The sequence below is a fragment of the Lentzea sp. JNUCC 0626 genome, assembly GCF_043632865.1.
Classification (GTDB): domain Bacteria; phylum Actinomycetota; class Actinomycetes; order Mycobacteriales; family Pseudonocardiaceae; genus Lentzea.
Genome location: NZ_CP171635.1, coordinates 1242522 through 1298775 on the forward strand (window position 1 = coordinate 1242522; position 56254 = coordinate 1298775).

Genomic DNA, 56254 nt, shown 5'->3' on the forward strand with positions numbered 1-56254 from the left:
GGCCGCCCCGGCCGCACCACCAGGAACCACCTCAGGCGCGACTCTCATCGGCCCGGACTTCGACACAGGCCCTGGCCCCGGGTCACCACCACGCTGTGCGGCCCGTGGAACACGATGTCGTGCGGGAACTTCACGCTGTCCACTGCGTACTCGCCGAGGGCGTCGAGGAGCAGGCCGAGGCCGATCTCCAGCTCGGCGCGGGCCAGCGTGGCGCCGAGGCAGTAGTGGATGCCGAGCCCGAAGCCGGTGTTGCGGCCGCCCGCGCGGTGCAGGTCGAGTGAGTCGGGTGCGGTGAACCGGGCGGGGTCCCGGTTCGCCGCACCGAGCATCACCATCACCCTGGTACCGCTGGGGATCTCGACGCCGGCGATCACGGCGTCCTGGTGCGCCCAGCGTCCGACGGCCTGCACGGGCGGGTCGAACCTGACCAGTTCCTCGACGGCGGCTGGGGTGACGCCTTGGCGCAGTTCCGCTCGCGCTTCCGGTCGGGAGGCCAGTGCCAGCACCGACTTGCTCAGCACGTTGGTCGTGGTCTCGTGCCCGGCGGTCATCAGGTGCACGCAGGTGCCGACGATCTCGTCCGACGACAGGGGTTCGCCGCGGGTCTGGGCGGACACCATCAACGACACCAGGTCGCTGTCCGGATCCGATCGCCGTCGCTGCATCAACGCCAGGAAGTAGTCGCGGAGTTCGCGGGCGGCCCGGTCGGCGATGGCGTGCGCGTCGGGGTTCGCCGCGGCACGGACGCTGCTCGCCTCCTGCAGGTCGACGGCCTGGTCGCGCAACCACCCGGAGTCCTCGCGCGGCACGCCGAGCAACTCGGAGATGACCAGGATCGGCAGCGGTGCGGAGAACCGCTCCACGAGGTCGAACGTGACCGGCAGGTCTGTCAGCAGGGTTCCGGCGATCTCGGCGATCCGCGGCCGCAGGTTCGTCACGACCGCCGGCGAGAACTCCTTGTTCAGCACGGACCGCAGTTCGGTGTGCCGGGGCGGGTCGAGGAACACCAGCCAGTTCTCCACGAGCGTGCGCAACGCCGACGGCATCGACACCGGGCTGCCACCACCCGACGGGGAGCGGCGGCCGAACGCGGCACTGGTCAGCGTCTCGACGGCGGCGTCGTGGCCGAACACGTAACAGGTGCCGTCCGCGAACTGCACGGGTCCGGCGGCCAGGTAGCGGGCGAACACCGGGAACGGGTCGCGCAGGTCCTCGTCCGACCAGTCCTTGAGCGAGAACGGCTTCATCGCGCACCCCCTCGCACGGTGTCGGCGATCGTCCCGGCGTCCGCGGGCAGTTCGGTTCCCCGCCACGCCACGTGTCCGTCCGGCCGCACGAGGACGAACGGCCGTTCGTAGGCCTCGGCGATGTCCGGCGACAGCATTTCCGCGCGGAACGGGATCCCGCGCGTCCCGAACGCGTTCGCGAACGCGCCGAGCTGCGGGGAATCCTCGAAGTGCACCAGCACGAACCCGTCACCGAACAGGTCCAAAGTGGACACGCCGTCCTTGACCCACGCGTGCGGGGCGCGCGACCCCGGCCGGGTGTTCGGCCTGCGGTCCTCCAGGTTCTCGGCCGTCGGGTCGTCGATGATCAGCGGCGACCCCGCGTAGGTGAAGCCGAGGTGGATCTCAGGCGCGTCGAACTCGCGGGCCACCCCGCCGCGCTGGAGCCCCTCGCTGATCTTCGCCCGCATCGCCGCGCCCTGCTCCGAGTCGTCGTTGAGGAACGGCGGCACCTCGCGGCGCATCGCCCGTTCCAGGTTGCGGTTCGCCTCCTCCAGGCCTTCGAACGCGACGGGCTGCCGTTCGGTCGTGTAGCTGTCGAGCAGACCCGGCCCCGCCCACCCGCGCAGCTCGGCGGCGAGCTTCCAGCCCAGGTCGGCGGCACCGCAGATGCCGGTGTTCATGCCGAACCCGCCCGACGGCGACAGTGTGTGCGCCGAGTCGCCGACCAGGAACACGCGGCCGGAGCGGAAGTTCTCGGCGACCCGGTGCACGAGGTGCCACTCGTTGTCGGACACCACCTCCACCGGGGTGTCGAAGGCGATCGCCTTGCGCACCAGCGTTTCGGCGTCCTGCACCGACTCGGGGGAGCCCTGCAGCCCGACCGTCATCCGGTACAGCTCCCGGCCGTCCAACGCGCGAACCGGGAAGCGCAACGCCGAGGAGATCATCAGGTAGAAGAAGTTGGCTACCTTGTCCCCGAGCCGGTCCCGCAGTTCGGGCGCGCGGAACAGGACGTTGCGGAAGACCAGCGTGTCGTGGACGGCGGGCGCGCCGATGCCGAGCTGCTTGCGGATCGGCGAACTCGCGCCGTCACACGCGATGAGGTACCGCGCGCGCACCTCGGTGCCGTCGCTCAGCACGGCGGAGACTCCGGCGGAGTCCTGCGTGAACGACTCCAGCCGCGTGCTCATCCGCACCGGGCCGTCCGGGTGCACCCCGACGGCCTTGCGCAGCAACGGACCGAGCCAGTGCTGCGGGCAGATCGCGTCCGGTTCCGGGGTGTGCCGGAAGTCCGGGCGGGTGGCCATCGTGTGGCGGGACAGGCGGAACAGCTCGTGCCCGCCGATCCGGGTCGTCCACACGCAGTCCAGCGAGTGGTCCTCCGGCCAGCCGGAGTGGCGGATGGTGTCGGCGATGCCCCAGCGGCGGAAGAACTCCATCGAGCGCGGCCCGATGCTGGACACCTTGGGGTGCCCGACCGTGCCGTCACCGGCCTCGACCAGCACGAAGTCCACGCCGCGGGTCCGCAGTTCGAGTGCGGTGGCCATGCCGGTCGGCCCGCCGCCGACGATGATCACTTCGGTGTCCAGCACCTGGTTCTCCTGTGGGTTCACGCCGCGCCGCCCCGCATGCGGCGGTAGCCGGACGCCACCAGCGGGCGTTCGACCGAGGTGGCGGAGTGGATCTCCTGGGCGGCGGAGAGACCGGACTCGATCGCGCCCTCGATCCACGCCGGGTAGGACGAGCAGTGCTCGCCGGCGAAGAACAAGGCGCCCTGCGGTTTGGCCGCCAGCGCCCGTTCTTCTTCCGACGTGGCAACGTCCTTGCTCCAGCGCACCGACGCGGCGCCCATGCTGGAGAAGTCCTCGCCCCAGGCTTGGGTGACGACGCCGAGCACCATGCCGGGCCGTTTCAGCTCCGGATGGATGCGGCTGAGCTCGTCGAGCACGACGCGTTCCCGTTGCTCCGCGGGGAACTTCGTCAACGCGTCGGAGTCGGGGCCGATCGTGTAGCTCGCCATCAGTGCGGCGCCGAGCCGGGGATCGCTCTCGACCGGCGGGTAGTAGGTCTGGCGCACCAGACCGCCGGTGAACGAGCCGCCGCCGCTGATGCCGTCCGCCTCCCAGAACGGCTCCTTGCAGTGCACCGCCATCTTGGTGGCGGGCCAGTACTGCATGTCGTGCACGGTCGCGAGCTTGTCGTCGTCCAGCCCGCTCAGCTTCATCCGCCGCACCACCGAGAACGGCACGGTGCACAGCACGTAGTCGCAGTGGTTCGCCACGACGTCCAGGCCACGCCTCGTCTCCACCATCACGCCGTCCGGGCGCACGTGCAGCCCGACGACCTGACGGCCGCGGTGGACCGGGCCGCGCAGGCTCTCGGCCAGCCGGACGGTGATCTGGTCCATGCCGCCTTCGAGCCGGAACAACGCCGACGACGTCTCGACGGTGATGTCGTCGAAGAAGTGCGCGAGACGACTGCGGGCGGCGAACTTCGGGTTTCCGGCGAAGAACCGGTTGACGTCGAGGCGTTCGACCCCGCCGGTGCTCACGAAGTACGGCCGCACGTCGATGCCGTCGAGCAGGTCCAGCAGTTCCAGGTTGAGGTCGCTGTGCAGGTTCGTCCGGAACGCGCCGGGCGCCACGGCGGTCACGCTCGCGGTCAGCCACGTCGCCGCGAGCACGGACTCCTCGCGGTACTCACCGGGCGGCAGGCCGCGGCGGAACTCGTCGACGAGCACCGAGGTCGCCTCGCGCACCCGCAGGTGTCCGGTGTGGGTCTCCAGGAAGCTGGAGTCGTCGGAGAACAGCGTGCGGAACTGCCGCACCCGGTCGCTCAGCCCCAGCAGGTCGATCCACTGCATGGTCCGGTGGTGCGAGGCGGGGATGCGCATGGCGCCGACCTCGGCGAGCGGACCCCTGGGAACGAACGAGTGGGTGCGCACCCGCCCTCCGACCTCGAGCCGCGCCTCCAGCACCTGCACGCTGTGGCCCAGGCGTTCCAGCTCGTGCGCCGCCACCAGGCCCGCCACGCCCGCGCCGAGCACGGTGACGCGCTTGGGCCGCTGCGGCCAGTGTTGCCCGCCCGACAAGACGTTCGTGTGCACCGGACTCATGCACAGAATCGTCCCGTCGCCGCACCCGGCCCCACATCACGCGATCCGCTCGCCGCGCACGCGGTTCGGCGTGCCCAACCCGCTCACCGGAGCAGCCCATACCGCGTGACACAACGGTTTCTCACGCGTGCGGGGTGCACCGGTCCGTCCACCCACGACACTGACGCGAAACTCTCGTGAGGAGCCCTGTCATGACAGCGCCCACCGTGGTCCAGCGAACGACCTCAGTGCGGGGACACGACGGCCTGCGGCTGGCCGCGACCGAGGTCCTGCCCGCAGGCGAACTCCGCGGCACCGTCTTGCTGCTGCACGGCGAGGGCGCCGACCGCGACCAGGGCGGGTTCCACGTCCGCCTGGCCGCGGACCTCGCCGGGCACGGCATCGCCAGCCTGCGCGTCGACCTGCCGGGACACGGCGACAGCGAAGGGGCACAGGCCGAACTGAGCCTGTCCGGCCTGCTCAACGTCATCAGCGCCGCGCTGACCCACCTGCGCGAGACCATCGGTCCGGGACCGGCGGCACTCGTCGCGACCGGCCTGACCGGCGGCGTCGCGGCCGGGTACGCCGCGCGCAGGGGAGAGGAGGTCGCGAAGGTCGTGCTGCACAACCCGCTGATCGACTACCAGGAGCACTTCGCCGACGCGAACTCCGCCTGGTCAGGGGGTTTCCTCGGCGCCGAGGCCGGCCGGGCGTTGCTCGCGGACGGGCACCTGCGCGTCTCGGACACCTTCGTGGTGGGGCGGGCGATGCTGAACGAGGTGTTCTGGTTGCAGCCGCGCGGGGTGCTGCCGGTGATCACCGCGCCGACGTTGGTCGTGCACCGCGCGGGCCCGCCTGGTGCGCCGGTGGAGTCCTCGCGCAGTGCTATCGAGGCGTTGACGTGCCCGCGCCGGCTGGTGGAGATCGGGCCGCCGGTGGAGGCGCACTGGCAGGCACCGGCGATCCGGGTGACGACGGAGTGGCTGCTCGGCGAGCACTGACCGCAACGGCGAAGGGCCTCTCACCGCCGGTGAGAGGCCCTTTTCGTTGCCCGTCAAGCGCTTCGGGGCCACGACGCGTACTGGCGCAGCCCGTAGAGCAGCGGCTGCGCGGCCGAGCGGTGCACGACCCGGTCGACCTTGCCGAACACCACCACGTGCGTGCCGATGCGGTGCATGTGGTCGACCACGCAGTCCGCCGCCGCGTGCGCGTCGTCCACCAGGTGCGGTCCGCCGACGGACTCCGGCTTCTCCCACGCGACCTGTCCGAACCGTTCCGGATCACCGGAGGAGAACAGCTCCGCCGCCGGACGGGCCTCGTGGTGGAGCAGGTTGACCGTGAAGGAGCCGTTGCGCACCAACGCGTCCAGCGTCGGGCTGCGGTCCCTCAGGCACACCAGCAACGTCGGCGGGTCCACCGACACGCTCGACAGCGACGACACCGTCATCCCCCACGGCCGCATGTCCTGACCGAACGTCGTCACCACCGCGACGCCGGTCGGAAAGGCCGCCATCAGCCCGCGGAACTGGTCTATCACAACGAGACCTCCTCCCTGGCCGCACCGACGCGCCGGGTGATCACGTCCAGCAGGGGACCGGTGAGCGCGGTCGTCACGAGCGCCATCACCAGCAGCGCCACGAACAGTCCCGGCGTGAGCAGACCGGCGGTGAACCCGATCTGGAGCACCACGATCTCGGTGAGGCCACGAGTGTTCACGAGCACGCCCACCCGCAGCGACGTGATCCTGTCCTCGCCGCCCCAGCGCGCCCCGGCGTACCCGCCGCCGATCTTGCCGAGCACTCCCAGCACGAGCGCCAGCACCACACCGATCCACGGGAACGCCGACACCCCGCTGGTCGACAGCGTCGCGCCGGCGACCACGAAGAACACCGGCACGAACGCCCTGCCGACCTGACTGACCAGCGAAACGACCCGCGACCACGCCTCGTTTCGCGGCACCATCACCCCGACCAGGAACGCACCGAAGATCGCGGTGAGCCCGAGCGAGTGCACCGCCGTGCCCGCGCCGAGTGCCACCACGGCGAGGACCGCGGCGGTCGTGCGCGGCCGTCCCGAAGCGAACCCCGAGGCGACCTCGGACGTGAGCACCCGATGCCCGAGCCACGCGATCACCACACCCGCGCCGATCGTCGCGAACGCCAGCCACACACCGCCGAGACCACCGGCGGCCAGCCCGAGCGCCACGGTCAGCAACAGCCACGCGGGGGTGTCGATCAGCACCGACGCCATCATCGACAGCCCGGAGGCGCGGCCCAGGTCGTTGCGCTCCTCCAGGATCCGCGCGAGCACCGGCACCGCCGTGACGGACATCGCGACCGCGAGCATCAGCACCAGCGCGACCGACGGAGCGGTGCCGCGCACCGCGTCAGAGGCGAAGCCCAGCACCCACACCGAGAACACGAGACCGGTCAGCAACGGCAGCACGAACGCGCCGACGGTGATCCGGCCGAGCGCCTTGCCCCGCCACCCGCCCGGCACACCGCGGTCGAGGTGGTGCACCACGCCGATGAGGAAGAGCACCAGCCCTGCCTCACCGATCTGCTTGAGCACCCCGGTCAGGTCCTCGGGCAGGATCGTGGTGAACACGTCCTTGCCGAACGCGGCCAGCAGCACCGGCCCGAGCAGGATGCTCAACGCGATCTCGCCGACCACGGTGGGCATCCGCACCGCCCGCGCGAGCACCCGGCCCAGCGCGGCGACCGCGAAGAACGCGGCCACCAGCGCGACGAGGTGCAGCCCGGTCAGCACCGCGCTCACCTCGCCCGGTGCAGCTGGGCGAAGTACTCGTACTGCGTGGGCAGGGTGCGGGCGAGTTCGGCGGCCTGCTCGCCGACGAGCTTGAACTCGTGCTGGGCCGACGCGACGTCCATCAACCCCAGGGCGGGCGAGGACTTCAGATCGAGACCGCCGAGGCCGAGCAGCATGCAGACGTAGGAGTAGGCCTCGAACCCGTGGTAGTGCGGGAAGACCGACTCGCCGTCGGGCAGCCGGGTCTGCCAGCGCTCCAGCCGTTCGGCCAGCCCGTCCGGCAGCGGCCGGGTCTTGGTGTCCTTCCAGTACTGGTTGTCCTGGCGCTTGGCGGCGTAGTAGTGCACGACGAGGAACTCGCGCACGCCGTCCATCACGTTGTTGACGAGCTTGTTGTAGGACTTGCGCAGGCCGTCGTCCCAGCGCTCGTCCGGGAAGTGCTTCACCAGTTGCTCGATGCCGTGCTGGATGAAGAAGATGCCGGTCGACTCCAGTGGCTCGACGAACCCGCTGGACAACCCGATGGTGACGACGTTGTTGACCCAGTGCCGTTCGCTGCGGCCGATGCGCATCTTGATGTGGTTGGCGTCGGCGTGCTCGGCGGCCGGGCCGACGAACGCGCGCAGCGTGCGTTCGGCCTCCTCCGGTGAGATGTAGTCGCCGGCGTAGACGTAGCCGGTGCCGATGCGGTCGAACAGCGGGATCGTCCAGATCCAGCCCGCCTCCTGCGCGGTCGCCGTCGTGCACGGGCGCAGGCCGCGGTTCTCCATGTCCTGCGGCACCCGCAACGCGACCGCGCTGTCGTTGGGCAGGGAGTCCTGATAGGACTGGAACGGCTCGTCGAGCGCCTTGCCCAGCAACAGGCTGCGGAAACCGGTGCAGTCGATGAACAGGTCACCGGTGAGGTTCCCGTTGTCCTTGGTGACCACGTGGCTGATCCAGCCGCGGTCGTCCAGCGCCACGTCCTGCACGTCGTCGAGCACGTGCGTCACCCCGCGTGCGACGGCGTAGTCGCGCAGGTAGTTCGCGACCAGGGTGGCGTCGAAGTGGTAGGCGTACGGGAACTGCGTGGTCTGCTCGGACAGCGTCGTGCGGTAGGTGCTGCGCTGGCCCAGGCCACCTTCGAAGAGCTCGCCGTTCAGCTGGCGCGGCGACTTCAGGTCGTCGCACAGCGTGCCGACCAGGAAGCAGTCCTTGTCGAAGCGGTCGGACTTGGGGTCGCGCAACCACCAGTCGGTGAGCGGGAAGCCGTCGACGACCCGCTGGCGTTCGAACGGGTGGTAGAAGTGGTGTCCCGGCTCGCGCCAGTTCTCGAACCGGATGGCGAGCTTGTAGGTGGCGTTGCAGGCGGGCATCCACTCCTTCTCCTCGAGACCGAGGTACTCGAAGAAGTGCCGGACCGTGCTGAACGTCGCCTCGCCGACGCCGATCGCGCCGACCCGCTTCGACTCCACCAGCGTGACGTTGATGCGGTCACCGAACGCGGCCGTCAGGTACGAGGCGGTCATCCAGCCGGCCGTGCCGCCGCCGACCACCACTACGTTCTTCAACATCTTCGGTCATACCTCCGGTTCGTGGTTACGCGGCAACGGCGTGGATCAGGCTCTGCGGCGACGAGGTCGGCGTGACCCCGTCGAGGCGCAGACCGGCCGCCTGGAACAGGGCGTCGTACTGGTCGAGGTCGCGCTCGCGGCCCGCGTTGACGGCGAGCATCCCGAGGTCGAGCAGCGGGGCGAAGCCCGGTTCTCCCAAGGCGCCGAGCGGCATCTCCACGACGACCACGCGTCCGCCGGGACGCATCGCCTTGCGGCAGTGGGTGAGGATCGCGACGCACGACCGGTCGTCCCAGTTGTGCAGCACCGCCTTGAGCAGGAACAGGTCGCCCTCGGGCACCGCGTCGAAGAACGAGCCGCCGCTGAACGTGCAACGGTCGGCGAGTCCGGCCTTCTCCGCCTCGGCCAGCGCGGTCGCCTCGACGGAAGGCAGGTCGAACACGACGCCGTGCAGCCCGGGATTGGCCCTGAGCAACGGGTGCAGCAGCGCGCCGTTCGCCCCGCCGACGTCCACCGCCGTGGTGAGGCCGGTGGTGTCGAGCAGCGTGCCGATTTCTCGCGACAGGCCGTCGGTGAGCTCGGTCATGGAGTTCGAGAACCGCTCGAACTCCTGCGGCTGCGACTGGAAGTACGTCCAGATGTCACTGCCCAGCGCGGCCTTCGTCTGCGGCTCCCCGGCGCGCACGGCGTCCGGGAACCTGCCCCACGACAGCCAGTGTCCGGGCGAGCCGTGCACGATCGCGATGTCGCGGAACGAGCCCGGCACGCCCTCGCGCAGCGTCTCCAGCAACGGCGTGCTGACGAACCGGCCGTTGTCGTAGGCCACGAGTCCCTGCGAGGCGCAGGCCCGCAGCAGCCGCAGCATCGTGTCGGGGTCGACCCGCGTGAGCGCCGCGAGTTCCTCCAGGGTCGGCGACGACTCCGCGAGGTGGTCGGCGATCTTGAGCTCGGCGACGGCGTGCACGACCTGGGTGATCCAGTACCCCGTGATCATCTGCATCATCCGTGCCTGCGGCGGCATTCCCGGTGCGGTCATCGGACGGTTCCCTCCGGCGCTTTCTCTTGGGTGCGAACGTGTTCCGGCCGGAAGCCGAGCCCGATGACGCGGCTCATCAGCCACTGGGCGACGCCGAGCTTCTCGAAGATCTTCGGCGCGGGCGGCTGGCCGGAGCCGCCGAGCGCCTCGTCGATGCCGAACTTCTGGGTGGCGCGTTGCAGGCCCTGCGACAACGCGACCGCGCGTTTGCGGCGTTGGCGGACGCGGGCCAGCAACGAGTCGTCGAAGATCCGGCCCTCCTGCGCCCGCAGCAGCGCGTCGGTGAGGAGGTTCGAGGTGGCGACGGCGTCCTGCACGGCGAGGTTCACGCCGAACCCCGCGACCGGTGACATCGCGTGCGCGGCGTCGCCGATGAACAGCAGGCCGGGCTCGTGCCACCGTTCCAGCCGGTCTATCCGGGCCTCCAGCGGGCTGAGCTGGTCCAAAGAGGACACCTCGTGCGCGCGGTCGGCGAGGAACGGCACGAGTTCGGCGAGATCGGCGCGGAACTTGGCCAGACCGTCGCGCCGGACCCTGTCCATGCCGCCGGTCGACGTCTCGTACGACATCTGCCAGTAGGTGCGGCGGTCGGTCGCGCCGAAGATCTTGCCGTTGCCGATCCGCACGCAGATGCCCTCGTCGGGATCGGTGTCCCGGCGCGAGATCTTGAAGAAGATGACGTCGAGCGACCGGCCGATCAGCGTGGGGGTGAAGCCCGCGTCCTGCCGGATCACCGAGTGCCGTCCGTCGGCGGCGACCACGAGCGTCGAGCGGATCTGCCGTTCGCCCTCGGGCCCGCGCACCCGCACACCGGCGACGCGGCCGTCCTCGTCGCGCACCACGCCCAGCGCCTCGGTCTTCATCAGCAGCCGGAACCCCGGGTACTTCTTCGCCTCCGCCGTGACGAGGTCGAGGAAGTCCCACTGCGGCACGAACGCCATGTAGGGGTAGCGGACCTTCAACCGCCGGAAGTCGGCGATGTCGATCCGCTTGCCGTCCTGCACCACGCCGATGGTGCTGACCTTCTGGTGGGGGAGCGCGTGGAACCTGTCGATCAGCCCGAGCTCGTCGAGGATCTGCAGGGTCGCCGGGTGCACGGTGTCGCCGCGGAAGTCGCGGTGGAAGTCGGCGTGCTTCTCCAGCACCACGACGTCCACCCCGGACCGCGCGAGCAGCAGTCCGAGCACGGCACCGGCCGGGCCCCCGCCCGCGATGCACACTGTCGTCTTCTCGGTCATCACAGGTCTTTCAGGTCCATGGTGCGCAGCGAGTCCCCGATGAAGGCGAGCAGGTCGCCGACGGTCGGGGTGAGGCCGAAGCCGACGCACTTGCGGGCGAGGTCCGCCACCTCGTCGAACTCGCGGGCCATCCACTCGACCGCGATGTCGGGCCGGGAGATGTACTCGGGGGTGGAGTCGAGTTCGAACGACGGTCCGGCGGTGCGGCCGGGACGTCCGGACGGCAGCGTCACGATCAGCTCGCCCAGTGGCCGCAGCACGCCGGTCATGATGTCCAGCGACCAGTTCATCAACCGGCTGCGGCGCAACGACTTGTCCGGGCTGTACCCGAAGTGCTGCACCATCAGCTGCATCGCCATGAAGTACGACCTGTTGAACGCCTTCATGGCGATCCGCGCCGGTTCGTGCGTCACGTGGTCCATCGCCGGGTTGCCCGGCTTGAGCGTGGGGTTGCGCATCACCGGGTAGGCCGGGTTCCACGGGATCCTGCGGTCGTTGGGGCCCTTCGCCCGTTCCGCGATCAGCATCTCGGAGATCCGCAGGAACGTGTCGAAGTGCGACTCCTCCTCCGGCAGCGTCGAGGGGATCTGGCCGCCTTCGCCGTGCTCGGTCACGAAGTCGATCGCGAACACCGCGCTGGCCACGTCGTCGACTTCCAGCTGGTAGTCGGGGTGCACGGCGTTGACGGACTCGCGCATGAACAGGTGGTGCGCGCCACCGCCGCGGCCCTTCTTCACCAGGAACACGCCCGGCACGGCCTGGACGCCCTCGCGGATCGCCGCGTACAGCTCGCTCAACGAGCCGTACTGGTACGGCTCGCCGTCCGCGCGCAGGACCGTGGAGTCGTTGCCCTCGATCTCCTCGATCAGGTCGTGCGGCTGCTCCAGCGTCACGAACCGTTGCACGCTCGCGAGGTTCAGCGCTTCGAGGGAGAACTCCAGCGGCACGCAGATGTCGCTGTTGAACGTGCCGAAGTCGAGCTTGGGCAGGTGGAACGGCCTGCCCATCGCCATCAGGATGTTGTTGATCGCGAGGAAGTGCATCATCTCCTCGCGGGCCACCGACATCAGGCTGCCGCGGATGCCGTTGCTCCACGTCTCGGTGCCCTCACCGGACGCCGTGAGCAGCTGCTCCTCGGTCCACTCGCCGCGTTCGACGAGCTTCTTGCCGGCGCCGTGGGTCGGCACGCTGTAGGCCGCGTACAGGTACTGGACCATGGTGGCCAGCTCGATCGCCGCCGCCTGGTAGAGCGCGTGCAGCAACTGGTCCTTCGTCGTGATCGTGCCCAGTTTGCGTTGCTGCGGCACGAAAGTCGGCGGCGTCTGCCGTTGCGCGTCGTCGGCGAGCAGGTACCGCAGCAGCATCCGGATCTGCGGGGCGCTCATGTCCCGCGTCGGCGGCATGTAGAACGTCTTGCCCTTGTGCTCGGGCGCCGACACGTGCCAGATCAGCCGGGCGTAAGGCTCGACCTTGAACTCGTCGGCCAGGCTCAGCACCTCGGACCGCATGAACGAGTACTGGAGTTCGTAGTACGCCAGCGTCTCGCGGTAGAGGGTGCTGAACGTGATGTCCTCGTCCGGCAGGTCGTCGAGGTGCCAGTGGTTCGGCAGCACCCGCACCGCGACCGACCCGACCGCCGACCAGTAGCCCTGCGCGTCGTCGTTGTCGTAGCGCTCGGCGGCCGTGGCGCCGTCAGGTTCCGGAGTGGAGTCCGGGCGCAGGACGACCCGCGTCGCGCCACCGCGCACGCCCTTCAACGTGATCGTGCCGCGGCCGTGCTCGTCGGTGGAGAGCACCTGTTCCGCCTGGTACTCGGCCTGTCCCGTCGGCAGGAACGCCACCAGTTGTGCGGTGTCGCGGTCTTCGGCCAGCGGCAACGCGGCCGGGTTCACGTGCTGCCGGACGTGGATCCGGTCGACCCGGGCGGGCACCCCGCGCAGGTAGGAACGGACGGGGATCTCGACGGCGTGGTCCTCGCCGGTCCTGGTGTTCTCGTGCTCCAGGAACAACGCGGCCTCGTCGGACTCGACGACGACCTCCTCCTCCCGCGAGAGCACGGTGCCCTCGCGGTCGGTAATCACCAGCGCCTCGGCGGGATTGCCGGATCCGCCGTCGACCCGCCGCGCCACGGCCAGACCGGAGTCCGTTGTGGACGGAAGGGTCGCGAGCAGCGTGCCGGACGCCGTGCGCACCTCCAGGTCGGTCTCAGGGCGCGCGGTGACCAGGTTCGCGGTCACGTGCTCATCGGTGACGTGCACGGAGACGTTGTGCAGCGCGGACTTCGTGGTGCGCGGGGTGAGCAGCCGCCCGGCCGGGTAGCTGCGGAGCTCGGTGCGGTACCAGGCCGCGATCGACCCGCGCAGCCGCCAGATGTCGGGCTGGCCCTCGCCGGTGTGCTTCTGGTCGGTGAGCGCGAACTGGACCGCCAGGCCGTCCGCGTCGGTCTCGACGACCTCGCGCAGCCGGGTGAGCACGGGGGAGTCCGCGACGCCGTCGAGCCAGTGCAGCCCTTCTGCCTTGTCGACGGCGAACTGGTGCAGCACGGTGTGGAACTGGTTCCAGCGCGGCGGGCACAGGCCGTTGACGTCGCCGGTGACCAGGTACGGGACGTCGTGCGAACGCCCTGACCGGCCGAGCGCGAGCTGGCCGACCATCAGCGTCGTGGTCCAGTTCGACGCGGGGTCGACGTCGAACACCCGCGACCGGTTGGCCGTTCCGGCCGTGTAGTCGCAGAAGTGGCCCCAGAAGTCCAGGTTCCGTCCGACGACCAGGTCGTCGGTGGCGACGTCACCGGGTGCGAGTTCGGTGGAGGTGACCTGCGCGTCGACCCAGAAGTGGCCGTTGCCCGCGAAGTTGTGGCCCTTCGAGTCCGCGAGGAAGTCGTAGTACTCCTGCACGGGACGGTCGGTGTCGAACACACCCCCGTCGTCGATGGCCTGGTTGGTCTCGAGGTCGAGCCAGCCCGCGCGCGGGCCGGTGGGCAGGCGGGTGATCGCGGCGCCCGCGAAGTGCAGCCGGGGGAGGTGGAAGACGCTCATGCGCGGTCCCAGACGGCCGCGCTCATCGTGGGGATGAGGTCCTTGGTGATCCGGACGCCGGGCAGCGCCTTCTCGTACTGGAGCTGGAACTCCCGGTCGGTGAGCGGCATCGCGGCCGCGCTCATCTCGAGCCAGCGCGGGTGCAGCATCATCCGGACCGAGTCGCAGGCGGCCTCGACGTCGCCGGAGACGTCGTAGATGATCTTGCCGGTCTGGAACGCGTAGGCGCTCTGCTCGGCCGGCGCCGCCGCGTCGTCGGGCTGGGTCACGTCGACGATCACCAGCCGGCCGCCGGGCGCCACCAGCGAGCGCAGCACGGGCAGCACCTCGTCGGCCGGTCCCATGTGGAACACCGCGTTCACCGACATCACGAGGTCGAAGAGCCCGTCGCGTTCGGGCGTCATCGCCGCGGCGTCGCGGCACTCGTACCGCACCGGCACGCGCGTCGGCTTCGTGGCCGCGATGTCCAGCATCTTCTGCGACACGTCGACACCGACGACGTCGTCGTACCGGTCGGCGAGCATCCCGCAGTTGTTGCCGCCGCCGCAGCCCACGTCCAACGCGCGGGAACCGGCCGGCAACTGCTCGACGAGCCACGACCGCACCGGACTCGTCGCGGCGTCACGGATGACCGTGAAGCGCTCGTACAGCTCGGCCAGGTCGTCGAAATACGCTTCCGGTGCGGTGCTCATCGAGGTCCCTCGGCTTCCGGCAGTCCACCATGTGATCGCTTCCACCATCGGGCGCCGGTCGTCGCGGAGAAAGGACGGCACCGATAACCTGCGCGCTCGCGCAGGGTGACCGGCCGATCACGCTCCAGCACGGGCGATGTGGAGCATCACCGCACGTCGCGATACTGCGTTCGCACACTCGCCGACGTGAATGAGGGAGCCGATGCGCGACGAACGCGACTGCGACGTCCTGGTGGTGGGTGCGGGCCCGACCGGCCTGTGCACCGCGCTGATGCTCACGCAGCACGGCGTGCGCGTGCGGATCGTCGACGCCAAACCCGGCCCCGTCGAACAGGCGCGGGCCGCGATCGTGCACGCCCGCACGCTGGAGCACTTCGACCGGCTCGGCGTCGCGGAGGCGGCGGTCGCGCGCGGCCTGCCGATCACCGACGTCGCCATCCACGAGGCCGGTCGGCACGTGGGGGACATGCCGCTCGCGGGCGAGGGCACGAGTGACCGGACGCGGTTCCCCTACGCGCTCGCGCTGGAGCAGTTCGAGACCGAGCGCGTGCTGGTGGAGGCGTTGAAGGAACACCACGTCGACGTCGAGTGGAACACCGCGGTGGTGGACCTGACCGACACCGGTGACCTCGTCGGCGTGACGACGGCCGAGGGTCGTTCGATCACCGCGCGCTGGCTGGTCGGCGCGGACGGGGCGAGCAGCGTCGTGCGCGGGTTCGTCGGCCAGTCGTTCGACGGCGAGACCTACGACCAGGCGGGCATGCTCGCCGACGTCACCCTCGACGTCGACCTGGGCGTGCGCGGGATGCGGCTCAACCTGACTCGCGGCGGGTTCGTCGGCATCCTGCCGCTGGCGTCCGGCCGGTGCCGCCTTTTCGGTGTGGTGCCAAGGGAACTGGAGCAGGCACCGGCGCAGAGGAACCCGTCACACGAGGCCTACGCGCCCCTCGCACCCGCCGATCTGCAGCAGTGGTTCGACAACTACTTCAAAGTGGACGCCCGGCTGAAGGAGATCGTCTGGGCGTCGATGTTCCGCTTCCACAGCCGGATCGCGTCGCGGTTCCGGGTGGGCAACGTGTTCCTCGCGGGCGACGCCGCGCACATCCACAACCCGGCGGGCGGCCAGGGCCTCAACCTCGGCGTCGGCGACGCGATCAACCTCGCGTGGAAGCTCGCCCAGGTCGTGAACGGCGAGGCACCCGAGTGGCTGCTCGACACCTACGAGTCAGAACGCCGTCCCATCGCCCGCACCGTGCTCAAGCGCACCGACCTGGGCTTCAAGCTGGAGACCGGCAACAGCGCCGTGGCGGTCTGGATGCGCACGCACGTCGCGACCCGAGTGGTCGGCGTGGTCTCCAAACTCGCCCCGATCCGCCGGATGTTCTTCCACATGTTCTCGCAGCTGTGGATCCGCTACCGCCGCTCCGCCGCCGTCGGCCCCGGCACCGGTGCGCTGAGGCCGGGCGACCGGGCGCCGTACGCCGAGATCAGGCCTACGCGGGACGGCGCGAGCAGCGTGCTGGACCTGACCCACGGCACCGGCTACCACGTGCTGCTGTTCGGCACCGAGTCGCTCGACACCGACCGGCTGGCCGCGAGCCTGGACGACCGCTACGCCGTCGCGATCACCACGCACGTGCTCCCGCCTGAAGAAGAGGCGGCCTACCGCGCGTACCAGGTGAACGGTCCGCTGCTGGTGCTCGTCCGCCCGGACGGCCACGTCGCGGCGGTCGCCGAACCGGAGTCGCCGGGCGTCACCGAGTTCCTCGACACCGTGCTGACCCGCGTGAGGACCGCCTGAGCCGCGATCCCATACCGCACAACCCAGTGGGTTCGTTTCCGATCGGTGTTCGCTGCCACCGCGTTTCACCACACTGAACCGCATGACACAGACCGGTCAGACCGACGAGTCCCGCGGCTTCGAAGATCCGGAGTACTGGAACTTCATGTACGACGAGGGCACCGCGCCGTGGCTCATCGGCGGGCCCCAGCCCGCGATCGTCGCACTGGAGGCCGCCGGCCTGATCCGCGGCCGGGTCCTCGAACCCGGCTGCGGCTCCGGTGAGCACACCATCCTCTTCACCAAGCTGGGCTACGAGTCGTTGGGCGTCGACCTCTCACCGAGCGCGATCGCCTACGCCCGCCGCACCGCCACCGAACGGGGCGTGCCCGCCGCCCGCTTCGAGGTGGCCAACATGCTGCACCCCGAGCGCCACCCGTTCCTGGCGGGAGGCTTCGACACCGTCGTCGACGTGGCGCTGTTCCACGGCTTCGGCGCGTACGGCGACTCCGACGCGGCCAAGGACTACGCCGCCGTCCTGCACTCGCTGACCAACCCCGGCGCCCTCGTGCACATCCTCGCCCACTCGGACTCGGCTCCGGGCCTGAGCTCCAGCATCGGCGCGGACGTGATCCCGAAGGCCTTCACCGACGGCTGGGTGGTCGAGAGCGTCGAACCCGCCCACTACCAGGGTTTCATCACCGAGCAGATCTCCGAGGTGGCCGTGCAACGAGGCCTGCCGGCCCACGGCGAGGTGCAACTCGCGGCGTGGCTCGGCCGGGTCCGCCGCCTCTGATCCCTTACCGTCGCAGCACGAAGTCCGCGCTGTGGTTGACGCACCGCTGTTGCGGCCGGGGCAACCCCCGGCCGCCCAGGGTCTCGTCGAGGTGCCGGTAGAGGGTCCCGAGGTCGACCGGCCCCGCTGTCTTCTCCAGGAACTCCAGCAGTTCTCCGGTGAACTCGGTGTTGCGCGCCTCCATCCGGTACTCGGCCAGTTCCGAGCGATGCGTGGCGGTCAGCAGGTGCAGGTCGGCGGCGGCGGGGGCGTCCATCGCCAGGCCGGAGTAGCAGCAGTCGAGGATCACCACCTTGGTCGTCGCCTTGGCCTGCTTGATGATCTCGAACACCGAGTCGGCCGGGAGCGACGTGCGCCTGACCTGCCCGTCGTCGTTCACCGAGCCGGGCAACGCCAGGCACAGGCGCTCGGCGTCGTCCCTCAGGCCGTGGCCCGTGTAGTAGAAGACCAGGACGTCCAGCGGGGGCGACGCGCACTCGGTGAGCAGGTCGAGCACGAGTTGCGCGGTGGGCGGGTCGACGAGCGTGTGCAGGTTCTCGGTGCCGAGGTCGTCGACGAGTGCGTCGTGCAGGTCGGTGATGTTGGCCGCGGCCCAGTCGAGCTGCGTCAGTTTCGCGTCCGTGTAAGTGCTGGTGCCGACCAGCAACGCGCGCACCTCGGGCATTCAGTCCTCGTCCAGCATTCGCATGATCCGGCTCCGCAACGCCTGCACTTCCTCCCGGCCCTGGACGTCGATGTCGAGCACCTCCTCCTTGTGCGTGGCGGAGATCCGCACGCTGATCCGTCTCGACCTGCTCCGCTCGCTCAGCCAGTTGCACAGCGCCCGGCTGAGCTTTCCGGTGCCGGCCAGCACGATCACCGCGTCCGCGGTGCCACCCAGTTCGCCGTCGCCGGGGCCGTTCATCCGGGTGGTGCGTTCGTTGGCCAGGTCCTCCTTCAGCCACTTGTCCAGGTGGCGGGTGTCGCGGTCGCGGTCGTCGGGCTCGCCCTGCGGCTCGATGACGAACTTGTCCCGCACGGGATCACCTTCCCCTCATGTCGAACAACGGCAGATGGCCGGCCACCACGTAAGGCAGGCGGAACGCGGTGGCGGCTTCGTCCACATCGGACAGATCGCAGAGGATGCGCTCGGAGTGGCGCATGGCCTGGACCGGTGCGCCCTGGCCGTACGTGAGCTCGAGCCAGTCGCGGTTCAGCGCGGCCAGGTTGCGCCAACCTGTGTCGAGGTCACCAGGAGCGAGCGGACAGGCGACCCCTCCGCCGGTGACGGCGGCCGCCAGTTCGGGGAGGTCGCTGAGCCCAGGGCCCTGGGACGCAACGGAAATCCGCGTCCGGAAGCACGGCCTGGAGGTGTACAGGTCGGCGGCTCGGGCGTACAGCGGGGCCGCGTGCTCCGCGAGGCCGACGCCTGGCCTGGTCACCGTCCAGGGAGTACTGGTGGTGCGGGCCTGTGCCAGGTACCGGTACTCGTCGGCCAGCAGGCGCAACTCGTTCGCCAGCGCGGGCGAAGGCCGGTACGGCTCCAGGTACACGCTGAGCACGGTCTGGTGGGGCGTCCGTGACAGCTTTCTCCACAGCGGTTCCCACGACCGGTCCTCGGGTGGCCGCAACGGATGCACGGCGAAGCAGTACGCGCGATTCGTCTCCGTCCGGGTGGAGTTCGTCCAGGACAGCCGCTTGCGCACCTCGAACGTGCTGTGGCCGTCGAGGGCGCCGGGCACGAGCCATCCTTTGACCTCCTCCGCGTCGAGCAACGGAACGGTCTGCACGTGCTCGGGGGCCTTGCCGAGCCGTTCTCGCAACCAGAGCGCGGCTTCCACGGCCCGGTGCGGATCACGGTCCTGCACCCGTCCGAGAAGGGTGCAGGACAGCAGATTCTTCGGCTCGCTGCGGAACCGGAGCTCCCAGCGCGCCTGGTGATCGGTCGTCCACAGGCTCGTCAGCCAGGCGTGCTCGTGCGTGACGGTCCGTGTGAGGTGCTGCGACTCGTCCACGTCGGGATACCTGCCGTGCCAGCCCATCCGCTGCTCGGGACGCACGCGCACGCCCACCCACGCCCAGCTCATCGCGGGCGTGGTCTCCAGCAGGACGCCGGGAGCGGTCATTGCGCGTCCGGTTCCGGCAGTCCGTGCCGCCCGGTGTCCGGCGGCTGTGGTGGTGGCGCGAACCCACCCGGCACCGGTCCGCTGGCGAATCCGGCGTCCTCGACGGGCGGCATGCCGTAGGGGAATCCGAACTGGTCAGGCACCTGAATTCCCTCCACCGCCACCGTGAGGCCCTCGCGGCACGCGGCGTGGACGGCCTCGCGCATGGCCCGCGCCTGGTCGGCGCGCATCATGGAGACCTCCGGATCGTTCTGCGAGACCATGCCGCGGAAGATGCCCGTGAGGAACTGCCAGATCAGCCTGCCGCCGCGGCGCGAACGCCACATCTGCCAGCCCAGGTAGAGGCCGGTGCCATAGCGGAACACCGAGACGTAGATCTGGAAGTCGCCTTCGGTGACGACCAGCCGGTGGTTGAGATCCGCGGGCGCGTTCCCGGTGCGAATGAGTCGCGGCACGCACCGGATCGGCAGCTGACGACGCTGGAACGTGCCGAAGATCTGGCTGTAGGCGGACCGCTCGAGTCCGGCTCGGTCGGCTAGCACGACCCGCCACTCACCGATCGCCTCGGGCAACCTGCTGAACAGCAGGACCACCCAGAAGACCACGAAGGACAGCACGCCGCCGATCAGGATGAAGATGAATGACCCGGCGAGAGCGCCGAGGCTGCTGCTGGCGCCGTCGTCGTATCTGCTGCTGCTACTACTGCTGGAGCTGGTCCCCATCAGGCCCAGCACGAGGAGGAACAGTCCGAAGAACAGGAACACCCCTCCGACGAACAGGGACGCGAAGACCGCGCGCACCCAGAGCTCGAAGATCACCCGCCAGCCGACCGCGTCGTCCAGATAGGTGTTCATGGGCTGATGACGCAGGTTCTTGTCGAGGTAGGCGGCATTGCCGTCGCCCCCTCGCCAGCCCGGCAAGGGCTGGACTTCGTTCTCCGACACGGGTGGAGTCCTTCCGGCAAGGGGCGTACAACCACCGGATTTGTAGCGATCACCCAGTGCGCCGTTATCAGAATTGCGCACGTTCACTCTGATGCTCTAATTCTGGACCCGTGAAATGGAATCGACAACGGCAGCGGCGTGCTGACAAGGACAAAAACAGGACACCGAATGGGCAGGCTTTGTCATTTCCGCGCGCGTTTTCGGGCGTGATTCAGCGATTCGGGAGAACGAGGCCGCAGTCGTAGGCGAACACGATGGCGGCGGCGCGGTCGCGGGCCCCGAGCTTCGCGAACAGGGAACCGACGTGGGTCTTGACCGTGGTCTCGGCGAGGCTGAGGTGCTCGGCGATCTCGCGGTTGGACAGGCCGCGGGCGATCAGGCGCAGCACGTCTCGTTCGCGTTCGGTGACGGTCGCCGGCAGGTCCGGGGTGCGGGGCACGGCACGGGCGAGTTTGCGGTAGGTGGTGAGGATCGGGCGCAGCAACCTGCCGTCGATCCACGCGCCACCGCCCGCCACCGTGCGGACGGCCTCGATGAGGTTCTCGGCCGTGGCGGACTTGAGTTCGAAGCCCGCCGCTCCGGCCTCGACGGCGGACCAGAGCACGTCCTCGTCGTCGAACGTGGTCAGCACGCACACCGGCGGGCCACCGGCCGCGCGCAGGTGCCGGGTCGCCTCGACGCCGTCGGTGCCGGGCATGCGGACGTCCATGCACACGACGTCCGGCGCGCACTCGGCGACGACGCGCACGATGTCGCTGCCGTCGTCGCGTTCGCCGACGACCTGGATGTCGGGCTGGCTGCGCAGCACCAGGGAGAGCCCGGCGCGGATCATGGGCTGGTCGTCGACCAGCAGCACCCTGATCACGACGCCCGCACGTCGACGAGCCGGCGCGGGAACGAGGCCTCGACGGTCCAGCTGCCGTGGTCGGGCCAGGCCCGGAACGTGCCGTCGATCGCGCTCACCCGGTGCTCCAGGCCGGTCAACCCCATTCCTGTCCGTCCACTTCGAACTCCCGGTGCGTGCGGGTTGGTGATCCTGACCGCGATGGCGTCGGCGTCGAGTCCGATGTGGACCGATGCCTCCGGGCGCGTCGCGTGCTTGGCCGCGTTGGTGAGCGCCTCGCGGACCACGTCGTGCAGGACGATGCGCGGGGCGGCCTCGATCTGGTCGACGCCGTCGGCGACGGTGAGGTCGATGTCGAGGCCCGCGTCGCGGTAGGTGGCGACGAGGTCCTCCAGGTCGCCGAACACCGTCGGCGCCGAGGTGCCGCGATGCATCAGCACCAAGGCTTGACGCAGTTCGTCCATGCCCTCGCGGCCGACGGTTTCGGCCTGCTGCAACGCCTTCACCGCCTCGTCCGGGTGCGCGGAGAGGTTCATCCGCGCACCCGCGAGGTGCAGCAGGACCACGCTGAAGCTGTGGCCGACCATGTCGTGCAGGTCGCGGGCGATCCGTTGCCGGTCGGCGATGACGGCGGCGTCGGCGAGTTCGCTCCTGGTGCGTTCGAGCTCCGCGATCAGGGTCTGCTGCTCACCGGCCAGCCGCCCGAGCACCCAGCCGAGCAGCAGGCCACCCGACCACAGCCAGGCGCCGATGCCGCGATGCCAGCTGTTGGTGTCGAGCGCCCACACCACGAACGGCGAGAACATGCACAACGTCAGCGCGATCGTGTCGGTGCGCCGGGTGCTGCTCGCCGCGACCACGACCATCCCGATGATCAGCACCATCGTCGAGGTGTGGGTGACGACCGCGATGTCGCCGATCAGCGTGGGGATCGCGAGCCACGCCAGCAGCAGCCAGCCCGGCATGTCGCGCCACGCGAGCCGCACCAGCAACGCGGGCAGCATCGACAGCGCGAGGATCCAGCCCCACGCGTCGGTGTAGAAGAGGTTGAGCAGGCCGAAAGCGCTGCCGAGAAGCGCGGTCCTCGTGATGAACGCGTCGTGGCCGCGCGGCAGAAAGCGCATGACACCGGATAGTAGGGCGGTTCGGTGCCTGCGGCGTCCGGCATGCGGCGACGAGGTACTAAAGCATGACCCGCGCCTCCTCCCGTGGTAGGAGGCGAACCCCGGCTCCTCCCCGGAACGGACCAGGAAACGGCACCGTCGTCCGAAGACGCGGCACGTCCGGGTGAATAGCTTTCGTGGTGATCGAGATCGGCCGTGCAACTCCGGCCGACCACACCCTCGGTATTCACGGAGTTTCTTGTGCAGCCCGGAAAGAGCGCGGCCCCGGCGTGGCGTACACCCGGTGTCCTGAGCCGCGGCACGGTTCTCGCCGCCGCCACGCTGACCATCATGGCGCCCGCGATCATCGCGCCGAGCCTGCCGATGATGGAGCAGGTCTTCGCCGACCAGCGCGGAGCCTCGTTGCTCGTCCGGCTCGCACTGACGATCACCTCGCTGACGGTCGCGCTCACCGCCCCGTTCGCGGGCCTGGCGGCGGACCGCTTCGGCCGGCGTTCGCTGCTGCTGACGAGCCTCGTGCTCTACGCGGTCAGCGGCACCGCCGGGTACTTCCTCGGTGACCTGGTCCTGCTGCTGGTGAGCAGGGCGGTGCTCGGCGTCGCCGTGGCGGGGGTGATGACCGCGGTCAACGCGATCATCGCCGACTGGTTCGACGGACCCGCCCGCACGTCGTTCCTCGGGCTGCAACAGGTGTTCGCGAGCCTCAGCGGGGTCGTCCTGCTGCCGCTCGCGGGCCTGCTGGCCACTGTCGGCTGGCGGGTACCGTTCTGGCTCTACACCACGGCGGCGCTCGTCGCGGTGGCCGCGCTGGTGGCCGTTCGGGACCGGCCGACGACCGCCGCACCGCCGTCCGAACGACACGGGAGGGCGTTCACCGGGGGAGTGCTCGGCCTCTACGTGCTGGCCCTGGTCGCCACGATGGCGTTCTACATGGCGCCGACGCAGATCCCGTTCCTGCTCGCCGCGCAGGGCAACGGGCCGGTGCTGGTCGGCGTCGTGGTCGCGTGCAGCACCCTGGCGAGCACCATCGGCGGCTTCGCCTTCCCGTCCGTGCGCGACAAGCTCTCGTCCGGCGCCGTCACGGTGTTGTGCGTCGCGCTGCTCGGTTCCGGCTGGCTGCTGATCGGCCTGACGGGCTCGGTCGCGGGCACCTCCGCCGGGCTCTTCGCCGGAGGACTCGGGGTCGGCCTCGCCATCCCGAACCTCACGCTGCGGCTGTCCGACGTCGCACCGCCCGCCTGGCGCGGCCGTGTCCTCAGTGGACTCGTCTCGGGGATCTTCCTGGGCCAGTTCCTCTCCCCGCTGCTCGTGCAGCCCCTGATCGCGTCCACCGGTGTCGGCGCCGCCTTCACCTGGTCGGGCGTGGCCATGATCGCAGGCGCGGTCGTGGCCGGTTTCTCCCTTCGCAGCACCACCTTCGAAAGGACCACTCGGTGATCTACCACGGCATTCGCTTCTCCCTCAAGCCCGGCGTGACGGACGAGGAGGTGGCGGCGGGCCTCGCGGCGATGCGGGCCGCGTCCGCGCAGATGAGCACGGTCCGGTCGTACGTGATCGGCCGCGACTTCGGCGGTGAGTACGACTTCGGCGCGGTGTCGGTCCTCGACACCCTCGACGACTACGAGCAGATGATGAACCACCCGGCGCACCTGGAGGTCGACCGCCTCGGGCTGCCGCTGATCGACAAGTTCGTCTCGTTCGACATCACCGACGACGCGGATCCCGACCTGGGCGCCAAGATCGCCGAGATCCACCACCGCCGTTACGCGGCCAACACGGACGTCGCCGACCTCGTGGCAGGCCTCGGGGAGTACAGCGGCAGCGGCGCCCCCGGCACGCAGGCCTGACCCCACCCCGACACCCTGAAAGGCTTGTGATGACCGGCGTTGCCGCCACCACCCGTGCGACCGAGATCGTCCTGCCCGGCGCGGTCGCACCCGACGGACTGCGGGTGCGGGTCCGCGACCTCCCCGCCCCGGCACGCGGCCAGGTCGTGCTGCGGATGGAAGCGAGCGGGGTGTCGTTCGCGGAGCAGCAGATGCGGCTCGGCAAGTACTACGACCAGCCGCCGTTCCCGTTCGTCCCCGGCTACGACGTGGTGGGCACGGTGGTCGCCACGGGTCCTGGTGTGGACCGGGCGCTGCAGGGTGGCCGGTACGCGGCGGTGACCAAGGTCGGCGACTGGGCGAGCCACCTGGTGCTCGACGCCGCCGACCTGGTGGCGGTCCCGGCGGGCGTCGACCCGGCGGCCGCCGAGACCGTGCTCGTCAACGGCGTCACGGCGTGGCAGATGCTGCACCGCAGCGCGCGAGTGCCCAAGGGCGGGACCGTCGTCGTGCTGGGCGCCAACGGTGGCGTCGGCTCGACGCTCGTCCAACTCGCCCGGCACGCGGGCATCGACGTCATCGGCACCGCCTCACCGCGACACCACGACGCGGTGCAGCAGTTGGGCGCGCGTCCCGTCGACTACCGCGATCCCGCGCTGTACGAACGCATCCGCGCGTTGGCACCAGACGGCGTCGACGCGGTGTTCGACCACGTCGGCGGTCCTGGGCTCAAGCAGTCCTGGGCGTTGCTGCGGCGCGGCGGCACGCTGGTCAACTACGGCTCGGCGTCCACGAAAGGCGAGGACGGCGGCGCCATCGGCCCGATGCTCGCGCTCTTCGGGCGCCTGTACGCGTGGAACTACCTGCCCAACGGCCGCAGCGCCACGTTCTACAACCTCTGGGCGGGCAAGCGGAACATCACGGCGTTCCGGGCACGCATGAACGATGACCTGACCCGCCTGCTGCGCCTGGTCGCCGACGGCGTGCTCACACCGCAGATCGCCGCCCGCTTCCCCCTCGACCGAGCCGGTGAGGCACTGGCGCTGGCCGAGTCGCGCACGGTCCTCGGCAAGGTCGTCATCGTCGCGCAGGAGGACCAGCCGTGACGCTCCCGCCCGGCGAGGTCGACAGCCGCGCCGCCTACCTCGTCTTCAGCGTCGCCTACCTGGTCGGCCACGGCACCGCCGCGCTCTCCAAAGGCCTCGACCCCGTGCTCGCACTACCCGCCTGGGTCCCGCTCACGTTGCTGGCCGCCGGTCTGATCCCGGCGCTGACACTGGCCGTACGAGCCGGAATGCGGTCACAACAGGGCGCGAGCGAGGCCCGCCGCCACGCCGAGAAGCTGCTGGGCATCGCCTGGTGCACCGGCTTTACCGCGCTGGCGATCGCGATCACCGGCGTGGCCACCGCGTCCGACAGGCCCGAGTTGCAGGACGTGCTCTGGCCCGCCGGGTCCGTGATCCTCGTCGGCCTGATCACCATCGCCGAGGGCACGGCCCGCCACAACACCCTGCACTACACGCTGGGCTCGTGCCTTGCGCTGATCGGTGCGGTGGCGTTGTTCTTCGACGTGGCAGGCGTCTACGCGACGATCGCCGTGGCGGGGTGCCTCGGCTACCTCACCGCGTTCGTCCTGGAACGCCGCCGCCTCGGCACCCGCCTCGCCCTGGCGGTCGCGCCGTGAAGAAGCTGCGCTGGACCGCACTGACCGTCGTGGCGCTGCTGCTGGTGAGCGGTGCCGCGTTCGGGGTCTTCTACCTCCAGGCCGAGCTCGACACGGCCGGAAAGGTGAACTTCGACCGGCAACTCGCGATCCCACCGCTCGCTCCGTCCACACTGGACTCGTCGGGCGTGCGGACGTTCGACCTCGACATCCACTCCGGCGAGACCCCGTTGCTGGACGGTCCCGTCACGAAGACCTGGGGCGTCAACGGCACCTTCCTGGGCCCGACGCTCCGCGCGAAGCGAGGTGAGAAGGTCGCCTTCGCCGTCCGCAACGGCCTGGCCGAGGCGACGTCCCTGCACTGGCACGGCATGCACCTGCCCGCCGACATGGACGGCGGCCCGCACCAACTGGTCGAGCCCGGCGCCACCTGGCGTCCGCAGTGGACGATCAGCCAGCAGGCCGCGACCCTCTGGTACCACCCGCACCTGCACGGCCGCACCGCCGACCACCTCTACCGCGGCATCGCCGGCATGTTCCTGCTCGACGACGACCACGCCGCGAGCCTCGGCCTGCCCGGCGACTACGGCGTGGACGACCTGCCGTTGATCGTGCAGGACAGGGCGTTCGACGGCGACAACCAGTTCGACCACTCGGCCCCGTTCATGAGCACGGGTGGTGTCTTCGGCGACGAGATCCTCGTCAACGGCACCCGCGGCCCGTTCACCGAGGTCAGCACCCGGCTGGTCCGCCTGCGCCTGCTGAACGCCTCGAACTCCCGGCTGTACAACTTCGGCTTCGCCGACGACCGGCCGTTCCAGCTGATCGGCACCGACGGAGGCCTGCTGCCCGAACCGTGGCAGACCTCGCGGCTGCAACTCTCACCCGGCGAACGAGCCGAGGTCGTCGTCGAGTTCAAGCCGGGGGAGACCACCGAACTGCGCTCGTACCCGACGACCTTCGGCTACGACCCGCTCGGCGCCCGCCTCAACGGCGCCGACGACCGGCTGGACCTGGTCCAGTTCCGTGCCGCCGGCACCCTTGCGGAGAGCGGTCGGGTTCCCGGGAAGCTCGGCACCGCACCGGATCTGGCGTCCCAGCCGGTCGCCGCGACCAGGTCGTTCGAACTGGCCGGACGCACCATCAACGGCGCCAAGATGGACATGTCCCGCATCGACTTCGCCGTCCGGCTCGGCACCACCGAGGTGTGGGAAGTCCGCAACACCAACGGCTACATGCACAACCTGCACGTGCACGACGTCCAGTTCCAGGTGCTCGACATCGACGGCCAACGGCCACCGCCGCACCTCGCGGGCTGGAAGGACACCATCCAGCTCGGCACCGACCGCCGCTACCGGCTGGCGATGAGGTTCAGCGACTTCGCCGACCCGGACACGCCTTACATGCTGCACTGCCACCTCACCCTGCACGAGGACGAAGGCATGATGAGCCAGTTCGTCGTACTGGGCGAGGGACAGTCACCGGGCCGCATCGCCGCAACGGGACACGACCATCCCTAGGGCATCGGTCAGACGCGCTGGACCGCGGGCGGGTGCCAGTTCCCGTCGAGCACCTGCTGACCGGGCCAGTACAGCCGCAGCACGAGGCTGAACTCGCCGCTCTCGGGCGTGGGCAACCAGTTCGGGCCGGTCCCGGCCGGCTGGAGGTGTATGTCCACCGAGCCGTCGGCGTTGGGGACGAGCTGTTCACCGCGCACCGCGTACCGGTCGGCGGGGTTGTCGATCAGGTAGCCCTCGGCGTTGTAGGCCGTCAGGGACCAGAAGGCGTGGGCGGGCGGCAGCCGGTCGGCCGGGAAGCGCAGGACGTAGGAGTTCCCGCCGGTGAGTTGCCGTTCGTCGGAGTCCACGCTCGTGCCGGGGTAGACCGCGTCCTGCGGCAGGTTCGCGGCCAGCAGGTGGCGGGCGACGATCGCCCGGCGCGGGTAGTCGGTGCCGTACTCGCCGATGCCGTCGAGCAGGGTGGTCCAGCCGTTCACCGGGGTGCCGCCGAGTTCGTCGCCCAGGCTCGCCAACGCCTTGGGCCACGCCGACGACCACGCGTCCGGCATCTTCGTGAGGTCGACGGGATCGCCAGGGCTCCAGCCGTGGCGTTTCATCTCGCGCAGGAACTTCTTGTCCTGCGGCCGCGGCTGGTCGTGCGAGGCGCTGGCGTAGTAGAGGTCCCAGTACTGCTGCGCGGTCAGGCTTTCGATGACCTCGGGCACCGTGGGCTTCGCCTGGGCGGCGGCGGGCGCCTCGACGGTGATCTGCTGCTGCAACGACCGCACGGCCGCGAGGTCGTCGGGACCGTCGAGCTGGATCCGGCCGAGCATCCAGCCGGTGTCGGTGGGCAACCGGTAGAGGTGCACGCCGGACGGGACGGTGCCGCGCCAGCTCGGCCCGGCGATCGCGAACCGGTAGCCGTCGGCGTCGATCGTGCGGGTGCCGGGCGAACCCCCGACGTTCGTCCAGGCGTCCATGAGCTGGAAGAGGTGGTAGCGCTCGCTCATGTCCGGCACGGTGACGATCACCGGTCCGGCCGAGGCGTCGAAGAACATCGACGTGTAGAGCGTGTCGACGTTGGGGCGCACGACGTCGGTGAACGACGCGTCGGGCACCACGGGCATGTGCGCGAGCTGGTTGGCGGGCAGGCCGGAGCCGCGTCGGGTGACCTCCACGGACACCAACGGGTAGGTGTAGAGGTAGGCGTTCAGCGCGGCCTGCTCGGCGGAGACCGCCGTGGACGGGGTGAGCAGGCTCGCGACGGTGGTCAGGGCGAGAGCGATGATCATCGGGTGCCTTCCGGGTAGGGGAGCAGGCCCGCGTCGACGGCCTCCCAGGCGGTGCGGAGCGCGGCGGCCAGTGCCGGTTCGTGCAAGGCGCGGTTGGCCTGTTCGCGCGGGTCGGCCTCCAGGTCGAAGAGCAGGTCTCTGCCCCGGTAGAACGGCAGGTCGGCGTCTTCAGCGCGGTAGTACTTCCACTTGCCCCGGCGCAGCGCGCGCTGGGTTTCGGTGCGCCAGAACAGGTCCCTGGCCGGTGCCGCCTCGCCGTGCAGCAGGTGTCCGGCGAGGCTCACGCCGTCGAGCGGCAGCATCGGTTGTGCGCCGGCGAGTTCGAGCACCGTCGCGGTCCAGTCCGGGGTGAAGACGGGGGTGCTGCTGACCTGACCGCCGCGGAGGCGCTCGGGCCAGTGCACGATCGTCGGAACGCGGATACCGCCTTCCTGCAACACGCCTTTGATGCCGGCGAACGGCCAGGTGTAGGAGAAGCGTTCGCCGCCGTTGTCGCTGGAGAAGATCACCAGCGTGTCGGGGCCGACGGCGTCGAGGACCTCGCCGACCGAACGGTCGAGGTCCTCGACCATCTGCGTGTACTTCGCCACGGATCCGCCGTCGAGGTGGGCCATGGCCAGGGTTTTCTGTTCTGGCGGCACAGTGCGGAGCAGACCCTCGATCCGCCGGGCCTCCTGCACATCGCCCTCGGCGATCCACGGCCAGTGCGGGGTCGTGAAGTTGAGGTTGAGCAGCCAAGGCTTCTGGTGCTCGCGCTGGACGAACTCGACCGCCCGTTCGGTGAGGATCCGCGTGTAGTAGCGCAGGTCCTCGTAAGGGGTTTCGCCCTCGTACAGGTCGTGGCGGCCCTCCGTGTCGAGCTTCGAGTAGTACTCCAGCGAGCCGCCGAAGTTGCCGAAGAACTCGTCCCAACCGGACCGCGTCGGGCTGTGCGAGGGCAGCGAACCGCAGTGCCACTTGCCGATCATCGCGGTCGTGTAGCCCGTCGAACGGAGCATCGACGCGAGCGTCGGGTGGGCCGGGTCGAGCCCGGCGCCGGGGCCTTCGATCGGTTCTTCGAGGCCCGCCGGGATGCGGCCCGGGTAGCGGCCGGTGTAGAGGCTCAGCCTGGTGGGGGAGCAGGTGGACGACCCCGAGTAGCCGTCGGTGAAGCGGATTCCCCGTGCTGCCATGCGGTCCAGGTGCGGGGTCTTGATGTGCGGCGATCCGTAACAGGACAGGTCGGCCCAGCCGAGGTCGTCGGCGAGGACGATCAGCACGTTCGGCCGGCGGGCGGGTGCGGCCTGCGCCGCCGGGACGGACAGGCCCGCGGCGACGGTGCCCAGCAGGCCACCGAAGGCGCGTCGGGTCAGGGACATGGTTTCCTCTCAGGCGAAACGCGGGAACAGGGCGGCGGCGTGATCGAGCGGAACGCCGGTCTCGGCGAGTGCGGCGGCCAGGCCGCGCACCGCGAACTCCGGCGTGAACGGGAAGTCGCTGCCGTAGAGCAGGTGTTCGGGTTCGGTGAGCGTCCGCAACGCGGGCAGCAGGCGCGGCAACGCGAACCCCGCCAGGTCGTAGTGCAGGGAACGGAGGTGCCGCAGCACGTCCGGGCCGCCGAACGCCGCGACCCGGTCGGCCAGCGCGGGCAGGGCGGCGCCCGCGTGCGGCACCACGAACCGGATCGCCGGGTAGCGGTCCAGCACACCGTTGAGCAGCAACGACGTCACCGCGCGGGTGGTCTCGAAGGGGAACTCCAGCATCGGGCGCGGAAACCCGGTGCCGGTGTCGCACCAGGGCGAGGTCGGGTGCAGCAGCACGACGGCCCGCCGCCGGTCGAGTTCGGCCATCAGCGGCTCGTGGCACTCGTGCCCGAGGTGCCGGCCTTCATAGTGGGTCAGCAGCACGAGCCCGTCGGCGCCGAGTTCGTCGAACGCGTGCGCTACCTCGGCCAGCGCCGCGTCCGGATCGGGCAGCGGCAACGAGGCCAGCAGCCCGAACCGGTCCGGGTGCGCGGCCACGATCGCCGCGCCCTCCTCGTTGACCGCACGCGCGAGAGTGGGATCGCCGAAGTTGACGCCCGGCGACGACACCGACAGCAGTTGTGCCCTGATGCCAACGGAATCCATCAGCCGCAACGCGGACTCGGCGCTCCACTCCGGGATCGACGGCATGCCGTCGGGCTGAGCGTGCCCGGCCGCCTCCATGGCCGCGCGCAGCCTCGGCGTGACGTAGTGCGCGTGCACGTCGATCGCCCCGGTCACGCGCTCACCAGCCGGGCCCAGCCGGCCACCCCGGCGAACTCGCTCGCACCGGCCGGAACCACGTCCATGACCGTCCTGTCCGGACGGATCAGCACCGCGTCCACGCGCTCTCTCCTCAGCCAGTCGTCGAGTTCGGCGGCCTGCACGACGGGTGCGTTGAGCGCCGACGCGATCGCGCGCACCCCAGGCGTCAGTTCTCTGGCCACCACGGCGAAGTTGGTGCCGAGCAGGTCGTCCAGCGGTCTGCCGCCGACCTGGGGTTGCGGGCAGGTCGTGCCACGGCTCAACGGGCCGCGCGGCACCCCTCGTTCGCGGTTCACCAGGCCTGGGACACCGGGCATCCGGCACACGGCGGCGGTGGCCAGGTGCCGCACCGCCGCCGCGCGGTCCTGGCCGCCGGTCATCGCCCAGCCCGCCGCCACCGCGATCCGGATGACGCGCCGCACGTGCGGTGAGCGTTCGGCCTCGTAGGTGTCGAGCAGGCGTTCGTCGGCGCCGCGCAGCACCAGCGCGAGCTTCCAGGTGAGGTTCGCCGCGTCCCGCAGGCCCGCGCACAGGCCCTGCCCGACGAACGGCGGCGTCTGGTGCGCCGCGTCGCCGAGCAGGAAGATCCGTCCTCGGCGCCATCGGTTCGCGACGCGGGCGCGGAACGTGTAGCGCGCCTTCCTGACCACCTCGAACTTCTCGTCCGGCGCTGGCCGCACCCACGGCGCCACGAGCGTGCGGAGCGTCGCGTCGTCGATGTCGGCCGAGCGCCGGAACTCCCAGCGGTAGCGGTCCTCGCCGATCCGCATGAACGTCGCGGGACGGCGTGGATCGCAGACCTGGTCGACCCCTTCCCAGCAGCGCACGGCCGCGTCGGTGCGCACGTCGGCGACCGTCCACTCCTCCGCGAAGCCGAAGTCGTGCCAGGACGCGCCGATCGCGTGCCGGGTCAGGCTGTTCGCCCCGTCGCAGCCCAGCACCGCACTCGCCGGGATCGTCTGCGCAACGCCGTCCCGCAGGTACGTGACCGAATCCTCCTGCACGGCAACGACTTCCACGCCGGACCGCAGCTCGCACAACGGCTGGCGCGCGAGTTCGTCGCGCAGCACGCGTTCCAGCTCCGGCTGGTCGAACATGCTGGTCTGGGGAAACCCGTGTGCGCCTTGGGGAGAACGGGCGAACTCGGCGATCACGCGGTGGCGTGCGTCGAGGAGCCGCAACCCGCGTGACGGCCGGGAGATCGCCGCGAACGCCTCCGCGACCCCGGCGGCCTGCAGCACGCGCCGCACCTCGTCGTCGATCGCCACCGCGCGCGGCAGCGGATAGACGTCCTCGTGCCGTTCCAGCAAAACCGACGGCACACCCTGACGTGCCAGCAGCAACGCGGCGGTGACCCCGACCGGGCCCGCGCCGACGATCACGACGGTCACGTCCCCACCACGGGCGTGTGCTGGCGGCCGAGCTCGATCCGGCCGTCCGGGGTGGCGATGGTGGCCGTCACGACGTCGCCGTCGGCGAGGTAGCGCGGGTTGCGGGATTGGCTGCGGAAGAACATCTTCCACTTCACGTCGGCGGGCAGCAGCGCGCCGATCTTCTCCGCGATCTTCGGCGGTGCCTTCAGCGCCGTGCCGCCGGGCGTGCCGGTGAGCAGCAGGTCGCCGGGGTCGAGCGACTGGAACCGGGCGAGCAGCGTCAACGCCTGCGCGGGCCGGACGATCATGTCGGTCAGCGTGCGGTCCTGCCGCAGTTCCCCGTTGACGGACAACGACAACCGCAGGCTGGTGAGGTGCGGGAAGTCGTCCGGTTCGAGCAACGCGAGGAACGGCCCGGTCGGCGTGAACGTCGGGTAGGACTTGCTCTCGTAGAACTGCGTCTTGGTCAGCTGGACGTCCCGCGCGCTGACGTCGTTGGTGATCACCAGGCCCGCCACGTACTTCGGCAGGTCGTCCTCGGTGACGGTGGCGCCGATCGGCAGTGCCGCGCCGAGCACCAGCCCCAGTTCGACCTCGTAGTCGAGGAACCGCACGTGCGCCGGCCGGACGATCTGACCGCCGGGCGCGCTGACCGAGCCGGAGGCCTTGCGGAAGAACGCGGGCGGGATGTCGCCGGTGAACCCGGAGTCCTTGGCGTGACTGCGGTAGTTCACCATCTGCGCCACGACCCGGCACGGCGTGGTCACCGGCGACAGCGGGTCCAGGCCCGCGATCGGCACACCGTCCTCAGTGGACTCGCGCGCCGCTCGCACGGCCGCGGTGTCGGCGATCAGCTCGGCGGTGGTTTCCGCGGTGGTGTCCACGGGGACGGCGAGGTCACCGCGGGCGACCCACCAGCCGTCACGGGTGCGCAGGACGTTGGTGCTCATGAGGACATCGCTTTCTTCAGGGCCACCAGGCGGGTGAGGTCGATCTCGTTGTCCTCGTCGCGCAACGCGGCCACGAGCCGGCCGACGAGCGCGGGGGAGGGGTTCGTGCCGAGGAAGTCGCGGGTGACCGGCGGCCCCCACTGGGCGAGGCCGCTCGCGGACATCGGCGCCCAGCCGGGTTCGACGTCGCACGAGAACAGGTCGCCGTCGGCGAAGTGCTCCAGCATGAACCGGTCGGGGTCGCGCCAGTAGTCGAAGAGTTGGCTGCCCTGCACGTGCCGGCCGATGCCCCAGCTGCGCCGGTAGCCGCGTTCGGCCAGGTACTCGCCGCCCGCCGCGATCGAGTCGAGGTCGGTGACCTGGTAGGCGGAGTGCACGTACCCGGTGCCGGGTCCCAGGTGCATCGCGAGGGTGTGGTGGTCGGCGGCCTCACCACCGCGATCGCAGCGGATGAACGCCATCGTCGGTCCGCGCTCGCGTTGCCCGTCGAGGAACAGGAAGTCGCTGACGATCATGCCCAGCGTCTCCAGGTACCAGTCGAGCGCGCGGCCGAACACCGGCGTCTCCAGCACGACGTGCCCGAGCCGCTGGATCCGCGACGGTTCCCGAGGCGGCCGCTGCGTGGCGTTCGTGCGCGGCTTCCCGGTGCCGAAGTTGAACGTCAGCGGCACCTGCTCGGGCAACGCGGGCAACGCCAGCGCGCAGTGCACCACCCGCACCGGAAACCCGGACGGATCCAGGAGATCCACCACCTCGCCACCGCCGGGAACGTCGGCCGCCCGCACGTCCCGCCCAGTAGCCTGGGCGAGCCGGTGCAGGTCCGCGCTCTCGGCTGCCCGGAACGCGGGCCCGATGAACCGCGACGACCGCCCCCTGCGGATCACCATGCACGGCGGCCCCTCGAACGTGCCGCGCAACCACAGCGCGTCCGGCTCCCGCGCCGCGACCTCGAACCCGAAGTCCCGCGCGAACACCGCCGCCCGCTCCAGATCGGGCTTCTCGAACTCGAGCCACGCGAGATCCGCGACCTTGATCACCGGGTTCCGCGCCCGCCCCGCGTGTTCGTGCCGCAGTCCGCCGAACTCGCTGTGCAGGTCCTGGTGCGCTGTCCGCATCCGCCCTCCTCCTGATGACTTCATCAGTTATGACCATGCCATCACCCAGAGTGAGACCGCAACGTTTCTGATGAAACCCTCAGTTTTGTGACGGCCCTCAGTTGCGCTGCTAGGCTCGCGCGCATGGCCACCACCGCCCAGTCCGGCACTCGCAACGAACGCCGCCGTGCCGCGACCAGGCAGGCACTGGTCACCGCCGCGCGGCAACTCCTGGCAGAAGGCGAGGAGGCGGCCGCGAGCATCCAGCACATCGCGGAACGCGCCGACGTGGGCTTCGGCTCCTTCTACAACCACTTCGCGTCCAAAGCCGACCTGTTCGAAGCGGCCGTGACCGAGGCGATGGAGGAGTTCGGCGCCGCGTTCGACCGAGGCCTGCACGGCGTCGACGACCCGGCCGAACTCCTGGCCGGCGGTTTCCGCCTGGCCGCCCGCATGGCCGACACGCACCCGGAACTCATGCAGGTGCTGCGCCGGCGTTCCATCGGCCTGCTGCACGCCGACACCGGCCTGGCCCCACGGGCCCGCCGCGACCTGGAACACGGCATCGCCACCGGCCGCTTCCTCCCGGTGGACGTCACGCTGGCGATGACCGCGCTGGGCGGCACCCTGCTCGCGTTGATCGAACTGCGCTTCGCCCGCCCGGATGTCGACTGCGACACGGCCGCGGCGGGCCTGGCCGAGATGGTGCTGCGGATGCTCGGACTGTCCGCGGAGGACTCGGGCGAGGTCATCCGGAGGCCGTTGCCGGAGATAATGCCCGCGTGAACTCGACATGGTCGCTGGTGCACGCCGAACGCGCCGCCCTCGCCGCCGATCTCGCCGACCTGACCGATGAGCAGTGGGCCACGACCTCGTTGTGCGCCGAGCTTTCCGTGCGTGAGGTGCTCGCGCACCTCACCGCAGGCGCCGTCCTGTCGTTCCCCCGCTGGTTCCTGGGCGTGCTGCGAGTCCGGTTCGACTTCGACCGGCAGGTGGTGGACCGGCTGCGCGAACAGTTGGGCGACTCTCCGGCGGAGACTCTCGCGAGGTTCCAGGCGGCGGTGAACCGGTCGACGACACCTCTGGGTTTCCGGGGGTCGAGTCTGGGGGCGCTCGCCGAGCAGGTCGTGCACGCCGAGGACATCCGCAGGCCGCTGGGCATCCCGCGGGTTCCGCCGGCGGAAGTGCTGGTGGCGGTGGCCGAGCACTACGCGTCGACGGATCTCGTCGTGCTCGCCAAGGGGCGCATCGGCGGGTTGCGGCTGGTGGCGACCGACACCGGGTTCGCGACGGGCGAGGGGAGCGAGGTGCGCGGGCCCACGTTGGCGTTGATCATGGCGATGACGGGGCGGGCCGCGGCGTGTGCGGAGCTGACCGGCGACGGGGTGGCTGAGCTGCGCGGACGGTGCTGACGGTTAGCCTCGACGGAATGGAGCAGGTGGAGACCCGGGAACTGGTGGCGTTCGTCGCGGTCGCCGAGGAGCTGCACTTCGGGCGGGCCGCGGAACGGCTCGGGATGGCCCAGCCGCCGTTGTCGCGGACCATCAGCAGGCTGGAACGGCGGATGGGCGTGCGGCTGTTCGAGCGCACCAGTCGCCGGGTCGAGCTGACGGCGGCCGGCGAGGTGTTCCTGGCCGAGGTGCGGCGGATCCTCGACGCCCTGGACGCCGCTGTGGCGCGGGCGCGGAACTCGGCCTCGCCGGACCGCCTGGTCGTGGCCACGCGGCCCGGCACCGGGCCCGGCCTGCTGGCCGACGTCGTGCGGGCCTACCAGGGCGAGGTCGAGCTCGTCTTCACGCAGGACCAGGCGGCGGCGTTGCGCACCGGCGCGGCTGACGTGGCGTTGATGTGCGGGACGAACGACGCGGCCGGGTTCGAGCGGGTCGACCTGACCGAGGAGAAGGCCGTCGTGCTGCTGCCGCCGGAGCACCCGCTGGCGCGCCGGCCGTTCGTCCTCCTCGCCGAGATCAGCGAGGAGGACGCCTACCGCGAGCAGTGCCCCGACGACACGCTGGACCAGATCCTCGACCTGGTCTCGCTGGGACGCCTGGTGCTCGTCGTGGGCGAGAGCGTGCGGACGAGGATCGGCACCGTCGTCGTCGCCGTGCCGGTGCTCGACGTGGCACCGACGCGGCTGGTCCTCGCCTGGCCGTCCGCGACCGCCCACCCGGCCAGGACCGCGTTCGTCGCCGCGGCGAAATCGTTGCTACATCCAGGAAACGGTCTGCGTCAGGCCGCCGTCGGCAGCGATCTCGACACCCGTGACGTAACTGCTGTCCGCTGACGCGAGGAAGAGCGCGACCCCGGCTTGCTCCTCCGGCCGCGACAGGCGCTTCAACGTGACGGCGGCCGCCCGCTCCGCCTTCCACGTCTCCAACGCCTCACCCGCGATGCCCGCCTTCGCGAGGGTGTCCTCCATGGCGGGCGTGTCGGTGCTGCCGGGCGCGAACGCGTTGACCCGGATGTCGCGCGGGCTCAGCTCGTTCGCCCACGTCCGCGCGAACGACCGCACCGCCGCCTTCGAGGCCGCGTAGACACCCAGCCCAGGTTGCCCGCCGGTGGACGCCATCGACGTCACCAGCACGATCGAAGCACCGTCGTTGAGCAACGGCAACGCCTTCTGCACCGTGAACAGCGTGCCCTTGACGTTCACGTCGAGCACCCAGTCCACGTGCTCGACGGTGACGTCCGCCAGCGGCACGAACTCGCCGACACCGACGTTCGCGACCAGCACGTCGATCCGGTGCCCGCGCTCGGCCACCGCGGCGTAGAGCCGGTCGAGGTCCTCCGGCACCGTGACGTCACCGCGCACCCCGACCGCGCGGTCACCCGCCAGGGCCACCGCCTCGTCCAACTCCGCCTGCCTGCGTCCGGTCAGGTAGACGAACGCGCCCTCTTCCGCGAACCGGCGCGCGATCGCCAGGCCGATGCCCGCGCTGGCCCCCGTGACAACCGCTGTTCTTCCGTCGAGCTGACCCATGTGAAGCACTCCCTGAGGTGGTTTCCCTTGCACTTCAAGGTGACCACCGCGAGGAACGGGAGGCGATGACGGAACGGGTATCCGGCGTTGTCGATCAGGTATCGCTCAGCGGGTGTGGCGGTGGAACACGCCGTCCTCGATCGTCAGCCACGCGCCGCCGCCCACCGGGATCGCGCCGTACGCGTCGCCCCCGGTGTGCGCGTCGAACGTGCCGAGGTGCGTGCCCGTGTGCACGTCGATCAGGTGGTGCCGGACCTGCTCCTCGTCCTCGTCGGTGGTGGCCGCGAACGCCGTGTCGGCGTCCAGGTAACCGCCCGTGAACGCGAGCCACGCGGCGTCCCGTTCGAAGCCGAGGTCCACAACGGACACCCGGTGGACGACCTCGCCGCCGGGGTAGGTGTGGAACGCGACGTCCTCCTGCTGGTGGTCGACGGTCATGAAGTGGTGGCCGTCCGGCGAGAAGTCCAGCAGCGCGCGGTCGTTCCACGGGTACGGGACCACCTCGAGGGTGTCGCCGGTGAGCCTGCCGCGGAACAGGAACAGCCCGTCCTGGCCCTCGCCGACGTCGACGAGCACGTCGGTGCCGTTGGGGTGCGGGTGCTGGACTCCGGCGTGGCCCACGGTCCCCAGTTCGGCGCCGGCGAGCAGCGTGCCGGTGGCCGCGTCCAGGACCAGCCAGGTGTCCTGGCAGTCGTTCCAGTGCCCCATGGCGTCCGGGCGGAAGAGCCACACGGTGGCGCCGTCCAGCGAGAACTCGCAGCCCGCCCAGGCACCCAGCACCTTTTCCTGGAACATGCCGAACGCGTACCGCCACCGCACGACACCCGCCTGGTCGATGCAGACCAGTTCGTTGTCCGTCGCGTAGACCGCCTGGGTGAGGTCCGGCGAGACCGCGCGGTTGCGCGGCTGGTCCGCCACGGGGAAGGAGGCGCCGCCGGGGGTGCGGATGGCGCCGTCGTGGTAGGCGGTCGGGGTGATCATGGCTGCACGGTAGTCGCTCGCCGGCCTCGATCAGGTCAGTTGCAGCGACCTCGGGTACAGCCAGCTGCCGGGCGTTCCCTCGGCCGGGTCGGTGTAGTACTCGTGCACCGCGTCCACGTACTCCTGCAAGCTGATCGAGCCGTCACCGTCGGTGTCGAGGTGGGTGAACGCGAGGGCGCACTCGGCGTCGGACAGGCCGCGCGCCTTCAGCAGCACCTGGAACTCCGCCGGTTCGACGCGGCCGTCGCCGTTGGCGTCGGCGAGCGCGAGCAGCGACTCCGAGACCTCCAGGAAGACGTCGTCGAACTCGTCGACGTCCGCGAGGACCGTCGCCATCGCGGTGCGGTACTCGTCCAGGGTGATCTGGCCGTCGCGGTCGGCGTCGCAGCGCTCGATCAGCGTCTCCCAGAACCGGTCGGACGTCTCGATCAGCTCCCGGCCGCGGTCCGAGCCCGCGGGTTCGCCGAAACCGCGCATCAGCCTGCCGGCGAGCGCGTAGAGGTCCGCGAGTTCGATGACGCCGTTGCCGTTGGCGTCGTAGTGGGCGAAGGTCGCCGCGATCCGGTGCTGCAGAACCTCGTTCATGACCGGAAACCCTGGCTGGCGGACGGCCTGAGCGCAACCGGTGCCGACCCATCCGGCGGGCGATCGGCTCCGAAGCACCGGTGTGAAGGCAACACGTTCAGTCGTCATCGGTCTGGTGTCGGTGGCCGCGGCGCTCGCGGCCGGGCATCTCGTCGCGGGCCTCATCAGCCCGCTGGCCTCGCCGTTCCTCGCGGTCGGCAACACCGCCATCGACCTCACCCCGCACCCGGTCAAGGACTTCGCGATCCGCACGTTCGGCGAGAACGACAAGCTGGTGCTGCTCGGCGGCATGGCGGTCGTGCTCGCCGGACTCGGCGTGGTCGCCGGACTGCTGTCCCGGCGCAGCCCCTGGCCCGGCACGGCGCTCGCCGGCGTGCTCGGCCTGCTCGGGCTCGCCGCGGTGCTGGCCAGGCCGACCTCCACGACCTGGGCTTTCGTCGCTCCGCTGGCGAGCCTGGTGGTCGGTGTGCTGGCGTTCCGCTGGCTGTGGTCCCGGGCATCGGCGCAGGCGCCTGCCGAGGCGGTGTCCACCGAGGCGCCGGGGCGGAGGAAGTTCCTGGCCTCGACCGGCGCGATCGCCGCCGGTGCTGGTGTCGCCGCGCTGGGCGGGCAGTGGTTCGCCGGCCGCGTGGACGTCGAGGCGTCCCGGCGCGCGATCACCTTGCGGCCGCGGGTGAAGGCGCCGGAGATCCCGTTCGACGCCGACTTCGTGCGCGAGGGCACCCCGCCGTTCATGACGCCGCTCGACAAGTTCTACCGCGTCGACACCGCGCTGAGCATTCCTCGCCTGCGTGCGGAGGACTGGCGGCTGCGCGTGCACGGCATGGTGGACAACGAGATGGTGCTGACCTACGACGACCTGCTGCGCCGCCCGCTGGAGGAGAAGACCATCACGCTGGTGTGCGTGTCGAACGAGGTGGGCGGCCCGTACATCTCGACGGCGAACTTCATCGGCGTCTCGCTGTCGGACCTGCTGCGCGACGCCGGAGTGCGGCCCGGTTCGGACCAGCTCGCGACCCGCAGCGTCGACGGCTGGACGTGCGGCACGCCGGTCGAGTCCATCATGGCTCCCGGGTCGAACGCGATGCTGGCCATCGGCATGAACGGCGAACCGCTGCCGCTGGAGCGCGGTTTCCCGGTGCGCATGGTCGTGCCCGGCCTCTACGGCTACGTCTCGGCCACGAAGTGGTTGGTGGACATGGAACTCACGACCTTCGACGCGTTCGACCCGTACTGGGCGCAGCGCACGTGGGCGAAGAAGGCGCCGGTCAAGACGATGTCGCGGATCGACCGGCCGAAGTCGTTCGAACGGGTGCCCGCGGGCAAGTTCGTCGTGGCGGGCATCGCGTGGGCGCAGCACACCGGCATCGACCGGGTGGAGGTGCGCGTCGACGGCGGGCCGTGGCAGGAGACCACGCTGAGCACCGAGGTCAACGTCGACACCTGGCGGATGTGGCGCGTCGAACTGGATCTCAAGGAGGGCAACCACACCGTGGAGTGCCGTGCCACGGACCGCAAGGGCTACACCCAGACCGACCAGCGCGCGGCCCCGATCCCGGACGGCGCCACCGGCTGGCACTCGATGGTGTTCACCTCCGTGGCGGGGTAGTGACCTCTCACTGCTGCTCGTCGAACCGTCTGATGTGGACGGACGTGACGTCGTAGGAGTCGAACAGCCCGTGGTTCTCCGGTTCGCGGATGACGACCACGATCACGGCGTCCGGGTTCATCGTCCGCACCGCCCTCATGATCAGGAACGAGGCGAGGTCGTCGGGGACGGTGATGAAAACGCGGTCGGCGGCGTCCACGGCGGCGTCGTCGAGAGCGCATCTGTCCCTGCCGTCGCCGACGACCCCGACGGCACCGTTGGCCACCGCCTCGGCGACCGCCAAGAAGTCGGTGTCGAGCACGGTCAGTCGCGCGTCGGGCTGCGCCTCCAGCACGGCGTTCACGGCGTCGCGCCCGGCGTCTCCGTACCCGATGACGAGGATGTAGTCGGCCACGACCAGGTATTCGGTGCTTCGCAGGCCCCGGATTGGCCGTCCGGCAGAAGGCGCACAGGTGTGATCAGTCACCCGATCGGGTAATCCGCCGTTCCCCGACGGCGGGCTGATGCCCCGAGCAGGACGGTGAACACGTGGCCAAGGCGCCTCCGAGAGACGCGTGGTGTCCGACGATCGGCGTGGAGGAGGAATTCCTCCTGGTGGACCCGGACACCGGCGTCCCGGTCAACCGGGCGGACGACGTCGTCACCGTCGCCCGTGACCAGCTCGGCCTGGAGCTGGACCACGAGCTGACCGGCGCCCAGGTCGAGATCAACACGTCGGTCTGCGGCACTGCGGAGCAGGCCCGCGAGGAACTGCTGACCGCCCGGCGTGCAGTGGCCCAGGCCGCGCGCATCGCCGGATGCCGCGCCATCGCCGTGGGCGCACCGCCGCTGGGCAACGCGTCCGGCGAGATCACCGACAGCCTGCGCTACCGCCGGATCGCCCGCGAATTCGGTGCCCTGGCGGAACAACAGCTGATCTGCGGCTGCCACGTCCACGTCGCCGTGCCCGATCGGGAGACCGCCGTGCAGGTGTGCAACCACGTGCGCCCGTGGCTGCCGGTGCTGGCCGCGGTCACGACGAACTCGCCGTTCTCGGCGGGCGAGGACAGTGGCTTCGCGAGCTGGCGCTCCACGATCTGGTCGCGCTGGCCGGTGTCCGGCCCGCCGCCGATCTTCGAGTCGTGGCAGCACTACGACGAGCTCTGCACCACGATGATCGACGCGGGCACGGCCCTGGACCGGGCGATGGTCTACTGGGACGTCCGTCCCGCCACCGAACTGCCGACCGTCGAGGTCCGCGTCGCCGACGTCGCCGTGACCGTGGACGACACGGTCCTGCTCGCGGCACTCGTGCGCGCCCTCGTCGCCCAGGCGGGCGTCGACGTCGCGGACGGCGTCCCCGCGCCACAGATCCCGCAGGAAACGCTGCGGCAGGCGTGCTGGGGAGTGGCGAACGAAGGCCTGCGGGGCGACGCCTGGGACGTGCTGACCGGCGAGTTGCGCCCGGTGCGGGACCAGCTGGACGACCTCGTGCGGCGACTCGCCCCGGTCTTGGAAGCCAACGGCGATCTGCCTGTGGTGCAACGAGGTCTGCGGCTGCTGGACCGGGAGGGGAGCGGGGCGGAACGGCAGCGGCGGGCGTTCCGCTCGGGTCAGGTGGCGCCGTTGCTGGCCCTGCTCGACATCGACAACGCGAGCCCCGGCGTGCAGGAGCCGACGGCGTCCTGATCGAGGCGCTCACCCCAGTCGGCCGGTCGGCGAGTCCTTGCCGCACAACGCGATCCCGGCCGCCGCCCGCGACTGCTCGTCCTGGTCCCCGGTCTCCGTCGCGATCGCCAGCGCCTCCCGGTGCGCGGCGGGCGCGCCAGGACGACCGGCCGCGCGCAGGGCCTCGGCCAGGCCGTTCAACGCGTTCGCCTCGCCGTAGCGGTGCCCGGTCTCCCGGAAGATCTCCAGCGCCTGCTCGTGCTGGCCGATCGCCTCCTCCGGGCGGCCCAGGTCGACGTGCACCTGACCCAGCGTCGACAACGCGGCGGCCTCGCCGTAGCGGTGGCCCAGGGCGCGGAAGTGGACGAGGGCCTGGTGCAGGTGGGCCGCGGCGGTGGTGTGGCGGCCGAGGTGGGTGTAGGCCTCGGCCAGGTTGGTGAGTGCCGTGGCCTCGCCCGCCCGGTCGCCCAGCGCGCGGAACAGTTCGCGGCCCGCGTTGAGGGCCTCGGCCGCGCCCGCGTGGTCGCCGGTCTGGCCCTGCACGGTGCCGAGGTTGGTGAGCACCGAGGCGGTGCCGTGGCGGTCGTCCAGTTCGCGGTAGCGGGTGAGCGCCTCCTGGAGGTAACCGAGGGACGCGGCCACGTCGCCGAGGCGGTCCTCGACGATGCCGAGGTGCGACAACGCGCGGGCCTCGCCGGCGCGGTCGGACCCGGTGCGGTGCAGGCGGAGCGACTGGCGCAGGCGGGCGGCGGCCGGGCTGTAGCGGCCGAGCAGGCGGTGCACGGCGCCGAGGTTCGTCAACGCCCGCGCCTCGCCCTCGCGGTCGCCGACCAGGCGTGCCGCGCGCAAACCGTTGGTGTGCACGACAAGCGCGTCGGAGTGGTGCCCGGCCTCCAGGTAGCGGTAGAGCATCTCGGCCAGGCGCATGGCCTGGTGCGGGCGGTCGTGGCGGGTGGCGAACGCGCACAGGTCGGCCAGGTTGGCCCGTTCCGCGTCGAGCCACGCGCGCATCCGGGCGGGGTCGGTCACCGGTGCGGCCGCCCGGACGGTGGGGTAGACGGACTCCATCGCTCCTGCGGCGGCAGTCAGGTAGTGGTCCAGCAGCCGGTCGAAGGCGAGAGTCCGTTCGGGATCGTCCTGCGCCAGGTCGACGGCGTAGGCGCGCAGCAGGTCGTGCATCCCGTGCCGCCCGGCCGGACCGCGGTCCACCAGGTGCGCCCGGACGAGCACGTCCACCAGCCGGCGCGCGGTGTCCGGGGCGACGTCCGCGAGCGCGGCGGCGCAGGCCACGTCGAAGTCGCGGCCGGGATGCACGCCCAGCAACCGGAACAACCGCGCCGCCTCGGCCGGAAGGTGCTTGTAGGACCAGGAAAGCACCTCCCGCACCGCCGCCCGGTCGTCTCCGCCGCCGTCGAGCAGCCGCAGCCGCCGCTGCCGGTCGCCGAGTTCGCGGACCAGGTCGGCCACCGCCGTCTCCGGCCGGCTGACCACGAGTTCCGCGGCCACCCGCAACGGCAGCGGCAGGAACGCGCACTGCTCGGCCAGTTCGGCCAAAGCCGGCGGGTGATCGCCGATCAGCCCGCGCAGCAACGCGATCGCGTCGCCCCGCCGCAACGGCCGCAGGTCGAGCCGCCGCGCTCCGTGCACCGCGACCAGGCTCGCCAGGCTGTCCCGGCTCGTCACCACGACCACGCACGACGGCGCGCCCGGCAGCAGCAGCCGCACCTGCTCGACCGCCGCCGCGTTGTCCAGCACGATCAACAGCCGCCGGTCGGCCACCTCGGTGCGGTACCGGGCCGCCCGCGCGTCCACGTCGGCCGGGATCGCGGCCACCCCCAACGCCTCCAGGAACCCGCCCAGCACGTCGGCGGTCGCCACCGGAGTGCCGGCCTCGTACCCGCGCAGGTTCACGTACAGCTGGCCGTCGGGGAACTCGGACCGCACCCGGTGTCCCCACTGGACAGCCAGCGCCGTCTTGCCCACCCCGGCTGTTCCGCACACCGCGAGCACCGCCGTGGCGGAAGGATCGCGCTCCGACAGCACCCCGTCGAGCGCGGCCAGTTCCGTTGCCCTGCCCAGAAAACCGGGTGCGTTGGCAGGAAGCTGAGCCGGCACCGGACCACGCCGCACCGCCACCACCGGTGGTTCGTCGAGCAACGCCGCGTGCGCCCCGGCGAGCTCCGGGCCCGGGCCGATCGCGAGTTCCTCCCGCAACACCCGCCGAACGCTGTCGTAGACGGCGAACGCGTCGGCCCGCCGCCCTGCCGCCGCGTAGGCGCGCACGAGAAGTGCTTGCACCGCCTCGTCCAACGGGTCGCCGGCCGCGTGCTCCACCAGCAGTGGCAGCAGCTCGACCACCCGGCCCAGCCCGATCATCGTCTCGGCGTGCAGGAGCAGCGCGGTGCGCCGTTCGCCCAGCAGCGCAACGACTTTCGCGTGCCCGGCCAGTCCAGGGTGGTCGGCGAACGGCCGCCCCTGCCACAACCCGAGCGCCGTGCCGAGCAGGTCCGCGACCTCCTCCGCGACCGAAGTCCGCCCGGCCGCCGCGACGAGCGCGCGGAACCGTCCCACGTCGACCTCGTCGTCCGGCAGGCGCAACGCGTACCCGTCGCCGGCGAACGGAATGCTGGTGCTGCGCGCGTATCTGTGCCGGTCCGGGTCGAACAACCGGCGCAGGTGCTTGACGTGCGTCTGGATCACGTTGGTGGCGCTGGGCGGCGGATCGTCACCCCACAGCGCGTCGACCAGGTCCGCCCGCGGCACGACCCGGCCGCCGGCCAGCGCGAGCAGGCCGAGCACCGCGCGTCTGCCCGCAGGTCCGAGTTCGATCTCCCGACCGTTCCGCCAGGCCCGAATCGGGCCGAGAACCTGGACGCGCAACAGCACCCCCCATGCCACGACCATGCTGGCACGGGTCGTTCGGGCCCGGCAACGACAGAGACCAGACGAACGCAGGTACACGCGGCGTGGACTGGGGCTCTACCGTCGGTGACTGATCGGAAACCCTGCACCCGACCGCGTCCTGAGCGGCCGGGATTTCCGTGAGGAGCCCAACTTCATGAAAACCCTGCGCCTGGGGGCGCTCGCGGTGCTCACGGCATCGGCGATCGCCCTCACGATGTCGGGCGCCTCGGCGCACGACCCCGACACCCCCGAGGGACAGGCGGCGGCCAGAACGTTCATGGCCGACTTCCAGCCCGCCGAACGGCACGCCGTCACGAACACCGCGGCCGGAGTGCCGTGCGTCAACGGCAAGGCCGACATCTACCCCTGCAAGAACGTCGACCTGCTCAGCGTCCTGCCGCTGGCCCAGATCGGCGGCGGCAACGGCAACGACATCTGGGGCTGGACCGATCCGTCCTCCGGCAAGGAGTACGCGATCGTCGGCCGCACCAACGGCACCGCGTTCGTCGACGTCAGCACGCCCACCGCGCCGAAGTACCTGGGCAACCTGCCGTCCAACGGCGGCAGCAGCTCGTGGCGCGACATGAAGGTCTACAAGGACCACGCGTTCATCGTCGCGGACTTCATCACCGGTCACGGGATGCAGGTGTTCGACCTGACCCGGCTGCGCACGATCACCTCGCCGCAGACGTTCACCGCCGACACCCTGTACAAGGAGTTCGGCCCGGCGCACAACATCGCCATCAACGAGGAGACCGGGTACGCGTACGCGATCGGCTCCAACACGTGCAGCGGCGGCCCGCACATGGTGGACATCCGCACGCCGAAGCAGCCGAAGAACGCCGGGTGCGTCTCGCAGGACGGCTACACGCACGACAACCAGTGCGTCGTCTACCGCGGTCCGGATGCCACCTATCGGGGCCGGGAGATCTGCTTCAACTCCAACGAGGACACGCTGACGATCGTCGACGTGACCGACAAGGCCAACCCCGTGCAGATCGCGCGCAAGGGCTACTCCGGCGCCCAGTACTCGCACCAGGGCTGGCTGACCGAGGACCAGCGCTACTTCCTGCTCGACGACGAACTCGACGAGTCGCGCGGCACCGACAAGCGCACCAAGACCTACATCTGGGACCTCGCCAGCCTCGCGAACCCGGTGCACACGGGCGTCTACAACTCGCCCGCGAGCGCGATCGACCACAACCAGTACATCAAGGGCAAGTACTCCTACCAGGCCAACTACCAGGCGGGCCTGCGCGTTCTCGACGTCAGCGGCGTGGCGAACGCGCAGCTCACCGAGGCCGGGTTCTTCGACATCTACCCGGCGGCCGACGAGGCCAAGTTCAACGGCGCGTGGAGCAACTACCCGTACTTCTCGAGCGGCATCGTGCTGGTCAACGGCATCGAGCAGGGCCTGGTCGTCGTCAGGCCGAACCTCGGCACCACCGAACCGCCGCCCGCCGGCAAGAAGTTCGAGAACACCGCCGACGTGCAGATCCCGGACGCCGGTGCGGCCGTCACGTCCCCGGTCGCGGTGTCGGGGGTCAGCGGGAAGGCGCCGTCGGCGTTGAAGGTGAACGTCGACATCAAGCACAGCTACCGCGGTGACCTGGTGATCGACCTCGTCGCCCCGGACGGCACGACGTTCCGGCTCAAGGGGTCCGGCAACGACTCGGCGGACAACGTGATCACCACGTACACCGTCGACGCCTCGGCGAGGACGGCGGACGGCACCTGGCAGCTCAAGGTCCAGGACGTCGCCAGGGCCGACACCGGTTACGTCGACTCGTGGAGCCTCCAGTTCTGACCCACCCCGGGGTGCCCCTTCACCGGGGCACCCCGCCCAGGAGCCGATCATGCGCAGACTGAGCGTCACCGACTGGATCTTCGCCCTCGTCGCCGTCGTCATCGTGGTCGCGGGCGGCGTCATGCTGTTCGGCACCAGCGCGCCACCGATGCAACACCAGAACATGGGCGCGGTCGTCCCCGCCTCGCACAGCGACGGGCTGTCCGAAGTGGAGGGTGACTACCGGATCGAACGCGTCGTCGTGCCCGCCGAGCGCGGGACGTCCGTGCCGATCGCGTTCCGGATCCTCGGTCGCGACGCCAAGCCGGTCACCCGTTTCCTCGACAACCAGACCAAGCAGATGCACTTCTTCGTCGTGCGCGACGACATGCACGTGTTCCGGCACGTCCACCCGGTGCTGGAGGGCGACACCTGGCACACGGCCGTCGACCTCCCCGACGGCGGCGCCTACCGGATGTTCGCCGAGTTCGTCCCCCTCGACACCAAAGACCCGCTGCACCCGGTGGTGCTCGGCGTTCCGTTCAGTCTCGCCGGAGACACCGAGCTGGTGCCCGTGCCGGCGCCGGACGCGCGCACCGTCACCGAGACCGGCTACACCGTCACGCGCGTCGACCAGCCCGCCGCGCTGCCGTTGCTCGCCGAACGCTCGATCAGGCTCGCGATCCGCGCCCCGGACGGCAAGCCGGTGGAGAAGCTCGAACCGCACCTGGGCTCCAACGGGCACATGACCGGGTTCCACACGATGCTGCTCTCCGCCACCCACCTGCACCCGGTGGAACCGGCGGGAGCGCCGCTGATCGACGGCGAACTCACGTTCCGCTCGGTGTTCGCCGAACGCGGCGAGTACCGGTTGTTCCTGGAGTTCTCGCACGGCGGGCGGCTGCACACCGCCGCGCTCACCGTCGCGGTGGAGTGACCGGGTTCTCGTACGATTGCCGGGTGTTCGCCCTTCTGCGGTCGGTGTGGGACGAGCCGCGCCCGGCCCGCGCGGCGGCTCGGTCGTGGTGGGACTGGGCGCTGGTCGCCGTCCTGGCGGTGGTCGCCGTGCTCGAGACGGTGCTGCGCCCGGAGCTGAGCTGGCGGATCGGCTCGCTCGTGCTCGCCCTGGTGCTGCTGCCGTTGCTGCTGGTGCGCCGCAGCAGGCCGTTGCTCGCGGTCGCGGGCGCGTTCGGGATCGGCGCGGTGGCGTCGCTGGTGTTCGGCAGCGAGTCCGACCTGACCGTGCTGGTGTTCATGGTGCTCTTCCCGTTCGCGCTCTTCCGCTGGGGCTCAGGACGCGAGTGGGTCGCCGGGCTGGCGGTGATGCTCGGCAAGGTCGGGCTGTCCGCGGTGCTCGGCTACATCAGCCCCGGCGACGTGGTGGCGGGCTGCGCCGTGCTCGGGACGGCCTGCGCGCTCGGGGCCGCTGTCCGATACCGGGGGAGGGCGCGGGCACGCGAACTCGACCAGGTCAAGCTGCTCGAACGGGAACGGCTGGCGCGCGACCTGCACGACACGGTGGCGCACCACGTGTCGGCGATGGCGATCCGCGCGCAGGCCGGGCTGGCGACGGCACCGCACCGGCCGGAGGCCGCCACCGAGGCGCTCGCGCTGATCGAGGCGGAGGCCTCGCGGGCGCTCGCCGAGATGCGCACGATGGTGCGGGCGTTGCGGGACAACGACTCCGCGGACCTCGCGCCCAACCCCACGGTCTCCGACGTCGCGTTGCTCGCGAGCGCGGGCAGGCCAGGTCCGGAGGTGGACGTGCGGATCGACGGAGCCGTCGACGCACTGCCGAAGTCGGTGGGCACGGCCATCTACCGGCTCACCCAGGAGTCCGTCACCAACGCCCGCAGGCACGCCCGGCACGCCACCCGCATCGAGGTGCGGGTGACCGTCGGCGAGACGGCGGTGCGGCTGCGGGTCAGCGACGACGGCGAGACCGGCAAAACCCCTGCCGCACAAGGACATGGGCTCATCGGCATGAAGGAGCGCGCGACGTTGCTCGGAGGCACCTGTGAAGCGGGCCCGGACGCGAGCGGCTGGACGGTGACGGCTGTGCTGCCGCTGGGAGCGGCGCGATGAGCGTCCGCGTGATCGTCGCCGACGACCAGGAGATCGTCCGCACCGGCCTGTCGATGATCCTCGACGTCCAGCCCGGCATCGAGGTCGTCGGCGAGGCGGCCGACGGCAGGCAGGCCGTGGAACTCGCGCGCAGGCTGCGGCCGGACGTGTGCCTGTTCGACATCAGGATGCCCGGGGTCGACGGCATCGAGGCCACCCGGCTGCTCGCCGGACCCGGCGTGGCCGAGCCGCTCGCGGTCGTCGTGATCACCACGTTCGACCTCGACGAGTACGTCTACGCGGCGTTGCGGGCGGGTGCCAAGGGGTTCCTGCTCAAGGACGCGGGCCCAGCGCTGCTCGCCCAGGCCGTGCACGCCGCGGCCGCCGGCGACGCCCTGATCGCGCCGAGCGTCACCGCCCGGCTGCTGGACGCGTTCGCCGACACCGGCCCGGCAGGCCCCGCCGTGCAGCCGCTCGACCCGCTCACCGACCGGGAGGAGCAGGTCCTCGCCGCCGTCGCGAGCGGCCGCACCAACAACGAGGTGGCCGGGGACCTCCACATCACGCTCAGCACGGTGAAGTCCCACCTCACGAGCCTGATGACGAAGATCGGGGCGCGCAACCGCGTCGAGGTCGCCATCTGGGCCTACGAGACCAGGCGGGTCCGTCGCTCAGCCGAAAGTACGACGACCGGACCCGACCAACGGCCAAGATGATCGCGGCCCTTGTACCGATGAGTTGACCCCACCCAGGCCGCCACGATCGGTGGCATGAAATCCAGGTCCGACAAGCTCATCCCGGCCGCGATCATCCTGTTCAGCGTCGTCCCGGTGCTGGGCGGCGCGCTGCGGCTGGCCGAACTCGGCGGCGGCGCGGAGATCACGCCGGACAACGCGCGGTTCTTCGCCTCGCCCGTGCCGGTCGTGCTGCACGCCGTCACGGTCACCGTCTACAGCCTCCTCGGCGCCTTCCAGTTCGCGCCGGGATTTCGCCGCCGCAGACCGTCCTGGCACCGGCAGTCAGGTCGCATCTTGGTCCTTTGTGGACTTGTGGGTGCGTTGTCCGGCCTGTGGATGACGGTCTTCTACCCGAAACCCGCCGACGTGGGCCCGTTGCTCACCGGCATCCGGCTGGTGTTCGGCACGGCCTGGGCGGTGTTCCTCGTGCTGGGGTTCCTCGCGATCTGCCGCCGCGACGTCCGCACCCACCGCGCCTGGATGGTCAGGGCGTTCGCGATCGGCCTCGGCGCCGGCACGCAGGCGGTGCTGCTCGGCTCGTGGATCGCCGCCACCGGACCGCTCGACCAGTTCACCAAGGCGGTGCTGATGCTCGCCGCCTGGGTGCTCAACCTCGCCGCCGCGGAGTGGATCATCCGCCGCCCCGCGTCCACCCGGCTGACTCAGGGAGCGACCCGATGAAGGCGATCGTGCAGAACCGGTACGGCTCACCGGACGCGCTGGAACTCCGCGACGTCGAATCCCCGACCGCCTCAGGCACCGAACTCCTCGTGCGCGTGCACGCGGCGTCCGTCAACGCCTACGACTGGCACGTCATGCGCGGCGACCCCTACCTGGCCAGGCTCACCGGCATCGGGGTGGCGCGCCCCCAAGCGAGGATCCGCGGCCGCGACTTCGCCGGCACCGTCGAGGCGGTCGGCCGGGACGTGCGCCGCTTCCGGCCGGGCGACGAGGTGTTCGGCGACCTGGGCACGGCCGACGGCGCGTTCGCCGAGTGCGTCTCGGTGCCGGAGGACCTGGTGGAGACCAAGCCGTCCACCCTGACCTTCGCCCAGGCCGCGGCCCTTCCGCTGGCCGGCCAGACCGCGTTGAAAGGCCTGCGCGACACCGGACACCTCCAGCAGGGCCAGCACGTCCTGATCAACGGCGCGTCCGGCGGCGTCGGCACGTTCGCCGTCCAGATCGCCCAGTCTCTGGGCGCCACCGTGACGGCCGTGTGCAGCACCCGGAACGCCGACCTGGTGCGATCGCTGGGCGCCGACCACGTCATCGACTACACCGCCACCGACTTCACCACCACCGGCCACCGCCACGACCTGGTCCTCGACCTGGTCGGCAACCACTCCCTGACCGCCCTGCGCCGCGCGCTCACCCCCGGCGGCACGATCGTGCTGTCCGGCGGGGGAGTGTTCGACGGCGGCAGCCTCCTCGGCCCGATGAGCCTGATGCTGGGCGCGAAGCTGCGCGCGCCGTTCGTCCGGGACCGAGTCCTCGTGCTCGCCACGGCGGCCGGCCGCGAGTACCTCACCGCACTGCGGCAGTTGGCCGAGTCGGGCGCCATCACCCCGGTCGTCGACCGCACCTACAGCCTCGCCGAGGCACCCGAAGCCGTCCGATTCGTCGAAACTGGTCGCGCGCGCGGGAAGGTCGTTATCGCGCTGTGACCTGGGTAGATCGTGAGGCGGTCACGTTCCGTGGCAGCGCGCTCACCAGCAGGGATGTGAGTAAGAACACTCGGCTGTGACTCCCTCGTGTTCATTTCGTAATGTGGCGGGCCGCGTGACCATGCCCTGTCCCCGACGGAAGTTGTTCCCCGAATGCCGGGCCGACATAGAACGAAGCAGGAACCGAACAAGAAGGTGCTGCCCATCGCGGTCGCCGCCACCCTCACGGTGGGCCTAGTCGCGACTTTCTGGGTGGTTCGCAGCTCCGACCAGACGGTCGATCCGACCGGTGCGGCCGCCCAGCTGGGCGCCCCGACCACCGCCTCGAGCCAGGACGTGCCGTCTCTCGCGGCCTCGAGCTCCGTGCCGTCGTCCTCGTCCTCAGCGCCGGTGACCACCACGCCGCCGCCGGTGACCACGACGACGACCACGCCACCCCCGCCCCCGCCGCCTCCACCACCACCGCCCTGCCCGACCACGCTGGAAGGCACCAAGCCGCACGTGGCGCAGGTCGGTCACCACATCAAGGGCAAGTTCGGCGTCAAGGACATCGGTGGTGCCGAAGGCCGCGCCGGTGGCGGCGAGCACCCGATCGGTCTGGCGCTGGACTTCATGGTGGACACGAACACCGGCAACCAGCTGGCCGACTACGTGCTGGCCAACCGCAAGGCGTTCGGCGTGACCTACGTGATCTGGCGCCAGCGCTACAACGACGGCAGCGGCTTCACGCCCATGGAGGACCGCGGCAGCCCCACGGCCAACCACATGGACCACGTGCACGTGTCGTTCCAGCAGAGCGCGACGGTCAACGTCACCTGCTGAGCCCGCATTCCCGCGGTGGCATGCGGTAACCCGACGGTCGAGGTCAACGTTCAGCTCGAAGACGGCTCGCTGGGCTGGGCGGCCGTGCCGTCCGGCGCGTCCACCGGCACGAACGAGAGGCTCGGTACGCGGGTCGTGCCGGCCTGAGCCGGGGCTGATCCTTCAGTTCGGGGTCAGTTCTTCGCGGCGATCCGCTCGACCAGTTCCCGGACGGTGGCCAGGACCTCGTCCGGGTGGTCGAGGTGGACGCTGTGCGTCGCGCCGGGCCAGCTCCGGATCTCGCCGCCGAAGGCTGCCGCGAGCCGTTCGTGCGCGCGGCGGACCGGGTGGTCCAGCTTGCGTTCGGCCGTGACGACGACGGTGGGGCGCTGGGGGAGGTCTGCCTCCCGGAAACCGGTCGACAGGGTGCGCAGGCCGCGGACCGCGCGGGCCAGCTGCGGGATGTCGAGGTTCGCGGTGCGTTCGGCCGCAGCGGCGCAGTCGGGACGGAGGCCCTGGGCGGACCGCAGCGCGGCCTTGCGGAACGACGCGGCCACCGGACCCCGCAGACCGGGGATGGTGGCGGCCTTGCCGAGCACGACCATCATGCGTTCGATCGTGGTGCACGAGCGGGGCTCGTTGATCGGCGTCGGGTCGAGCAGCACCAGGCCCGCGACCTGCTCGGGGTGGTCGCGGGCGAGCAACGCGCCGACCGCGCCGCCGAGGCTCTGCCCGACCACGACGACCGGGCCGAGGCCCAGTGCGTCGATCACCGAGCTGAGCGCGGCGGTGGCGCCCTTCAGCTCGCCGTTCGTCGCGGCCGTGCCGGTGCCCGGCCGGTCGTGCTCGATCACCCGTGCGCGGTCTTGGAGCCCCTCCCGCAGTCCGGGGAAGAAGCCGTCGCATGACTCGGCGCCACCGGGCAGGAGCAGCACCGGGGGCCCGGACTCGCCGTGCACGCGGACGTCGTCGGACATGGTGGCCCCCTGTGGCGCGGTCGATTGTGCAACAACTTCTCTTTGATTGTGACACAATCTGCGGCGTGGACACCGTGATCGCTGCTCCCGAGCGGATCGCCGCGGCCGTGCGAGGGGAGTTGCTCGACGGCGTGCACCCGGTCGGCACCCGCTTCCGCGAGGAGGAGCTGGTCGCGCGGTTCGGGGTGGGCAGGCACACGGTCCGCTCGGCGTTGCGGCTGCTCGTCGACCGCGGCCTGCTGGTGCACGAGCGGCACCGGGGAGCGGTCGTCGCGCCGCTCAGCCAGGCCCGCATCGACGAGATCTTCGACTACCGCAAGGTGCTCGAACTGGGCGCGCTGCGGATGGCGCTCGCCGCCGGAGCCGACCTCGGCCCGGTGCTGGCCGAGGTCGACCACCTCGAAGCGCTGGCCACGCGCACGCCGGCGCCGACGTGGCGTGAGCTGACGCGCGTGCACAGCGCGTTCCACCGGGCGATCGTCGCGGCGGCCGGCAACCGGCACCTGCTCGACAGCTACCGCCGCTGCGAGGACGAGGTGCGCCTGCTGCTCACGTTCGTCCGCCCCGACTTCGACGCCGCGGGCCTGGCCGCGGTCCACCGCGCGCTGGCCGGCCAACTGCAGCAGGGCGGCGACACCGCGACCGACGCGCTGACCTACGACATCGACCACGCGGGCCGAGCCGCGCTGCTCACCGCACTGCACCGCGCGGAGGAGAGCAGGCGCCTGCTCGGCCGCTGACCATCACCGGCAGGTCCACACCACCGGCTTCGTGCCGGAGAACCCGCCGATCACGCCGCTCGCCCCGACCACGTCTGCCCGCGCGTCGGACGCACCGGGCGAGGACGGAAGCAACGAGTCGAACGTGGCCCCGCGCCACACCGCGTAGGTGTAGTTGCCGTCGTCGAGGTAACCGACCGCGATCCCGTCCTCGTTGACCTCCTCGAGCACGCCGTCGATCTTCTCCATCACCCCGGTCGACTCGCGCCACAGCGACGAGGTGCGCGGCTGTTCGTACTCGCGGGAGGCGACCACGCCGTCCCGTGTGATGTCCCGCAGGTGCGCCGTGTATCCCCAGTCGCCCAACGAGGTGGCCACCCCGTCGCGCCACAACCACACGCCGTCCCCCGAGCCGAACAAGATCGTGCGGTCGTTGCGAATCGCCACCGGATCAGGCCACTGCACGTCGGGCACGGTGATGACGACCGGCGCGCCACCATCGCCCGGCCACAGCAACCCGGCCTGCGGCAACGTGCGGGTGCCCCACCACTTGGCGAGCACGTCACCCCGGTCGTTGATGTCGGTCAGGGTGATCAATTCGGGGTCGTACCCGGCAGGGACCGGCAGCTCCTGGTACCCGACTCCGGGCGTGTGCGTCATGAACGCCTCGGTGCCGTCGTCGAGCTCCACCCGGCCGATGACCACGCCCGAGGCGTTGCCGGCGATGGTGACGAACGCGGTCGCCCCCTTCGGTTTCGGCAGCACCTCGACCCGGTCGGCCGTCCATCGGGTCAGCGCGTGGTCGAGCTTGCCCCGGGTGGTGTGGAACCCGGACGCGTTGCCCTGGGCGTCCACGCCGGTGATCCGCAGATTGCTCCAGTCCATGCCGTCCTCGACCGGCAACGGCCGGATCTGCCAGGTGCAGTCGGCGGCGGCCGACGCGGCGGGCGTGAGCAGGCCGGTGACGACGGCGGCGATGGTGACCAGCAGAGGTGCTTTGCGCATATGGCTTGTCTCCCCAGTGTTGTGCGTCAGACGGGAGAAGGGGTCGCCGCGTTGTCCACAGTGGACGGATGGGTGAAGGTGTGCCGACACGCGAGATGACGCGAAGGTGTCCCCCAGCGGAGCCCCCGTTCTCCTGGGAACACTATGCAGGCAAGGCGAGACGGCCCGCAACGAAGTACCGGGCGTGGTTGCTCAGAGCGGCCTGACCTCGGCCAGCCGCTTGGCCGAGTAGTCGTCGTCCCAGCACACCGCGGCCTCCCACGCCGCCGACGCCTGACTGGCGACGTCGTAGGTGAGGTCGTCGAGGCCGGCCGCGTTGCCCGGCAGCGCCAGGTCGAAGTCGGGAACGTCGACGTGCGCCTCGTCCCAGTCGATCAGCCCGACGCGGGACGCGGTCAGCCGCACGTTGCCGGGGTTGAGGTCGCCGTGCAGGACGCAGGTGGGCCGTCCGGCCAGGCGGGCCCACGCGGCACGGCACCGGGCGACGGCCTCGGCGGGCATCGCGTCCAGGTCGACCTTCGTGCCGCTGGTGGTGTGCAGGAGGTCGGTCGACGAACGCCAGCCAGGGCGTTGCGGCCAGTCGCCGGTCAGGCGGTGCAGGGTGCGGAGCGTGTCAGCCACGCGGCGCCAGTCGGCCTGGGTTTCCGGTGGGGTGCCTTCGACGTAGGTCATGACGACCAGGCCGTCGGCGAACAGCCGGCCGTCGGTGGTGGGGATCGGGACGGGCACGGTCAGGCCGTGGTGGTCGAGGTGCTGGAGGAGACCGGTCTCCCAGGCGAGGTCGGCGTCGCTCCTGGTGCCGAGACGGCCTACCGCGCGCTGGCCGTTGACGAGCACGCTCCACACGTCGTTGGCCACGCCGCCGGTGAGCGGTTCCAGACGCACTGCGCCCCACTCTTCGAGCGATTCCCACCCCATTCGCCAGACCCTACGAGATGTGGGCTGCCCCGTGGCCGCCTCACGCCGATGTGAGGCGGCCACCGTGAGCCGCTGTCAGGTCAGGCGACCCGGCAGCTCAGACTCGGCCAGGTCCAGTTGCCGCCGTGCTGGACGGTGAAGCCGAACGTGTTGCCGCTGCCGTTGGGGCGTGCGGTCATCACGTTCGCGGAGTCCCAGCTCGCACTGGTGTTCCAGGTGGCGATGATCCGCTGCGGCGAGCTCACCGTGACGGTGACGATCCAGTTGCCGGTGCCCGTCACGGTGACGTTGCCGTTGAAGCGGTCACTCCACTTCTCGCCCTCGGAGTACGTCGCGGTGCAGCCCCCGCCGCCGGGGTTGCCGGACGTGGTCGTCGTGGTGGTGGGCGGAGTGGTGCCGCCGGTGCCGGTGTTGAGGACGTTCAGCACCGAGGTGTAGGCGGCCTTCTTGTTGCCGTTGCCGTCGAACAGCAGGGGAGTACCGGAAGCGCGCCACGAGTCGCTGTCGCGGATGCCCCACACGGTGATGCCGGTGCAGCGCGACACGGCCAGGCAGGCCTGGGTGACGCCCTGGTACTGCTGGGCCTGCGAGCTGCCGGAGCCCTCGATGTCGAGTTCGGTGATCTGCACGTCGACGCCGAGGTTCGCGAAGTTCTGCAACGTCGTGTGGTA

At 70.7% G+C, this 56254-nt stretch carries 52 protein-coding genes and 1 pseudogene (1 of these 53 running past the window's edge); 22 read left to right on the forward strand and 31 right to left on the reverse strand.

Annotated elements, in window-relative coordinates:
* Positions 1–44: 44 nt before the first annotated feature.
* From JNUCC0626_RS05665 to JNUCC0626_RS05675, 3 genes are read right to left on the reverse strand one after another with little or no spacing between them, the layout of a single operon-like run.
* Positions 45–1247, reverse strand: a complete 1203-nt coding sequence (locus JNUCC0626_RS05665) for a cytochrome P450 (protein WP_394618587.1) — start codon at positions 1245–1247, stop codon at positions 45–47.
* Positions 1244–2821, reverse strand: a complete 1578-nt coding sequence (locus JNUCC0626_RS05670; RefSeq protein ID WP_394618588.1) for an FAD-dependent monooxygenase — start codon at positions 2819–2821, stop codon at positions 1244–1246. Before JNUCC0626_RS05670 ends, JNUCC0626_RS05665 begins: the two co-directional genes overlap by 4 nt.
* Before the next feature lie 17 nt (positions 2822–2838).
* Positions 2839–4344, reverse strand: a complete 1506-nt coding sequence (locus JNUCC0626_RS05675) for a flavin monoamine oxidase family protein (protein WP_394618589.1) — start codon at positions 4342–4344, stop codon at positions 2839–2841.
* Positions 4345–4535: 191 nt separating this feature from the next.
* Between JNUCC0626_RS05675 and JNUCC0626_RS05680 the strand changes: the two genes are divergently transcribed.
* Positions 4536–5324, forward strand: coding sequence for an alpha/beta hydrolase (locus JNUCC0626_RS05680; protein WP_394618590.1), 789 nt, complete (start codon positions 4536–4538; stop codon positions 5322–5324).
* 53 nt (positions 5325–5377) lie between these two features.
* Here the strand turns inward: JNUCC0626_RS05680 and JNUCC0626_RS05685 are convergent, their stop codons facing one another.
* Genes JNUCC0626_RS05685 through JNUCC0626_RS05715 form a run of 7 tightly spaced genes read right to left on the reverse strand, consistent with a single transcriptional unit; the run spans position 5378 to position 14649 of the window.
* Positions 5378–5860 (reverse strand): flavin reductase family protein, encoded by a 483-nt coding sequence (locus JNUCC0626_RS05685; RefSeq protein WP_394618591.1) that lies wholly within the window; start codon positions 5858–5860, stop codon positions 5378–5380.
* Positions 5857–7092: a cation:proton antiporter gene (locus tag JNUCC0626_RS05690; RefSeq protein ID WP_394618592.1), complete on the reverse strand. Its 1236-nt coding sequence runs from the start codon at positions 7090–7092 to the stop codon at positions 5857–5859. Before JNUCC0626_RS05690 ends, JNUCC0626_RS05685 begins: the two co-directional genes overlap by 4 nt.
* 5 nt (positions 7093–7097) lie before the next feature.
* A complete protein-coding gene (locus JNUCC0626_RS05695; protein WP_394618593.1) occupies positions 7098–8645 on the reverse strand; it encodes a tryptophan halogenase family protein in 1548 nt (515 codons plus the stop codon).
* A gap of 25 nt (positions 8646–8670) precedes the next feature.
* Entirely contained in the window at positions 8671–9681 is a 1011-nt protein-coding gene (locus JNUCC0626_RS05700; protein WP_394618594.1) for a methyltransferase, read from the reverse strand.
* On the reverse strand, positions 9678–10919 hold the full coding sequence (locus JNUCC0626_RS05705; protein WP_394618595.1) for an FAD-dependent oxidoreductase: 1242 nt from the start codon (positions 10917–10919) through the stop codon (positions 9678–9680). The genes JNUCC0626_RS05700 and JNUCC0626_RS05705 overlap by 4 nt, the downstream gene beginning before the upstream one ends.
* Positions 10919–13957 carry a ferritin-like domain-containing protein gene (locus tag JNUCC0626_RS05710; RefSeq protein ID WP_394618596.1) on the reverse strand — a complete coding sequence of 1013 codons (3039 nt, stop codon included), beginning with the start codon at positions 13955–13957 and terminating at the stop codon, positions 10919–10921. Before JNUCC0626_RS05710 ends, JNUCC0626_RS05705 begins: the two co-directional genes overlap by 1 nt.
* On the reverse strand, positions 13954–14649 hold the full coding sequence (locus JNUCC0626_RS05715) for a class I SAM-dependent methyltransferase (protein WP_394618597.1): 696 nt from the start codon (positions 14647–14649) through the stop codon (positions 13954–13956). The genes JNUCC0626_RS05710 and JNUCC0626_RS05715 overlap by 4 nt, the downstream gene beginning before the upstream one ends.
* A 202-nt stretch (positions 14650–14851) precedes the next feature.
* On the opposite strand from JNUCC0626_RS05715, the gene JNUCC0626_RS05720 reads away from it, so the two are divergent.
* Positions 14852–16450 carry an FAD-dependent monooxygenase gene (locus JNUCC0626_RS05720; protein WP_394618598.1) on the forward strand — a complete coding sequence of 533 codons (1599 nt, stop codon included), beginning with the start codon at positions 14852–14854 and terminating at the stop codon, positions 16448–16450.
* Between the two features lie 82 nt (positions 16451–16532).
* Positions 16533–17225 (forward strand): SAM-dependent methyltransferase, encoded by a 693-nt coding sequence (locus JNUCC0626_RS05725; RefSeq protein WP_394618599.1) that lies wholly within the window; start codon positions 16533–16535, stop codon positions 17223–17225.
* 4 nt (positions 17226–17229) lie between these two features.
* Here the strand turns inward: JNUCC0626_RS05725 and JNUCC0626_RS05730 are convergent, their stop codons facing one another.
* The 6 genes from JNUCC0626_RS05730 to JNUCC0626_RS05755 form a co-directional block, all read right to left on the reverse strand.
* Positions 17230–17889 carry a caspase family protein gene (locus JNUCC0626_RS05730; protein ID WP_394618600.1) on the reverse strand — a complete coding sequence of 220 codons (660 nt, stop codon included), beginning with the start codon at positions 17887–17889 and terminating at the stop codon, positions 17230–17232.
* Positions 17890–18243: an effector-associated constant component EACC1 gene (locus tag JNUCC0626_RS05735; protein ID WP_394618601.1), complete on the reverse strand. Its 354-nt coding sequence runs from the start codon at positions 18241–18243 to the stop codon at positions 17890–17892.
* A gap of 4 nt (positions 18244–18247) precedes the next feature.
* Positions 18248–19330 (reverse strand): hypothetical protein, encoded by a 1083-nt coding sequence (locus JNUCC0626_RS05740; RefSeq protein ID WP_394618602.1) that lies wholly within the window; start codon positions 19328–19330, stop codon positions 18248–18250.
* Positions 19327–20274: a hypothetical protein gene (locus JNUCC0626_RS05745; protein WP_394618603.1), complete on the reverse strand. Its 948-nt coding sequence runs from the start codon at positions 20272–20274 to the stop codon at positions 19327–19329. The genes JNUCC0626_RS05740 and JNUCC0626_RS05745 overlap by 4 nt, the downstream gene beginning before the upstream one ends.
* A 211-nt stretch (positions 20275–20485) precedes the next feature.
* On the reverse strand, positions 20486–21139 hold the full coding sequence (locus tag JNUCC0626_RS05750) for a response regulator (RefSeq protein WP_394618604.1): 654 nt from the start codon (positions 21137–21139) through the stop codon (positions 20486–20488).
* Positions 21136–22242, reverse strand: a complete 1107-nt coding sequence (locus JNUCC0626_RS05755; RefSeq protein ID WP_394618605.1) for a sensor histidine kinase — start codon at positions 22240–22242, stop codon at positions 21136–21138. The genes JNUCC0626_RS05750 and JNUCC0626_RS05755 overlap by 4 nt, the downstream gene beginning before the upstream one ends.
* 240 nt (positions 22243–22482) lie before the next feature.
* On the opposite strand from JNUCC0626_RS05755, the gene JNUCC0626_RS05760 reads away from it, so the two are divergent.
* From JNUCC0626_RS05760 to JNUCC0626_RS05780, 5 genes are read left to right on the forward strand one after another with little or no spacing between them, the layout of a single operon-like run.
* Positions 22483–23679, forward strand: coding sequence for an MFS transporter (locus JNUCC0626_RS05760; protein WP_394618606.1), 1197 nt, complete (start codon positions 22483–22485; stop codon positions 23677–23679).
* Positions 23676–24089, forward strand: a complete 414-nt coding sequence (locus JNUCC0626_RS05765; protein WP_394618607.1) for a Dabb family protein — start codon at positions 23676–23678, stop codon at positions 24087–24089. Before JNUCC0626_RS05760 ends, JNUCC0626_RS05765 begins: the two co-directional genes overlap by 4 nt.
* A gap of 29 nt (positions 24090–24118) precedes the next feature.
* Entirely contained in the window at positions 24119–25174 is a 1056-nt protein-coding gene (locus JNUCC0626_RS05770; RefSeq protein WP_394618608.1) for a medium chain dehydrogenase/reductase family protein, read from the forward strand.
* Complete coding sequence (locus tag JNUCC0626_RS05775; RefSeq protein WP_394618609.1) at positions 25171–25752, forward strand: ABC transporter permease; 582 nt, start codon at positions 25171–25173, stop codon at positions 25750–25752. Before JNUCC0626_RS05770 ends, JNUCC0626_RS05775 begins: the two co-directional genes overlap by 4 nt.
* Positions 25749–27251 carry a multicopper oxidase family protein gene (locus JNUCC0626_RS05780; RefSeq protein ID WP_394618610.1) on the forward strand — a complete coding sequence of 501 codons (1503 nt, stop codon included), beginning with the start codon at positions 25749–25751 and terminating at the stop codon, positions 27249–27251. Before JNUCC0626_RS05775 ends, JNUCC0626_RS05780 begins: the two co-directional genes overlap by 4 nt.
* Positions 27252–27259: 8 nt before the next feature.
* On the opposite strand, the gene JNUCC0626_RS05785 is transcribed toward JNUCC0626_RS05780, so the two are convergent.
* The 6 genes from JNUCC0626_RS05785 to JNUCC0626_RS05810 are packed head-to-tail and all read right to left on the reverse strand — an operon-like array spanning position 27260 to position 34227.
* On the reverse strand, positions 27260–28522 hold the full coding sequence (locus tag JNUCC0626_RS05785; RefSeq protein ID WP_394618611.1) for a DUF1254 domain-containing protein: 1263 nt from the start codon (positions 28520–28522) through the stop codon (positions 27260–27262).
* Positions 28519–29880, reverse strand: a complete 1362-nt coding sequence (locus JNUCC0626_RS05790) for a sulfatase family protein (protein ID WP_394618612.1) — start codon at positions 29878–29880, stop codon at positions 28519–28521. Before JNUCC0626_RS05790 ends, JNUCC0626_RS05785 begins: the two co-directional genes overlap by 4 nt.
* Before the next feature lie 9 nt (positions 29881–29889).
* Positions 29890–30765: an amidohydrolase family protein gene (locus tag JNUCC0626_RS05795; RefSeq protein WP_394618613.1), complete on the reverse strand. Its 876-nt coding sequence runs from the start codon at positions 30763–30765 to the stop codon at positions 29890–29892.
* Complete coding sequence (locus JNUCC0626_RS05800) at positions 30762–32180, reverse strand: bifunctional 3-(3-hydroxy-phenyl)propionate/3-hydroxycinnamic acid hydroxylase (protein WP_394618614.1); 1419 nt, start codon at positions 32178–32180, stop codon at positions 30762–30764. Before JNUCC0626_RS05800 ends, JNUCC0626_RS05795 begins: the two co-directional genes overlap by 4 nt.
* Entirely contained in the window at positions 32177–33112 is a 936-nt protein-coding gene (locus JNUCC0626_RS05805; protein ID WP_394618615.1) for a fumarylacetoacetate hydrolase family protein, read from the reverse strand. Before JNUCC0626_RS05805 ends, JNUCC0626_RS05800 begins: the two co-directional genes overlap by 4 nt.
* Positions 33109–34227 (reverse strand): VOC family protein, encoded by a 1119-nt coding sequence (locus JNUCC0626_RS05810; protein ID WP_394618616.1) that lies wholly within the window; start codon positions 34225–34227, stop codon positions 33109–33111. Before JNUCC0626_RS05810 ends, JNUCC0626_RS05805 begins: the two co-directional genes overlap by 4 nt.
* A 123-nt stretch (positions 34228–34350) precedes the next feature.
* Here JNUCC0626_RS05810 and JNUCC0626_RS05815 point away from each other — a divergent pair, with 123 nt between their 5' ends.
* The 3 genes from JNUCC0626_RS05815 to JNUCC0626_RS05825 are packed head-to-tail and all read left to right on the forward strand — an operon-like array spanning position 34351 to position 36490.
* A complete protein-coding gene (locus tag JNUCC0626_RS05815) occupies positions 34351–34992 on the forward strand; it encodes a TetR/AcrR family transcriptional regulator (RefSeq protein ID WP_394618617.1) in 642 nt (213 codons plus the stop codon).
* The gene (locus tag JNUCC0626_RS05820) at positions 34989–35618 is read left to right on the forward strand and encodes a maleylpyruvate isomerase family mycothiol-dependent enzyme (protein WP_394618618.1); all 630 of its coding nucleotides are present in this window, start codon (positions 34989–34991) and stop codon (positions 35616–35618) included. Before JNUCC0626_RS05815 ends, JNUCC0626_RS05820 begins: the two co-directional genes overlap by 4 nt.
* A gap of 17 nt (positions 35619–35635) precedes the next feature.
* Positions 35636–36490: a LysR family transcriptional regulator gene (locus JNUCC0626_RS05825; protein ID WP_394618619.1), complete on the forward strand. Its 855-nt coding sequence runs from the start codon at positions 35636–35638 to the stop codon at positions 36488–36490.
* Here the strand turns inward: JNUCC0626_RS05825 and JNUCC0626_RS05830 are convergent.
* The 3 genes from JNUCC0626_RS05830 to JNUCC0626_RS05840 all read right to left on the reverse strand — a co-directional run bounded on the left by JNUCC0626_RS05830 (position 36413) and on the right by JNUCC0626_RS05840 (position 38752).
* The gene (locus JNUCC0626_RS05830) at positions 36413–37186 is read right to left on the reverse strand and encodes an SDR family NAD(P)-dependent oxidoreductase (protein WP_394618620.1); all 774 of its coding nucleotides are present in this window, start codon (positions 37184–37186) and stop codon (positions 36413–36415) included. The genes JNUCC0626_RS05825 and JNUCC0626_RS05830 overlap by 78 nt on opposite strands.
* A 105-nt stretch (positions 37187–37291) precedes the next feature.
* Positions 37292–38167 carry a hypothetical protein gene (locus JNUCC0626_RS05835; RefSeq protein WP_394618621.1) on the reverse strand — a complete coding sequence of 292 codons (876 nt, stop codon included), beginning with the start codon at positions 38165–38167 and terminating at the stop codon, positions 37292–37294.
* Positions 38168–38197: 30 nt separating this feature from the next.
* Positions 38198–38752 (reverse strand): EF-hand domain-containing protein, encoded by a 555-nt coding sequence (locus JNUCC0626_RS05840; RefSeq protein WP_394618622.1) that lies wholly within the window; start codon positions 38750–38752, stop codon positions 38198–38200.
* Between the two features lie 82 nt (positions 38753–38834).
* Here JNUCC0626_RS05840 and JNUCC0626_RS05845 point away from each other — a divergent pair, with 82 nt between their 5' ends.
* Positions 38835–40361, forward strand: a complete 1527-nt coding sequence (locus tag JNUCC0626_RS05845; protein ID WP_394618623.1) for a molybdopterin-dependent oxidoreductase — start codon at positions 38835–38837, stop codon at positions 40359–40361.
* A 7-nt stretch (positions 40362–40368) separates the two neighbouring features.
* Here JNUCC0626_RS05845 and JNUCC0626_RS05850 read toward each other — a convergent pair whose 3' ends face one another.
* Complete coding sequence (locus JNUCC0626_RS05850) at positions 40369–40755, reverse strand: NAD-binding protein (protein ID WP_394618624.1); 387 nt, start codon at positions 40753–40755, stop codon at positions 40369–40371.
* 134 nt (positions 40756–40889) lie between these two features.
* Here JNUCC0626_RS05850 and JNUCC0626_RS05855 point away from each other — a divergent pair, with 134 nt between their 5' ends.
* Positions 40890–42029 carry a carboxylate-amine ligase gene (locus JNUCC0626_RS05855; protein WP_394618625.1) on the forward strand — a complete coding sequence of 380 codons (1140 nt, stop codon included), beginning with the start codon at positions 40890–40892 and terminating at the stop codon, positions 42027–42029.
* A 9-nt stretch (positions 42030–42038) separates the two neighbouring features.
* Here the strand turns inward: JNUCC0626_RS05855 and JNUCC0626_RS05860 are convergent, their stop codons facing one another.
* Positions 42039–44912 (reverse strand): AfsR/SARP family transcriptional regulator, encoded by a 2874-nt coding sequence (locus tag JNUCC0626_RS05860; RefSeq protein WP_394618626.1) that lies wholly within the window; start codon positions 44910–44912, stop codon positions 42039–42041.
* Between the two features lie 154 nt (positions 44913–45066).
* Between JNUCC0626_RS05860 and JNUCC0626_RS05865 the strand changes: the two genes are divergently transcribed.
* From JNUCC0626_RS05865 to JNUCC0626_RS05900, 8 genes and pseudogenes are all read left to right on the forward strand, one after another.
* Positions 45067–46719, forward strand: coding sequence for a choice-of-anchor B family protein (locus JNUCC0626_RS05865; RefSeq protein WP_394618627.1), 1653 nt, complete (start codon positions 45067–45069; stop codon positions 46717–46719).
* A 49-nt stretch (positions 46720–46768) separates the two neighbouring features.
* Entirely contained in the window at positions 46769–47635 is an 867-nt protein-coding gene (locus JNUCC0626_RS05870) for a hypothetical protein (protein ID WP_394618628.1), read from the forward strand.
* A gap of 23 nt (positions 47636–47658) precedes the next feature.
* Positions 47659–48783 (forward strand): sensor histidine kinase, encoded by a 1125-nt coding sequence (locus JNUCC0626_RS05875; protein WP_394618629.1) that lies wholly within the window; start codon positions 47659–47661, stop codon positions 48781–48783.
* Positions 48780–49478: a response regulator gene (locus JNUCC0626_RS05880; protein ID WP_394618630.1), complete on the forward strand. Its 699-nt coding sequence runs from the start codon at positions 48780–48782 to the stop codon at positions 49476–49478. The genes JNUCC0626_RS05875 and JNUCC0626_RS05880 overlap by 4 nt, the downstream gene beginning before the upstream one ends.
* Positions 49479–49532: 54 nt before the next feature.
* On the forward strand, positions 49533–50180 hold the full coding sequence (locus JNUCC0626_RS05885) for a DUF2306 domain-containing protein (protein WP_394618631.1): 648 nt from the start codon (positions 49533–49535) through the stop codon (positions 50178–50180).
* Positions 50177–51163, forward strand: coding sequence for an NAD(P)-dependent alcohol dehydrogenase (locus tag JNUCC0626_RS05890; protein ID WP_394618632.1), 987 nt, complete (start codon positions 50177–50179; stop codon positions 51161–51163). Before JNUCC0626_RS05885 ends, JNUCC0626_RS05890 begins: the two co-directional genes overlap by 4 nt.
* 153 nt (positions 51164–51316) lie before the next feature.
* Positions 51317–51985: a hypothetical protein gene (locus tag JNUCC0626_RS05895; RefSeq protein WP_394618633.1), complete on the forward strand. Its 669-nt coding sequence runs from the start codon at positions 51317–51319 to the stop codon at positions 51983–51985.
* Positions 51986–51991: 6 nt separating this feature from the next.
* Positions 51992–52117: pseudogene (locus JNUCC0626_RS05900) on the forward strand (hypothetical protein); the annotation flags it as partial.
* A 41-nt stretch (positions 52118–52158) separates the two neighbouring features.
* Here the strand turns inward: JNUCC0626_RS05900 and JNUCC0626_RS05905 are convergent.
* Positions 52159–52941, reverse strand: a complete 783-nt coding sequence (locus tag JNUCC0626_RS05905) for an alpha/beta fold hydrolase (protein ID WP_394618634.1) — start codon at positions 52939–52941, stop codon at positions 52159–52161.
* A gap of 65 nt (positions 52942–53006) precedes the next feature.
* On the opposite strand from JNUCC0626_RS05905, the gene JNUCC0626_RS05910 reads away from it, so the two are divergent.
* Positions 53007–53681, forward strand: coding sequence for a GntR family transcriptional regulator (locus JNUCC0626_RS05910; RefSeq protein WP_394618635.1), 675 nt, complete (start codon positions 53007–53009; stop codon positions 53679–53681).
* Positions 53682–53684: 3 nt separating this feature from the next.
* On the opposite strand, the gene JNUCC0626_RS05915 is transcribed toward JNUCC0626_RS05910, so the two are convergent.
* The 3 genes from JNUCC0626_RS05915 to JNUCC0626_RS05925 form a co-directional block, all read right to left on the reverse strand.
* Complete coding sequence (locus tag JNUCC0626_RS05915; protein ID WP_394618636.1) at positions 53685–54665, reverse strand: hypothetical protein; 981 nt, start codon at positions 54663–54665, stop codon at positions 53685–53687.
* A 192-nt stretch (positions 54666–54857) separates the two neighbouring features.
* The gene (locus JNUCC0626_RS05920) at positions 54858–55583 is read right to left on the reverse strand and encodes a phosphotransferase enzyme family protein (RefSeq protein WP_394618637.1); all 726 of its coding nucleotides are present in this window, start codon (positions 55581–55583) and stop codon (positions 54858–54860) included.
* An 80-nt stretch (positions 55584–55663) separates the two neighbouring features.
* Positions 55664–56254: the end of an endo-1,4-beta-xylanase gene (locus JNUCC0626_RS05925; RefSeq protein WP_394618638.1), read on the reverse strand. 753 nt of this gene lie beyond the right edge of the window; the window shows 591 of its 1344 coding nt (coding positions 754–1344); its start codon lies beyond the right edge, outside the window; the stop codon is at positions 55664–55666.

Coding starts and splice junctions, on each gene's coding strand:
- JNUCC0626_RS05810 (WP_394618616.1), bottom strand. CDS start 34,227: ATGCGGACAGCGCACCAGGACCTGCACAGCGAGTTCGGCGGACTGCGG.
- JNUCC0626_RS05870 (WP_394618628.1), top strand. CDS start 46,769: ATGCGCAGACTGAGCGTCACCGACTGGATCTTCGCCCTCGTCGCCGTC.
- JNUCC0626_RS05840 (WP_394618622.1), bottom strand. CDS start 38,752: ATGAACGAGGTTCTGCAGCACCGGATCGCGGCGACCTTCGCCCACTAC.
- JNUCC0626_RS05710 (WP_394618596.1), bottom strand. CDS start 13,957: ATGAGCGTCTTCCACCTCCCCCGGCTGCACTTCGCGGGCGCCGCGATC.
- JNUCC0626_RS05705 (WP_394618595.1), bottom strand. CDS start 10,919: ATGACCGAGAAGACGACAGTGTGCATCGCGGGCGGGGGCCCGGCCGGT.
- JNUCC0626_RS05770 (WP_394618608.1), top strand. CDS start 24,119: ATGACCGGCGTTGCCGCCACCACCCGTGCGACCGAGATCGTCCTGCCC.
- JNUCC0626_RS05700 (WP_394618594.1), bottom strand. CDS start 9,681: ATGACCGCACCGGGAATGCCGCCGCAGGCACGGATGATGCAGATGATC.
- JNUCC0626_RS05805 (WP_394618615.1), bottom strand. CDS start 33,112: ATGAGCACCAACGTCCTGCGCACCCGTGACGGCTGGTGGGTCGCCCGC.
- JNUCC0626_RS05830 (WP_394618620.1), bottom strand. CDS start 37,186: ATGGGTCAGCTCGACGGAAGAACAGCGGTTGTCACGGGGGCCAGCGCG.
- JNUCC0626_RS05755 (WP_394618605.1), bottom strand. CDS start 22,242: ATGCGCTTTCTGCCGCGCGGCCACGACGCGTTCATCACGAGGACCGCG.
- JNUCC0626_RS05865 (WP_394618627.1), top strand. CDS start 45,067: ATGAAAACCCTGCGCCTGGGGGCGCTCGCGGTGCTCACGGCATCGGCG.
- JNUCC0626_RS05895 (WP_394618633.1), top strand. CDS start 51,317: ATGCCGGGCCGACATAGAACGAAGCAGGAACCGAACAAGAAGGTGCTG.
- JNUCC0626_RS05880 (WP_394618630.1), top strand. CDS start 48,780: ATGAGCGTCCGCGTGATCGTCGCCGACGACCAGGAGATCGTCCGCACC.
- JNUCC0626_RS05675 (WP_394618589.1), bottom strand. CDS start 4,344: ATGAGTCCGGTGCACACGAACGTCTTGTCGGGCGGGCAACACTGGCCG.
- JNUCC0626_RS05725 (WP_394618599.1), top strand. CDS start 16,533: ATGACACAGACCGGTCAGACCGACGAGTCCCGCGGCTTCGAAGATCCG.
- JNUCC0626_RS05730 (WP_394618600.1), bottom strand. CDS start 17,889: ATGCCCGAGGTGCGCGCGTTGCTGGTCGGCACCAGCACTTACACGGAC.
- JNUCC0626_RS05835 (WP_394618621.1), bottom strand. CDS start 38,167: ATGATCACCCCGACCGCCTACCACGACGGCGCCATCCGCACCCCCGGC.
- JNUCC0626_RS05740 (WP_394618602.1), bottom strand. CDS start 19,330: ATGACCGCTCCCGGCGTCCTGCTGGAGACCACGCCCGCGATGAGCTGG.
- JNUCC0626_RS05885 (WP_394618631.1), top strand. CDS start 49,533: ATGAAATCCAGGTCCGACAAGCTCATCCCGGCCGCGATCATCCTGTTC.
- JNUCC0626_RS05890 (WP_394618632.1), top strand. CDS start 50,177: ATGAAGGCGATCGTGCAGAACCGGTACGGCTCACCGGACGCGCTGGAA.
- JNUCC0626_RS05665 (WP_394618587.1), bottom strand. CDS start 1,247: ATGAAGCCGTTCTCGCTCAAGGACTGGTCGGACGAGGACCTGCGCGAC.
- JNUCC0626_RS05815 (WP_394618617.1), top strand. CDS start 34,351: ATGGCCACCACCGCCCAGTCCGGCACTCGCAACGAACGCCGCCGTGCC.
- JNUCC0626_RS05920 (WP_394618637.1), bottom strand. CDS start 55,583: ATGGGGTGGGAATCGCTCGAAGAGTGGGGCGCAGTGCGTCTGGAACCG.
- JNUCC0626_RS05860 (WP_394618626.1), bottom strand. CDS start 44,912: ATGGTCGTGGCATGGGGGGTGCTGTTGCGCGTCCAGGTTCTCGGCCCG.
- JNUCC0626_RS05695 (WP_394618593.1), bottom strand. CDS start 8,645: ATGTTGAAGAACGTAGTGGTGGTCGGCGGCGGCACGGCCGGCTGGATG.
- JNUCC0626_RS05790 (WP_394618612.1), bottom strand. CDS start 29,880: ATGTCCCTGACCCGACGCGCCTTCGGTGGCCTGCTGGGCACCGTCGCC.
- JNUCC0626_RS05715 (WP_394618597.1), bottom strand. CDS start 14,649: ATGAGCACCGCACCGGAAGCGTATTTCGACGACCTGGCCGAGCTGTAC.
- JNUCC0626_RS05825 (WP_394618619.1), top strand. CDS start 35,636: ATGGAGCAGGTGGAGACCCGGGAACTGGTGGCGTTCGTCGCGGTCGCC.
- JNUCC0626_RS05905 (WP_394618634.1), bottom strand. CDS start 52,941: ATGTCCGACGACGTCCGCGTGCACGGCGAGTCCGGGCCCCCGGTGCTG.
- JNUCC0626_RS05680 (WP_394618590.1), top strand. CDS start 4,536: ATGACAGCGCCCACCGTGGTCCAGCGAACGACCTCAGTGCGGGGACAC.
- JNUCC0626_RS05785 (WP_394618611.1), bottom strand. CDS start 28,522: ATGATCATCGCTCTCGCCCTGACCACCGTCGCGAGCCTGCTCACCCCG.
- JNUCC0626_RS05915 (WP_394618636.1), bottom strand. CDS start 54,665: ATGCGCAAAGCACCTCTGCTGGTCACCATCGCCGCCGTCGTCACCGGC.
- JNUCC0626_RS05720 (WP_394618598.1), top strand. CDS start 14,852: ATGCGCGACGAACGCGACTGCGACGTCCTGGTGGTGGGTGCGGGCCCG.